Below are 56,187 nucleotides of genomic sequence, written 5' to 3' on the forward strand. Positions count from 1 at the left end.
GTTGCCGGCCCCGGGCCGCGCGTCGCGGCGCTGCCCGGGCTCGGCTGGGGCGTGGCGCTCGCGATCGCGCTGGCCGCGGCGGCCGGAATGGCGCTGTCTGCCCGCCACGCCGACACCGACCAGACGGTCGATGAACTCGTGTCGAGCCACGTGCGGGCCGGCCTGTCGGCGCGCGACATCGACGTGATCTCGACCGACCGGCATACGGTCAAGCCGTGGTTCAACGGCCGGCTCGACTATGCGCCGCCGGTCGAGGACTTGTCGGCGAGCGGCTTTCCGCTGGCCGGCGGCCGGCTCGATTACGTCGGCCGCCGTCGCGTCGCGGTTCTCGTGTACCGCTACCGGCAGCACGTGATCGACGTGTACGTGCGGCCGGCGGGAGAAGGGCGCGCGCACGCGCCGTACGCGACCGTGTCGCAAGGCTACGCGCTCGATCGCTGGGATGCGGCCGGGATGACCTGGTGGGCCGTGACCGACGCGGAACCGTCGGCGCTGACCGCGTTCCGGGCGGCGCTCGATGCGCGGCTGGGGGCGGCGCGCAGCGAGTGAGCTCAACCCGCAGCGCGCGAGTCCGGAGCCGCGCTCGCTGCTCCGTCCCTGATTCCCGCGCGGACGCTCGCATTGCCGAGGTGGCCCCGGGCGCCGTCAAGTCTTTGAAAACATGGCCGAATCCGGTTGAGAATCGTCGATCGTTGTTGCGCGCGCCCCGTATCCGGGTTAGAATCTTCGGCTTCTCACTTGCCACACCGGTTCAGACGCCCGGGTGGCTTCTATCCACAAGGAGTGTGTAATGCGTCATTACGAAATCGTATTCATCGTGCACCCCGATCAAAGCGAGCAAGTGCCCGCGATGATCGAGCGTTACAAGACCACGATCACGACGCACGGCGGCCAGATCCACCGTGTCGAAGACTGGGGCCGTCGCCAACTGGCCTACATGATCGAGAAACTCGCGAAGGCTCACTACGTCTGCATGAACATCGAGTGCGACCAGACGACGCTCGACGAACTCGAACACGCGTTCAAGTTCAACGACGCCGTGCTGCGCCACCTCATCGTCAAGATGAAGAAGGCCGAAACCGGCCCGTCGCCGATGATGAAGGAAGTTCAGCGCGAAGAAGCCAAGAAGGCGGCTGCAGCTCAGCCGACCGAAGCGCAGGCTTAAGTTCGTCACGTATTAAGCCACCAAGGAACGCGCCACTCACGTGAACAGGTTGCAATTGACGGCGAGCGTCGTCGAACGCGCACCGGTGCGATATACGCCGGCAGGTGTTCCGATCGCAAGCGCCACGTTGCATCACCGCACGGAAGTCGTCGAAGCAGGCATTCCCCGTCAGGTCGAAATGACGATCGAGGCGGTGGCGGCCGGTGAGGCGAGCGGCAGGCTGGAGAGCCGTGAAATGGGCGTCGAGACGCTGTTCACGGGCTTCCTGGCGAAGAAAAGCCGCAACGCAAGAACCTTGGTGTTTCACATCACAGCAATGCAGGACATTGGAAAGGACTGAAATCATGCCCCGCCCGACTGGTAAGAAATTCGACAAGCGTCGTCAGCAACAAAACCCGCTCTTCAAGCGCAAGAAGTTCTGCCGCTTCACGGCTGCAGGCGTCGAGCAGATCGACTACAAGGACACGGAAACGCTGAAGGACTTCATCGGCGAAAACGGCAAGATCACGCCGGCTCGTCTGACGGGTACGAAGGCGCACTATCAGCGTCAGCTGGATACGGCAATCAAGCGTGCGCGTTTCCTCGCGCTGCTGCCGTACACCGATCAGCACAAGGCGTAATCAGGCGACGCAATAAGGAGAATTCGAATGCAAATCATTCTGTTGGAAAAAGTCGCCAATCTGGGCAACCTCGGCGATATCGTCAAGGTCAAGGACGGTTACGCTCGCAACTTCCTGATCCCGAACCGCAAGGCTCGCCGTGCAACGAAGGAAGCGATCGCCGAATTCGAAGTTCGCCGTGCCGAACTCGAAAAGATCGCCGCTGAAAAGCTGGCAGCAGCGCAGGCAGTCGGCGAAAAGCTGAACGGCCAGACGTTCGAAGTCACGCAGAAGTCGGGCGTCGACGGCCGTCTGTTCGGCTCGGTCACGAACGGCGACGTCGCGGAACTGCTGAAGAAGGCGGGTTTCGAAGTCGAGAAGCTGCAAGTTCGCATGCCGGAAGGCCCGCTGAAGATGATCGGCGAGCACGTCGTCCAGATCGCGCTGCACACGGACGTCGTCGTCGACGTCACGATCAACGTGATCGGCGACCACGCGTAAGCGTACGCAAGCTTGCCGGGCGGCTTCCGCCGTCCGGACAAGGGCAGGCGCCCGGGCAACCGGGGCCTGCCTTTTTTATTGCCTGTCAGTCGGCGGCCGGTATGGCGCCGTCCAGTGTAATTCGCGATAATCCCAACCCATGAACGCGCCGCAAGATCCTCAAATCGAATCGCTGAAAGTTCCGCCGCATTCGGTGGAAGCCGAGCAGTCGGTGCTCGGCGGCCTGTTGCTCGACAACGCGGCATGGGACCGGATTGCCGACTTCCTGTCGCAGAGCGATTTCTATCGGTACGACCACCGGATCATCTACGAGCACATCGGCCGGCTCATTGCGTCGACGCGCCCGGCCGACGTCGTGACCGTGTACGAAGCGTTGACCACGTCCGGCAAGGCCGACGACGTCGGCGGCCTCGCGTACCTGAACGCGCTCGCGCAGAACACGCCCAGCGCCGCGAACATCCGCCGCTATGCGGAGATCGTGCGCGACCGCGCGGTGCTGCGCCGGCTCGTATCGGTCGCCGACGAAATCTCGGCCGACGCGTTCAATCCGCAGGGCAAGGAAGTCCGTCAACTGCTCGACGAGGCCGAGTCGAAGGTGTTCTCGATCGCCGAAGAGGGCGCGCGCGGCAACCAGGGTTTTCTGGAAATCGGCCCGCTGCTCACGCAGGTCGTCGAGCGGATCGACACGCTGTATCACACCGCGAACCCGAGCGACGTTACCGGCACGCCGACGGGCTTCGTCGACCTCGACCGGATGACGTCCGGGATGCACGGCGGAGAGCTGATCATCGTGGCGGGCAGACCGTCGATGGGTAAGACGGCCTTCTCGATGAACATCGGCGAATACGTCGCAGTCGAGTACGGGCTGCCGGTCGCGGTGTTCTCGATGGAAATGCCGGGCACCCAGCTCGTGATGCGTATGCTCGGCTCGATCGGCCGGCTCGACCAGCACCGGATGCGTACCGGCCGGCTGACCGACGAGGACTGGCCGAAGCTCACGCACGCGGTGCAAAAGATGAGCGAGGCGCAACTTTTCATCGACGAGACGGGCGGCCTGAATCCGATGGAATTGCGCTCCCGCGCGCGACGCCTTGCGCGTCAATGCGGCAAGCTCGGCCTGATCATCGTCGACTACCTGCAGCTGATGTCGGGTTCGTCGCAGGGCGAGAACCGCGCGACCGAAATCTCGGAGATCTCGCGATCGCTGAAGAGCCTCGCGAAGGAGCTGGACGTACCGGTGATCGCGCTGTCGCAGCTGAACCGCGGTCTCGAACAGCGGCCGAACAAGCGCCCGGTGATGTCGGATTTGCGCGAGTCGGGCGCAATCGAACAGGACGCGGACGTGATCCTGTTCATTTACCGCGACGAAGTTTACAATCCCGACAGCCCGGACAAGGGGACGGCCGAGATCATCATCGGCAAGCAGCGTAACGGTCCGATCGGGCCCGTTCGGCTCACGTTCCTGGGCCAATACACGAAGTTCGACAACTTTGCGGGGGCGCAGAACTTCTACGGCGAGTAACAGTTCTTCGCCGGATGTAAACCGTTATTTCACCAAGCGTTGTATCCAATCCCGGCGCGCGCATATGCGCGCGTCGCGTCGCAACCGAAAACGGTACAATGTCGCCCGTTTTCGTGACAGTCGTTTGACAATCTCTCAGGAATCCCATGTTCGGTCGATTCATGCCCACGGAGGGCAAGTTCTTTGAACTCTTCAACGCGCACGCGAAGCACATCGTTTCCGGTGGCCGCGAGCTCGAACTGCTAATCGACAATCTCGCCGACGCCGAGATTCACAAGCAAAACGTGCAAATCGCCGAGAAGGCCGCTGACAAGCTCACGCATGAAGCGATCGATCTGCTGCACAAGACGTTCATCACGCCGCTCGATCGCGACGAAATCCACAAGCTGATCACGACGATGGACGACATCCTCGACCTGATGGAAGACGTCGCGACGGCCGTGTCGCTGTACGACGTGCAGTCGGTCACGTCGGAGGCGAGCCAGCTCGCGCACATCGTCACGCAGTCGGCGCAACACGTCCAGCAGGCGGTCGCGCTGCTGTCGGACATGAAGCAGTCCGCGCAGATTCTGAAGCAGTGCGAGGAGATCGACCGCTGGGAGTCGGAAGCCGATCGCGTGCTGCGCGCGGCGATGTCGAAGCTGTTCCGCGAAGAGGACGACGTGAAGACGCTCATCAAGCTGAAGGCGATCTACGAGCTGCTCGAAGAGATCACCGACAAGTGCGAGGACGTCGCGAACATCATCGAAGGCATCGTGCTGGAAAACGCCTGAGCGGACCACGATGCATTCGATACAACTCGCCCTATGGATGGTCGCGACGCTGGTGCTCGTCGCGCTCGTATTCGACTTCATGAACGGCTTCCACGACGCGGCGAACTCGATCGCCACCGTCGTGTCCACCGGGGTGCTGAAGCCGCAGCAGGCCGTCGTGTTCGCGGCCGCGTTCAACGTCATCGCGTACTTCATCTTCCACCTGAAGGTCGCGCAGACCGTCGGTAAAGGCACGATCGATCCGGAGATCGTCGACCACTACGTCGTGTTCGGCGCGCTCGTCGGCGCGATCGGGTGGAACGTGATCACCTGGTACTACGGGATCCCGTCGAGCTCGTCGCACGCGCTGATCGGCGGCCTCGTCGGCGCGGCGCTTGCGAAGTCCGGCTGGAGCGCACTCAACATCGATGGTCTGCTGAAGACGATCGCGTTCATCTTCATCTCGCCGCTGCTCGGCTTCATCCTCGGTTCGCTGTTCATGCTCGGCGTGTCGTGGCTGTATTTCCGTACCGCGCCCAGCAAGGTCGACCGGCGCTTCCGCCGGCTTCAGCTGCTGTCGGCCGGCCTGTACAGCCTCGGCCACGGCGGCAACGACGCGCAGAAGACGATCGGCATCATCTGGATGCTGCTGATCGCGTCGGGCTATGCGTCGGCAACGGCCGATGCGCCGCCCGCGTGGGTGATCGGCGCGTGCTACCTGTCGATGGGGCTCGGCACGCTGTTCGGCGGCTGGCGCATCGTCCGCACGATGGGGCAGAAGATCACGAAGCTGAAGCCGGTCGGCGGTTTCTGCGCGGAAAGCGGTGGCGCGATCACGCTTTTCATCGCGTCGTTCCTTGGCATTCCCGTGTCGACCACCCATACGATCACCGGCGCGATCGTCGGCGTCGGCGCGACGCAGAAGCTGTCGGCCGTGCGCTGGGGCGTCGCCGGCAATATCGTGTGGGCATGGGTGCTGACGCTGCCGGCGGCTGCGCTGTTCGCGGCCGGTGGATGGTGGATCGGGCGCCAGATTTTCTGACCGCCGGTACGGTCCGAACGATACGCAATGCGCCGCACGCCGAAAGGCTGCGGCGCATTTTCTTTTGCGGTTCGGCGGAAGCAGGGCGGCAAATGCCGTCGACGTCGTGACGGCCGGGATTCGGATCGGATGACCGGTCAGTAACTGCCGTTCGCGAACCGCGCGATCGGATCGTCTGCCGTGCCGGTGCGCGGGCTGGCGGGCGCGGATTGCGTCGACGCACGCAATACCCGCACCGGCGGCGGCTCGATACTGCGCGCAGGCGCCGGCGTGGCGGCTGCCGGCGGTTCGGCATCGAAGGCCGCAGCCTCGGCGGCCGTCAGCGCCGTCGTCGGAATCGGCGTGCCGACTTCCGTAGCGGCAGCCGAGGCTGTATTGGTCGTCATTGCGGGCAGCGCGTCATTTTCCGATGCGGGCTGCTGCAAAGCTGCCTGCATCCGCGGCGGCGGTTCGTACGCATCGGCGGCGGGTGCCGAAGGCGCGGCTGCGGCAGCCGTTACGACCGGCGTCGGCCGCGCGACCGGCGCCGGCGCCTGCGCCGCTCTTGTCGGCGACGGGACATAGGCAGACTGCCGCGCCGCGGCGGCGGTGGCTACGACTGCCGCCGCGGGCGCAACCGCAGACGGATTGCGCGGCTCGTCGCGCTTCGCCTCGTAAGTCGGGGCTTCGAACGGCGTCGGCGTCGAGCGTGGCGGCGCGACGCGGCGAATGCCGTCGAAGCGCTTCGCCCAGTACGGATTCGTCAGATAGTCGAGCCGCACGGTGCCGCCGGTCGACGGCGCGTTGACGAAGCGCAGCTTGCCGACGTAGATGCCGACGTGCGAATGCGGCCGCCCGGTCGTGTTGAAGAAGATCAGGTCGCCCGGCGCGATTTCGTCGGGCTCGATCGATACGCCGCGGCTGCTCATGTCGGCGGTCGTGCGCGGCAGGTTCACGTCGGCCGCGCGCCCGATCACGTAACGCACCAGCCCGCTGCAATCGAAGCCGCTGGTCGGCGTGTTGCCGCCCCAGCGATACGGGACGCCGACGAGGCTCATCGCCTGGATCGAGATTTCTTCCTGGCCGACGCTGTGGTCGACGAACTTCGGGAAATTGGCTGGAGGGGGGAACGCGCGCGGTGTCGTGATCTTCGTGCCGGAGGTGTGCGATGCCGACTGCGGCGGCACGCTGGAGCAGGCCGCAAGCAGTGAAACGACGGCGACGGGAACCCAGATTCGAAGCATGACAAGGCGGACGCGCGCGGCGCGCGCGAATCGTATGACGACAGACAGACCAGATGGTAGACGTTCCGGCGGGGCTTACGCAACCATTCCTGAGAATTTACTTGAAGTTTCGCGCGTAAACTGCATTGTTGCGTGACGCGGCATCGTCTTTTTCTTCGACCCCAAATAAAAACGGCGCTCCGGAAACGGAGCGCCGCGTGGCGTCGAAAGCGGGCCGACCGGCCGGGCCTGCGCGTTACAGGATGTCCGACGCGTAGTCGGCCAGCCGCGAGCGTTCGCCGCGCGCCAGCGTCACGTGGCCGCTGTGGCCCCAGCCCTTGAAGCGGTCGACGACGTACGTCAGGCCCGAACTGCCTTCGGTCAGGTAAGGCGTATCGATCTGCGCGATGTTGCCGAGGCACACGATCTTCGTGCCCGGGCCCGCGCGCGTCACGAGCGTCTTCATCTGTTTGGGCGTCAGGTTTTGCGCTTCGTCGATGATCAGGTACTTGTCGACGAACGTGCGGCCGCGCATGAAGTTCATGCTCTTCACCTTCAGGCGCGAACGGATCAGTTCCTGCGTTGCCGCACGCCCCCATTCGCCGGCGGCGTCGTCAGTCTTTTGCAGCACTTCGAGGTTGTCGTCGAATGCGCCCATCCACGGCTGCATCTTCTCTTCCTCGGTGCCGGGCAGGAAGCCGATGTCCTCGCCGACGGGCACGGTCGCGCGCGTCACGATGATTTCGTTGTAGCGCTTGTCGTCGAGCACCTGCGCGAGCCCGGCCGCGAGCGCGACGAGCGTCTTGCCGGTGCCGGCCTGGCCGAGCAGCGTGACGAAGTCGATTTCCGGGTTCATCAGCAGGTTCAGCGCGAAGTTCTGTTCGCGGTTGCGCGCGGTGATGCCCCACACGTTGTTCTTGTGGTGACTGTAGTCACGCAGCGTCTGCAGCAGCGCCGTCTTGCCGTTCAGCTCGCGAACGATCGCGTGGAATGCCGGTTCGCCGTTCTGCGGCTCGAGATAGACGAACTCGTTGACGAGCATCGACGCGACGAGCGGGCCCGTCACGCGGTAGTACGTCGTGCCCGTCTTCGTGTCCTGCCAGCTCTCCATTCCCTTCGCGTGCTTGGTCCAGAAGTCCTGCGGGAGTTCGCGCACGCCCGTGTAGAGGAGGTCCTTGTCCTCGAGTACCTGGTCGTTGAAGTAGTCTTCCGCGGGCAGGCCGAGCGCGTGCGCCTTGATCCGCATGTTGATGTCTTTCGACACCAGCACGACCTGGCGGTCCGGCCGGTCGCGCTGCAGCGCGCGCACGACGCCGAGGATCTGGTTGTCGGCCTTGCCTTCGGGCAGGCCTTCGACCGGCGCGATGTCGGCCAGCTTCGTCTGGAAGTACAAGCGGCCGAGCGCCTCGCGACTGCCAAGGCGCGACAGCGGAATGCCGGCCGAGATCGGGCCGCCGTCAGCGACCAGCGCGTCGAGCGTGCGGCTCACCTGGCGCGCGTTGCGCGCGACTTCGGACATCCCCTTCTTGTGATTGTCGAGTTCCTCGAGCGTCATCATCGGCAGATAGACGTCATGTTCCTCGAAGCGGAAGAGGCTGCTCGGATCGTGCATCAGCACGTTCGTGTCGAGCACGAACAGCTTCTGCAGTTCGGCTTCGGCCGGCTTGCGGTTGCGCGACTTCGTCGCGGCGCCGGCGTCGCGCGCAGGCGTCGCGGCGGACGGCTTGCTCGCGGCGGGCTTGTCATTGCGCGCGACGACGGGGGGCGCGGTCATTGCGGGTTCGGCAGGCGCCGGGATCGGCTGCAGCAACGCGGCGGTTTGTCTGGTCTTGCGGCCGCGTGCGGACGTGCCCGCGGCTTCCGGTGCCGGCGAGGCGACGGCGCGCAGCGGCGCGGCCGTGTTCGCGGCTTCGGTCATCGGTTGGGCCACGCTCGCCGGGCCGAAGTCGCCGGCTGTGGATGCGTCCCCTTCGGCGGATTTCTTCGCGGCTTTCGCGGGCCGCGCTTTCGCCTTGTATTCATCGGGCGGCAGCAGGCTGCCGAGCTTGCTGGGGGGGGTAGGCAAAGGCATGGTGTCCCTCGGGAGGAATCGTGTCGCATGAAGTGCGCCGCTGATCGCATCCTGCGTGACGTAGACGCATGCAGTTTGCGCGCGGTGGCGCACAGGAATTTCGTCTAGCCGGTTCGCCTAAGTGTCGGTCAGCTCCTTGACGAGGTGAGGGCCGGACCGAGAGCCGGCGCGCAGTCCATAAAAAAAGCCGCTGCCCCGTGGACCGGGACATGCGGCTCGGCTGATACCGTCGTGATGCGCGTCAGGTGCCGGAAAGCATCGCAACGGGCACCGGCGCAGCTACGAGAAATATGGGGCGAACTGGCATTCATTGCGGCCCAATATAACGCGCCTCAAAGCGCTTGTACAGCCTTAAGCACGTCGTCCACGTGGCCGGGTACCTTGATGCCGCGCCATGCGTGGCGAAGCACGCCGTCGGCGTCGATCAGGAACGTCGAACGTTCGATTCCGCGCACTTCCTTGCCATACATTTTCTTCATCTTGATGACATCGAACAGCGCGCACAACGCTTCGTCGGCATCGGAAATCAGCGGAAACGGCAGCTCGAGCTTCGCCTTGAAATTGTCATGCGAGCGCAGGCTGTCGCGCGACACGCCAATCACTTCCGCGCCGGCCTTCTTGAACTTCGGATACAGATCGCGGAACTGCAGGCCTTCGGTCGTGCAGCCCGGCGTGTTGTCCTTCGGATAGAAATACAGCACGAGCTTCTTGCCCTTCAGGTCGGACAGCGAAATGTCGCCGCCCGTGGCAGCTGCGGTGAAATCGGGAACTTGACGGTCAACTTCGACGGACACGTGCTTCTCCTGTTGTTATGGAAAGGCGCCGCTCGGGCGGCGCGGTTCGGCAGGGCGGCGCGGCGGCACGCCGCAAGGGCGGGGCAGGCGGCGCCTGCGCGCGAACGTCAGTCGGGCTGGACGATCAGTTCGCCGGAGCGGCCGGGGATTTCGCCCCACGCGACAGGGTACGATGGCAGCGTGTCGCGGTCCAGCGTCGCGTGATAGTCGCCCATCGTCGCAAACGTATGGCCCTGCGCGCGCCAGCCCGCGAGCAATTGCTCGAACACGGGCGCGAGCTTCTGGCCTTCCAGTTCCGCATGCAGCGTGAATACCTGGTCGTGCGGGTTGGTTTCGGTGAACTTCAGGATGTGCGCTGCGACGTTGTGCGTGTCGATGCCGTCGATGCCGAGCACCTCGTCGAGCGTCGGCAGCGTGGTCGGCATCTGCACGTGCGACAGTGTGCGGCCGCCGACGACGGGCAGGTACGGCGAATGGCCGCGGCCGTCGGAGGCGTAGCGCATCCCCCATGCGTCGATCTGCTCGAACGCGGCGTCGTTCATCTGCCAGCCGGCCGCGCCGTGCGTGACGGGCGGCGCGCCGAAGACGTCGACAAAGCGCGCGTGGCTCTTCTGCATCTCACGCGCGGTCCAGTCGCGATCGCGTGCGCGCACGTTGTCCTGCCAGTACACGTGATCCCACGTATGGATTCCGCATTCGAAGCCGGCCTCGTGAATCGCGCGCATGTCGGCGATCGCGCGCCGGCCGATGTCGGGGCCTGGCAGCAGCACGCCGTACATCAGCTGCTTCACGCCGTAATGCTCGACCACCGACGTGCGCGACACCTTCTTCAGGAAGCCGGGGCGGAACACGCGCCGCAGCGCCCAGCCCGTGTGATCGGGCCCGAGGCTGAAGAGGAAGGTCGCGCGCGCATTGAAGCGATCGAAGATGCGCGCGAGATTCGGCACGCCTTCGCGCGTGCCGCGCAGCGTGTCGACGTCGATCTTGAGGACGATACGAGCCAAGCGAGCGTCCCGTCAGTTCTGCTGTTCGACGAGCGCGCGTGCGTCGGCGACATGGCCGCGATACGCTTCGAAGATCTTGCGCAGTGCGTCGTCGAACGTCGATTGCGGCGCCCACGCGAGCTCCTGCATCGTGTTGTCGATCTTCGGCACGCGGTTCTGCACGTCCTGGTAGCCGTTGCCGTAGTACGCGCCGGAGGTCGTCTCGACGAGCTTCACCTGTTTTGCGGAATCCGCGTATTCCGGGAATTCGGCGGCCAGTTCGAGCATCTTGTGCGCGAGCTCGCGAACCGAGAAGTTGTTCTTCGGATTGCCGATGTTGTAGATCTTGCCCGACGCGACGCCGTTCTTGTTGTCGATGATCTTCATCAGCGCGCTGATGCCGTCGTCGATGTCGGTGAACGCGCGCTTTTGCGAGCCGCCGTCGACGAGGCTGATGTTCTCGCCGCGCACGATGTGGCCGAGGAACTGCGTGACCACGCGCGAGCTGCCTTCCTTCGGCGTGTAGATCGAGTCGAGGCCCGGGCCGATCCAGTTGAACGGACGGAACAGCGTGAAGTTCAGGCCTTCCATCCCGTAGCCCCAGATCACGCGGTCCATCAGCTGCTTCGAGCATGCGTAGATCCAGCGCGGCTTGTTGATCGGGCCGTACGTGAGCGCCGACGCGTCCGGGTCGAACTGCTCGTCCGAGCACATGCCGTAGACCTCGGAGGTCGACGGAAACACGAGGTGCTTGCCGTACTTGACGGCCGAGCGCACGATCGGCAGGTTCGCCTCGAAGTCGAGTTCGAACACGCGCAGCGGCTGCTGGACGTAGGTGGCCGGCGTCGCGATCGCGACGAGCGGCAGGATCACGTCGCACTTCTTCACGTGATACTCGACCCACTCCTTGTTGATCGTGATGTCGCCTTCGAAGAAATGCATCCGCTCGTGGTTGACGAGGTCGCCCAACCGGTCGGTCTGCATGTCCATGCCGAACACTTCCCAATCGGTGGTTTCAAGAATGCGCTTCGACAGGTGATGACCGATGAAGCCGTTCACACCCAGGATCAGGACTTTTTTTGCTTTCATGAATGACGGGAAGAATGAATGAACTGCGCGAATTCCGCGGGCGTCACGACGGTTTCGCCGCCGTCGCGCTGCTGCCACAGCTCGAGAATGGATAGGGCGCGGCTGTCGCCGCAGACGCCGAATAGCGCATTATCGCTTACGTGCAGGCCGGGCGGCAAATCCGCCGCAGCCGCGGCGGCGGCGCTGCCGGGTGCCGCGACGCGCGCGCGGGCGACCACGAACCGCGTGCCGCCGATGTCGGTGAACGCGCCCGGATACGGCGGGGCGACCGCGCGCACCAGGTTGTAGACCTGCGCGGCCGGCTTCGTCCAGTCGATGCGGCCGTCCTCCGGCTTGCGTCCGCCGTAGTAGCTGCCGTTCGCGAGGTCGTTAGGCAGATGCGGCGCGTCGCCCGCGAGCAGCGCGGGCAGCACGCGCCAGAGCGTCTGTTCGGCCGCCACCGTCACCTTGTCGAATACCTGCGCCGCGGTGTCGTCCGGCAGGATCGGCACGGCGGTCTGGCCGACGATCGCGCCGGCGTCCGGCTTCGCGGCCATTTCGTGCAGCGTCGCGCCGGTTTCCGTTTCGCCGTTCAGCACGGCCCAGTTGGTCGGAACCCGACCCCGGTATTTCGGCAGCAGCGACCCGTGCATGTTGTACGCGCCGCGCGGTGCGATGGCGAGCAGGTCCGCCGGCAGCATGTGGCGGTAGTAGAACGAGAAGATGAAGTCGGGCTGCGCGTCGGACACGGCGCGGCGCAGCGCGGGATCGGCGGGATCGGCCGGCGTGACGACCGGGATCCCGTGCTCGGCGGCCACCGATGCGACGCTGCCGAACCAGATGTTCTCGTTCGGGTTGTCCTCGTGCGTGACGACGAGTGCGACGTCGACGCCGCGTGCCAGCAGCACCTGCAGGCAGCGCACGCCGACGTTGTGATACGCGAAGACGACCGCGCGCGGCTTCATTGCGCGGCTCCCGCGCGGTTCGCGGCAGCCGGCACCGGCGGCACGCCTTCGTGCTGCTCGAGCACTGCCTGAATCAGGTAGCGCGGCCGTGCACGCACCTGCTGGTAGATGCGGCCGACGTATTCGCCGAGCAGCCCGAGCGCGAAGATGATCACGCCGAGCAGGAAGAACGTGATCGCGAACAGCGTGAACACGCCTTGCACTTCCGCGCCGACGATGAAGCGGCGCACGAGCAGCAGCACGAACAGCGCCGCGGAGCCGAGCGACAGGATCACGCCGATGAACGACAGCCACTGCAGCGGCACGACCGAGAAGCCGGTCACCAGATCGAAGTTCAGCCGGATCAGGCTGTACAGCGAATACTTCGACTGGCCCGCGAAGCGCTCCTCGTGCGCGACCTCGATTTCGGTCGGGTTCTGCGCGAACGTGTAGGCGAGCGCGGGGATGAACGTGTTGACTTCGCCGCACACGTTGATCGTGTCGATGATGCGGCGGCTGTACGCGCGCAGCATGCAGCCCTGGTCGGTCATCTTGATACGCGTGATGCGCTCGCGCAGCCGGTTCATCATCTGCGATGCCTTGCGGCGCCACAGGCTGTCCTGCCGCTGCTTGCGGATCGAGCCGACGTAGTCGTAGCCTTCGCGCATCTTCGCGATCAGCTTGCCGATCTCCTCGGGCGGGTTCTGCAGGTCGGCGTCGAGCGTGATCACGATCTCGCCGCGCGACTGCGCGAAGCCGGCGAGGATCGCCATGTGCTGGCCGTAGTTGCCGTTGAGCAGCACGACGCGCGTCGTGTCGGGACGCACGTGGAACTGGTCCGCGAGCATCGCGGCCGAGCGGTCGCGGCTGCCGTCGTTGATCAGGATCACTTCGTATGACGTGCCGAGTGCGTCGAGTGCCGGGTACAGCCGCGCGAACAGCGCAGCCAGGCCGTCTTCCTCGTTGTACACGGGGATGATGACCGAAACCTCCGGGTTCGCGGCGCCCGGATGCCCGGCGCGTGCTTCAAGGTGATTCATGTACGCTTATTTTCCGTATTGTTCGCAAATCTGATTGATGGCGTCGGCTACGCGACGCACATCGTCTTCCGTCATCTGCGTGAACAGCGGCAGCGTGACGGTCGAGGCGCCGTACCGCTCGGCGTGGGGGAACATGCCCTCCCTGAAGCCGCGCGCGCGATACAGCGTGAAAAGGTGGATGGCCGGGTAGTGGACGCCCGTGCCGATGCCGCGCTCCTTCATCTGCGCCATGAAGTCCGCGCGCGAGATCGACAGCCGTTCGAGCGGCAGCGTGACCTGGAACATGTGCCAGTTGCCGTTCTCGAAATCGGCGACCGGCAACCCGAGCCCGAGCGTCACGGCCGGGCCGCCGTCGAGGGCCGCGAAATACGCGCGCGCGAGCGCGCGGCGCTGCGCGGTGAAGCGCTCGAGGTGCGGCAGCTGGCCGAGACCGACGCGCGCGGCGACGTCGGTCATGTTGTACTTGCCGCCGAGCACGTCGCAGTCCATCCCGTCGAAGCCGGTGCGCGTGATGCCCTGCAGCCGGTACTTCTGCGCGAGCGCCGCTTCGGCGTCGTCGTTCAGCACGAGTGCGCCGCCTTCGATCGTCGTCAGGTTCTTGTTCGCGTGGAAGCTGAACGACACGATGTCGCCGATTGCGCCGATGCGTTGGCCTTTCCACGTCGAGCCGAGCGCCTGGGCCGCGTCCTCGATCACGCGCAGGTTGCGGGCGCGCGCGATCGCGTACAGGCGGTCCATGTCCACCGGCAGGCCGGCCAGGTAGACCGGGATGATCGCCTTCGTGCGCGGCGTGATCGCCTGCTCGAGCTTGTCGAGGTCGATGTTGCGCGTGACCGGGTCGATGTCGGCGAACACCGGCGTCGCGCCGGTTTCGAGGATTACGTTGCTGGTCGACACCCACGTGGCGGGCGTCGTGATCACTTCGTCGCCGGGGCCCACGCCTGCGATGCGCAGGCCGATCTCGAGCGTGCACGTGCCGGAGTTGAACGCGCGCACCGGCCGGCCGCCGCAATACTCGGACAGCGCGGCTTCGAACTTCTGGTTCTGCGGGCCGGTGGTGATCCAGCCCGAGCGCAGCACTTCGACGACGCCCTGGATGGTTTCCTCATCGATCTCCGGGCGGGTGAACGGCAAAAACGGAGCGGTAGTCTGGCTCATGAATGCGGTTTGCCTGTAATGGCTGGTAATAAAGGGGCGGGCGATCCGGCCCGAAACCGGCATTAAACACCGGTTGAGCGTTTCGTACCGTGATTTTTTGTAGGCGGGCGCTTAATGCCCGCCGGTGCGACCGGGCCGGCCGCGCGCTCAGCTGCGCGCCAGCACGAGCACGCCGATCAGGATGATCCCGATGCCGACGAGCCGCTGCACCGACAGCACTTCGCCGAACAGGTACCACGCGGCGAACGCATTGACGACGTAGCCGAGCGACAGCATCGGGTACGCGATCGACACGTCGACCCGCGACAGCCCGAGGATCCAGACGACGACGCTCAGCACGTAGCAGCCGAGACCGCCGATGATCGGCAGCTGGGTCGCGATCTTGAACCCGACCGGGATGATGTTCGCACGGCTGAATTCGAAGTGTCCAACGGCGTTGACGCCGGCTTTCAGCAGAAGTTGCGCACAGGCGTTGAGCATCACGCCGGTGATGATGCAGACGAACGAAACGGGATTCATGCGGCGGGCGTCCTTACGATTGCGGTTTCTCGACGATCACGCGGCGGTTGTCGCGCGCGATCACGCGCATCGGCACGTGTTGCTGGACCAGCGAGTCGTACTGGCCGGGCGGCATGATCGCGAGCGCATGGGGTTCCTGCTTCCAGCGTTCGATCCATTGGTCGACGGTCGGGATCCACTTGTTCGGCTCGACCGAAATCCCGAACGAGAGCTCGTCCTTGCGCTGGACCATGATCGTCGTGTGGCCCATGTAGAACGGGAATGTGTGATCGAGCATCTCGATCGAGTAGAACGGCGTGTCCGGCGGCAGCTTCGCGAGTTCGGCGCGCACCGCGGGCGCGAGCAGCGCGCCGGAGCTGTAGCGGCCGAACTCGTCGTGTCCGGTGCCGCCGATCGTGCCGAACGCGAGCCACGCGGCGCCGAATGCGGTGATCGCGGCCGCGACGCCCGCGCGGCGGTTCAGCCATGCGGCCGCGAGCGTGAGCGCACCCGCGACTGCGAGGCCCACGTAAAGCCAGACCTGGAACGCGCGGTACAGCGCGTTCGGTGTGCGTGCGTCGCCCTGGTATGCGAGCGCGATGATGCCGAATGCCGCGGCGACGAAGAACACCAGATAGCCGAGCAGGTGACGGCGGAACTGCTCTGCGCTCATCAGCGGCAGGTACGCGCCGATCATCAGCGCGAGCGCCGGCGCGACCGGCAGCACGTACGAGATCAGCTTCGAATGCGACGCGCTGAAGAACAGGAAGATGAACGCGCTCCAGATCAGCAGCACGAGCATCGGCGAGAATCCGTTCGGCTGGCGCGGCATGCGCACCGCATGGCGCACGCTCTGCCATGCGACCGACAGCCACGGCAGGAAGCCGACCAGCAGCACCGGCACGAAGTAGTAGAACGGGCCCGGACGATTCTGTTCCGGCGTCAGGTAGCGGCGGAACTGCTGGACGATGAAGAAGAAGTTGAAGAACTCCGGGTTGCGCTGCTGGACAAGCACGAACCACGGCGTGACGATCGCGAAGAAGATCACGAGGCCGCTGACCAGATACAGCCGCTTCCATAGCGCCCAGTCGCGCGCGATCAGTGTATAGAGCACCAGCACGGCGCCGGGCAGGATCAGCCCGACGAGGCCCTTGGACAGCACGGCGAACGCCATCCCGGCCCAGCACGCCCACATCCAGCCGCGCACCGCACCGGCGCGCAGGCCGGGCCGCTGCGCGAGCAGCAGCGCGCACAGCGACACCGCCATCCAGAACGCGAGCCCCATGTCGAGCGCGTTGAAGTGGCCCATCAGGTTCCAGTACGGCGAGCACGCGAGCACGACCGCCGCGAGGAAGCCGGACAGCGGGTTGAACAGGCGCGCGCCGGTGAAGCCGACGAGCAGCACGCCGGCGAAACTCGCGAGGCCCGTGTAGAGCCGCGCCTGCCATTCGCCGATCCCGAACCATGCGAAGGTCAGCGCGTTCAGCCAGGTTTGCAGCGGCGGCTTCTCGAAGTACTTGTAGCCGTTGTAGCGCGGCGTGATCCAGTCGCCGGTGACGAACATTTCGCGCGCCATTTCCGCGTAGCGGCCTTCGTCGCTCGGGATCAGATGGCGCAGGCCGAGCGGCGCGAACCAGACGATCGCGAGCGCGGCGAGCAGGAGGACGAACGTGATGCGGTTGAGCGGTAGCCTCGACGGCGTATCGTTCATGGATTTTCAGCCTGTTGGTTATTGTGACGGGCGGCCGGCGCTTGGCGCGGGCGGCGGGCGGCCGGGCGGGTCGGATCCGGGCGATGTTCCGGGGATCGACCCGAGGCGCCGGCCGCAGTTTTACCGCATCGGCGATTAACGTTCAATTAAGAGCGCGGCGGCGACTTTGCGGCCCTCGGCCATCAGGATGTTGTAGGTGCGGCACGCGGCCTGGAAATCCATCGTTTCGACGCCGATCCGCCGGGCTGTCAGCGCGGCCACGAGTCGCGGATGCGGAAAGCGCAGCCGCGCGCCGCTGCCGAAGATCACGAGCTCGGGCGCCGGGTCGAGCAGCATCGCGAAGTGCTCGGGCGCGAGCGCGTCGAACGACGACACGGGCCAATCGCGCACTGGTGCGCCGGGCAGCACGATGACACTTGCTTCGTGGCGCTGGAGGTTGACGTCGACATAATCGGGGCCGTAGCCGGTAACGGTGTTGAGCGCGCCGCTCGAGTCCTGGTGCAGTTTCAAATCGGTATTCCGCGGTTCCGTAGGGGGAATGTCTGACATGGGCCAACCGGGCCCGGGCGGCCGGTTTCATGCCCGGCGCGCGCGGGACGCCTGTCGGCGCGGGCCCGGAGCGGCCATGGTGCATTGCGAAAGTCGGCCAAAATCCGCTAAATTATAACTTTTTGGTCGCCTGCGGGCGTCCCTTGCGTCGTGCGCCGCCACAAGCCGCGTCCGGCCGCCGCTTTTTCCCAGTCTAGACAGCGCGCGCAGACCGGCCGCTCTCCAGTTTTGATCCCGTCCCCCGGCCGCAAGGCCAACCCAGGAACCGTGTTGTCGTGAAACCGATTCAGAAGTCGAACAAGCTGCTCAACGTCTGCTACGACATCCGTGGCCCGGTGCTCGAGCACGCAAAGCGCCTCGAGGAAGAAGGCCACCGCATCATCAAGCTGAACATCGGCAACCTCGCGCCGTTCGGATTCGACGCGCCGGACGAGATCATCCAGGACATGATCCGCAACCTGCCGGCGTCGTCCGGCTATTCGGATTCGAAGGGCGTGTTCTCCGCGCGCAAGGCCGTGATGCACTACACGCAGCAAAAGGGCGTCGTGGGCGTCGGGCTCGACGACATCTACATCGGCAACGGCGCATCCGAGCTGATCGTGATGGCGACCCAGGCGCTGCTGAACGACGGCGACGAAGTGCTGCTCCCCGCGCCCGATTATCCGCTGTGGACGGCCGCCGTGAGCCTGTCGGGCGGCACGCCCGTGCACTACGTGTGCGACGAGCAAAACGCGTGGATGCCCGACCTCGACGACATTCGCCGCAAGATCACGCCGAACACCAAGGCGATCGTCGTGATCAACCCGAACAACCCGACCGGCGCGCTTTATTCCGACGAATTGTTGCTCGAGTTGCTCGAGATCGCGCGCCAGCACGGGCTGATCGTGTTCGCCGACGAGGTCTACGACAAGATCGTCTACGACGGCCTCGAGCACACCGCGCTGGGTTCGCTGTCGGAAGACGTGATCACGGTCACGTTCAACAGCCTGTCGAAAAGCTACCGGTCGTGCGGCTACCGCGCGGGCTGGATGGCCGTGTCGGGTCTCGGCGGCGACAACCGCCGGCGCGCGAAGGATTACCTGGAAGGGCTCGGGATCCTGTCCTCGATGCGCCTGTGCGCGAACGTGCCCGGGCAGTTCGCAATCCAGACCGCGCTCGGCGGCTACCAGAGCATCAACGAGCTGATCGTGCCGAGCGGGCGCCTTTTCAAGCAGCGCGAACTCGCATACGACATGCTCACGTCGATTCCCGGCGTGACGTGCGTGAAGCCGCAGGCCGCGCTGTACATGTTCCCGCGCCTCGATCCGAAGCTCTATCCGATCCAGAACGACCAGCAGTTCATCCTCGACCTGCTGCTCGAGGAGCGCGTGCTGCTTGTGCAGGGAACGGGCTTCAACTGGGCGGCGCCGGATCACTTCCGCGTGGTCTTCCTGCCGAATCTCGACGATCTGGCCGATTCGATCAACCGGATCGCGCGCTTCCTCGACGGCTACCGCAAACGCCACTCGGTGTGAGCGGACAGGGCCTCCCGGCATTCACTCATTCTTACTCATCGATCACACGCAGCATGGAACCGATCAAAGTTGGCCTGTTGGGCTTCGGCACCGTCGGCAGCGGCACCTTCACGGTGCTGCACCGCAACCAGGAAGAAATCAAGCGACGCGCGGGGCGCGGCATCGAGATCGCGCGCATTGCGGTGCGCAACCCGGCCAAGGCGCAGGCCGCGCTCGGCGCTCACGCCGGCACCGCGCAGATCACCGATGACTTCAACGCGGTCGTCGACGATCCGTCGATTTCGATCGTCGCGGAGATGATCGGCGGCACGGGCATTGCCCGCGACCTGGTGCTGCGCGCGATCGCGAACGGCAAGCACGTCGTGACCGCGAACAAGGCGCTGCTCGCCGTGCACGGCACGGAGATCTTCGAGGCCGCACGCGAGAAGGGCGTGATGGTCGCGTTCGAAGCGGCCGTCGCCGGCGGCATCCCGATCATCAAGGCGCTGCGCGAAGGTCTGACGGCCAACCGCATCCAGTACATCGCGGGCATCATCAACGGCACGACGAACTACATCCTGTCGGAAATGCGCGACCGCGGCCTCGACTTCGCGACGGCGCTGAAGGCCGCGCAGGAGCTCGGCTACGCGGAAGCCGATCCGACCTTCGACATCGAAGGCGTCGATGCCGCGCACAAGGCGACCATCATGAGCGCGATCGCGTTCGGCGTGCCGGTCCAGTTCGACCGCGCATACGTCGAAGGCATCAGCAAGCTCGACGCGACCGACATCCGCTATGCGGAAGAACTCGGTTACCGGATCAAGCTGCTCGGCATCGCGCGCCGCGCCGCGAACGGCATCGAGCTGCGCGTGCACCCGACGCTGATTCCCGAGAAGCGCCTGCTCGCGAACGTCGAGGGTGCGATGAACGCGGTCGTCGTGCACGGAGACGCGGTCGGCACGACGCTGTACTACGGCAAGGGCGCGGGCGCGGAGCCGACCGCGTCGGCGGTCGTCGCGGATCTCGTCGACGTCACGCGCCTGCACACGGCCGATCCCGAGCATCGTGTGCCGCATCTCGCATTCCAGCCGGACAGCCTGTCGAACACGCCGATCCTGCCGATCGACGAAGTGACGAGCGGCTATTACCTGCGTCTGCGCGTGGCCGATCAGACCGGCGTGCTTGCCGCCATCACGCGCATCCTCGCCGAATCGGGCATCTCGATCGACGCGCTGCTGCAGAAGGAGTCCGAGCAGATCGAAGGCGCGAATGGCGAGACCGACATCATCCTGATCACGCACGAGACGGTCGAGAAGAACGTCAACGCAGCGATCGCGCAGATCGAGAGCCTGGCGACGGTGGTCTCGAAGGTAACGAAGCTGCGCATGGAAGCGCTGAACTGAGGACCAGGAACGACATGAACTACATCTCCACGCGCGGCGCCGGCATCGGCGAGCGCCATACGTTCTCCGACATCCTGCTCGGCGGCCTCGCGAAGGACGGCGGGCTGTACCTGCCGGCCGAGTACCCGAAGGTGTCGGCCGACGAGCTCGCGCGCTGGCGCACGCTGCCGTACGCGGATCTCGCATTCGAGATCCTGTCGAAGTTCTGCGACGACGTCCCGGCCGACGACCTGCGCGCGATCACGCGCCGCACGTACACCGCCGCCGTCTACAGCAACACGCGCCACGGCGAAAACGCGTCCGACATCACGCCGCTGAAGACGCTCGGCACCGAGAACGGCACGGCGCTGTCGCTGCTGGAACTGTCGAACGGCCCGACGCTCGCGTTCAAGGACATGGCGATGCAGCTGCTCGGCAACCTGTTCGAATACACGCTCGCGAAGCACGGCGAGGCGTTGAACATCCTCGGCGCGACGTCGGGCGATACCGGCAGCGCGGCGGAATACGCGATGCGCGGCAAGGCCGGCGTGCGTGTGTTCATGCTGTCGCCGCACAAGAAAATGAGCGCGTTCCAGACCGCGCAGATGTTCAGCCTGCAGGATCCGAACATCTTCAACCTCGCGGTCGAAGGCGTGTTCGACGACTGCCAGGACATCGTGAAGGCCGTGTCCAACGATCACGCATTCAAGGCGCGGCACAAGATCGGCACGGTGAACTCGATCAACTGGGCGCGCGTCGTCGCGCAGGTCGTCTACTACTTCAAGGGCTATTTCGCGGCGACGACATCCAACGACGAGCGCGTGTCGTTTACGGTGCCGTCGGGCAACTTCGGCAATGTCTGCGCGGGCCACATCGCGCGGATGATGGGCCTGCCGATCGCGAAGCTGGTCGTCGCGACCAACGAGAACGACGTGCTCGACGAGTTCTTCCGCACCGGCGCGTACCGCGTGCGCAGCGCCGAGAACACGTATCACACGAGCAGCCCAAGCATGGACATCTCGAAGGCGTCGAACTTCGAGCGTTTCGTGTTCGACCTGCTGGGACGCGATCCGGCGCGCGTGATGCAGCTGTTCCGCGACGTCGAGGAGAAGGGCGGGTTCGACCTCGCGGCGAGCGGCGATTTCGCGCGCGTGGCCGAGTTCGGCTTCGTGTCGGGGCGCAGCAGCCATGCCGACCGCATCGCAACGATCCGCGACGTGTTCTCGCGCTACGACACGATGATCGATACGCATACGGCCGACGGTGTGAAGGTCGCGCGCGAGCATCTCGATGCGGGCGTCCCGATGGTCGTGCTCGAGACCGCACAGCCGATCAAGTTCGGCGAGACGATCCGCGAGGCGCTCGATCGCGAAGCCGAGCGTCCGGCCGCGTTCGACGGGCTCGAGGCGCTGCCGCAGCGCTTCGAGGTCGTGAAGGCCGACGCGCAGCAGGTGAAGAACTTCATCGCCGCGCATACGGGCGCATAACCGCGCATCGGCGCGCACGACGTTGCACCGCGCCGCCGCGGGCAAGCCCCGCGGCACAGGACGGCCGGAATGCCGATTCGTCGAACGAGTCGGGGTTCCGGCCGTTTCGTTTGGCCATTGACGCGCGGCCAGCCGTGTTGCGAAACCGGCGCCGGTGCCGCGCGTTCGCGCCGATCACAGTTTTCGCATGACGGCCATATCGCACGTGGGCGCGACGGCGTCGCTACAATGACGTATTGACTCCAACGATCCCCGATTCCATCGATGTCGAACCCGAATCCCGCGGCGCCGCGCGCGCCGATGCTGTCGACCGCCGAGGCGCTCACGGCGCTGCTCGATGCCGCGCAGCCGCTGCCCGGCACCGAAACCGTCGCGACGCTCGATGCGCTCGGTCGCGTGCTGGCGGCCGACGTAAGCTCGCCGCTCGACGTGCCGCCGATGCACACGAGTGCGATGGACGGCTACGCGGTGCGTGTCGCCGATCTGCTGCACGGCGAGCGGCGCCTGCCGGTGTCGCAGCGGATTCCGGCCGGTCATCCGGCCGCACCGCTTGCCGCGGGCACGGCCGCGCGGATCTTCACCGGCGCGACGGTGCCGCCGGGCGCCGATGCCGTGGTGATGCAGGAGCAGACGGCGGCCGACGGCGACGCGGTTGAAATCCTGCACACGCCGAAAGCCGGCGAGTGGATCACCGCGCAGGGCGCGGACATCCGCCAGGGGGCGGTGATCCTGCCGGCCGGCACGCGGCTCACGCCGCAGGCGCTCGGTCTTGCCGCGTCGGTGGGTTGCGCGCAGTTGCCGGTCGCGCGGCGGATTCGCGTCGCGGTGTTCTTCACCGGCGACGAATTGACGATGCCGGGCGAGCCGCTGAAGCCGGGCGCGATCTACAACTCGAACCGCTTCACGCTGCGTGCGCTGCTGGCGCGGCTCGGCTGTCACGTGACCGACTACGGGATCGTGCCCGACTCGCTCGCCGCGACCCGCGATACGCTGCGCGAAGCCGCACGCGATCACGACGTGATCCTGACGAGCGGCGGCGTATCGGTCGGCGACGAAGATCACGTGAAACCGGCGGTCGAGGCCGAAGGGCGGCTCGCGCTGTGGCAGATCGCGATGAAGCCCGGCAAGCCGCTCGCGTATGGCGCGGTGCGTCGCGGCGACGGCCGCGCAGATGCGCACTTCATCGGGCTGCCCGGCAACCCGGTATCGAGTTTCGTCACGTTCCTGCTGTTCGTGCGGCCGTTTCTGCTCCGCCTGTCCGGCGTGCGCGACGTTGCGCCGCGCGCGCTGTCGCTGCGCGCGGACTTCTCGCAGAGCAAGGGCGACCGGCGCAACGAATTCCTGCGCGCGCGCATCAATGCGGCCGGCGGTCTCGATCTGTTCCCGAACCAGAGTTCGGCGGTGCTGACGTCGACGGTGTGGGGCGACGGCCTGATCGACAATCCGCCGCAGCACGCGATCAGCGCGGGCGAGACCGTGCGTTTCATTCCGTTTTCCGAACTGCTGTCGTAACGCGACGGCTTCCCGACCATGAAGATCCAGCTGAAATTCTTTGCAAGCGTGCGCGAGGCGCTCGGTGTGTCCGACGAGCAGGCCGACGTGCCGGACGGCGTGGCGACCGTCGGCGACGTGCGTGCGTGGCTGCGGCTGCGCGGTGGCGCGTGGGCCGAGACGCTTGCCGAAGGGCGCGCGCTGCGCATGGCGTGCAATCACGAGATGACCGATCCCGGCACGCGCCTGACCGACGGTTGCGAGGTCGCGTTCTTTCCACCGGTGACGGGCGGCTGAGCGTTGCATGTGGCCCGACTAAATCGGGTCGACTGCGAAGCATGGGACCGGAGTAAGCGCTAAAGCGCTAACTCCGATCGACCGCGAAGCATGGGATCGGAGTAAGCGCTAAAGCGCTAACTCCGATCGACAGAGACAGACAATGGCTACGGTACGAGTACAGACGGACGATTTCGACCTCAGCGCAGAAGTCGCGGCATTGCGTGCGCGCAACCCGAAAATCGGCGCGGTCGCGTGCTTCGTCGGCACGGTGCGCGACCTGAACGAAGGCGATTCGGTCGCCGCGATGGAGCTCGAGCACTATCCGGGGATGACCGAGAAGGCGCTCGAGAAAATCGCCGCCGACGCCTGCCGCCGCTGGCCCGGGATCGACGTCGCGATCGTGCATCGGGTCGGCCCGCTGCTGCCGCTCGATCAGATCGTGATGGTCGCGACCGTTGCGTCGCATCGCGGCGACGCGTTCGCGTCCTGCGAGTTCGTGATGGACTACCTGAAGACCGAGGCGCCGTTCTGGAAGAAAGAAACCACGCCGGACGGCGAGCGCTGGGTCGATGCGCGCAGCAGCGACGATGCGGCGCTCGCGCGCTGGGGCGTCGAATCGGGCAACACGCGGCGATGAGCGCGGCGGCCACATCGTGCGACGCCGTGCCGCGGTGAGCCGGCGCTGCTTCGCCGCGTTACGCGTCCGAATCGACGCCGCGGCCGATGATTCGGGTCGGAAAAGGCTCGCCGCGCGCGCGTGACGGCAGCGCATGCGGATCGTCGCTCGTGTCGCGGCGGCGCGGCGCGATTGCGTCGAGCAACGCCTGCTGCTCCGGCGGAATCTGGTAATCCCAACCGAAGCGGCTCAGCTGCAGGCTCTGCGCGATCCGCAGCGCCGGTTCCATGAAGCGGACGGCCGCCGCCGGCTCGTAGCGGGCCTCCACGGTCCTCAGGAACAGCGACAGCCAGCGGCTGAAGTGTGCGGGCTCGATTCCGTCGAGCGGCTGGTGCGCCTGCTGCACGTTGCCGCGATAGCCCTTGGTGCCGAGCACGAGGCTCGACCAGAAGCTGACCATCTTCGGCAGATGCTCGTCCCAGCGGCCTTCGAGCTTCGCGTCGAATACGGGGCCCAGCAGCGGATCGGCGCGCACGCGATCGTAGAACGCGTACACGAGCTCGCGGATGTTGTGTTCGGTGGGTTCGGCGTCGCGCGGGCGGGCCGGCGCGGTATCGGACGAAGCGGGCAGGACAGTCATGGCAAAAAGGGCCGGGAAAATCGGAATATGGGCGACGGGGCCACAACGCGCCGGGTGGCACGGCACTGCGGACAATGCGTGGGACGCCGGTCGGATTTTGACGCAAAATAGCGTCCACCCAGGCAAGAATAATGCGTAGATTGAATGCATCTTATTGCGCGCGGGCGGTTCCGGCAACCCCGGGCCTTCAGATGGTGTCGGGCAGCCGGCCCGGCGTGCGTCCGGATTGACCCGGTTTGCGTAATCGCGGCACGATCAACAACTTTCCGTATTCGCTCATGAGACTCACCGACTACACCGACTACTCGCTGCGCGTCATGCTGTACCTTGCCGTGCGCGGCGAGGGGCTCGCGACGATCCAGGAGATCTCGGACGCCTACGGCGTGTCGAAGAACCATCTGATGAAAGTCGTCCAGCAGCTCGGCGAGCTCGGTTGGGTCGATACCGTTCGCGGGCGCAACGGCGGGCTGCGGTTGTACCCCCATTCGCTGCAGCTGACCGTCGGCCAGGTGGTGCGCGCGACAGAGAACGATTTTGCGCTGGTCGGCTGCTTTGCGGCCGACGGCGAGTCGCGCGGCTGCGTGATCGAGCCGCAGTGTCGTCTTAAGGGCGTGCTGGCGGCCGCGCGCGATGCGTTCTTCGCGGAACTCGATCGTCATACGATTGGCGAGTTGGCGGTGCCCGCGTCGCCGCTCGTCACGTTGCTCGGTATTCGTCCGGTCACGCCCGTGCGCGGCGCCGCGTCTGACGGCGACGCGCAAGTGTCAGCCGAAGCATCGTCGAAGGCCTGACACGCCTGCACCGCACCGCTCGTCCCGCTGCAGTGCCCGGCGAGGGCTGCGGCGCGCCCGCCTGCCAATTTTTGCGCTGAATCAACCGGAATTCCGCTTGAAACCCGTATAACCATCCTCATCTTGGTGTTAATCGAAAATTGGAGGTCTCACTCAATGAGAATCGACAAGCTCACCACCAAGTTCCAGGAAGCACTCGCGGACGCGCAAAGCCTCGCGGCTGGCCGCGACAATCAATACATCGAACCCGTTCACGTGCTCGCGGCGCTGGTCGCGCAGCAGGACGGCTCCGCCCGCTCGCTGATGTCGCGCGCGGGCGTGCACGTGCAGGCGCTGCAGGGCGCGCTGAACGAAGCCATTTCGCGCCTGCCGCAAGTGACGGGCACGGGCGGCGACATCCAGATCGGCCGCGAGCTGGCCGGGCTGCTGAATCAGGCCGACAAGGAAGCGCAGAAGCTCAACGACACGTTCATCGCGAGCGAGATGTTTCTGCTTGCCGTGTCCGACGACAAGGGCGAAGCCGGCAGGCTCGCGCGCCAGCACGGTCTCACGCGCAAGTCGCTCGAAGCCGCGATCGCCGCGGTGCGCGGCGGCTCGCAAGTGCATAGCCAGGACGCGGAAAGCCAGCGCGAGGCGCTGAAGAAATACACGGTCGACCTGACCGAGCGCGCGCGCGCGGGCAAGCTCGATCCGGTGATCGGCCGCGACGACGAAATCCGCCGCTCGATCCAGATCCTGCAGCGCCGCACCAAGAACAACCCGGTGCTGATCGGCGAGCCGGGCGTCGGCAAGACCGCGATCGTCGAAGGGCTCGCGCAACGGATCGTCAACGGCGAGGTGCCCGAGACGCTGAAGGGCAAGCGCGTGCTGTCGCTCGACATGGCCGCGCTGCTCGCCGGCGCGAAATACCGCGGCGAGTTCGAGGAGCGCCTGAAGGCCGTGCTCAACGACATCGCGAAGGACGAAGGCCGGACGATCGTGTTCATCGACGAGATCCACACGATGGTCGGCGCCGGCAAGGCCGAAGGCGCGATGGACGCAGGCAACATGCTGAAGCCGGCGCTGTCGCGCGGCGAGCTGCACTGCATCGGTGCCACCACGCTCGACGAATACCGCAAGTACATCGAGAAGGATGCCGCGCTCGAGCGCCGCTTCCAGAAGGTGCTCGTCGACGAGCCGAGCGTCGAGGCGACGATCGCGATCCTGCGCGGGTTGCAGGAGAAGTACGAGTTGCACCACGGCGTCGACATCACGGACCCGGCGATCGTCGCGGCGGCGGAGCTGTCGCACCGCTACATCACCGACCGCTTCCTGCCTGACAAGGCGATCGACCTGATCGACGAGGCCGCATCGAAGATCAAGATGGAAATCGATTCGAAGCCCGAAGAGATGGACAAGCTCGATCGCCGGCTGATCCAGCTGAAGATCGAGCGCGAGGCGGTAAAGAAGGAGCAGGACGAAGCGTCGCAAAAGCGCTTGCAGTTGATCGAGGAAGAGATCGAGCGCCTCGGCCGCGAGTATGCGGACCTGGAAGAGATCTGGACCGCCGAGAAGGCCGCGGTGCAGGGCAGCGCACAGCTGAAAGAGGAAATCGAGAAAGTGCGGGCCGACATCGCGCGTCTGCAGCGTGAAGGCAAGCTCGAGAAGGTCGCCGAACTGCAGTACGGCAAGCTGCCGCAACTCGAGTCGCAACTGAAGCAGGTCACGCAGGCCGAAGAGCAGGAGCAGCACAACCCGACGCGTCCGCGTCTGCTGCGCACGCAGGTCGGTGCGGAAGAAATCGCGGAAGTCGTGTCGCGCGCAACCGGGATTCCGGTGTCGCGGATGATGCAAGGCGAACGCGAGAAGCTGCTGCACATCGAGGAAAAGCTGCACGAGCGCGTGGTCGGCCAGGACGAGGCGATCAGCGCGGTGGCCGATGCGATTCGGCGTTCGCGCGCGGGGCTCGCCGATCCGAACCGTCCGTACGGCTCGTTCCTGTTCCTTGGCCCGACGGGTGTCGGCAAGACCGAGCTGTGCAAGGCGCTGGCGTCGTTCCTGTTCGACTCGGAAGAGCACCTGATCCGCATCGACATGAGCGAGTTCATGGAGAAGCACAGCGTCGCGCGACTGATCGGCGCGCCGCCGGGCTACGTCGGCTACGAGGAAGGCGGCTATCTGACGGAAGCCGTGCGCCGCAAGCCGTACAGCGTGATCCTGCTCGACGAGATCGAGAAGGCGCATCCGGACGTGTTCAACGTGCTGCTGCAAGTGCTCGACGACGGCCGCATGACCGACGGGCAGGGCCGCACGGTCGACTTCAAGAACACGGTGATCGTGATGACGTCGAACCTCGGCTCGCAGGTGATCCAGGCGATGACCGGTTCGCCGCAGGAAGAGATCAAGGACGCGGTGTGGCTCGAAGTGAAGCAGCACTTCCGTCCGGAGTTCCTGAACCGGATCGACGACGTCGTCGTGTTCCACGCGCTCGACCGCAGCAACATCGAGTCGATCGCGAAGATCCAGCTGGCGCGCCTGCACGACCGGCTCGCGAAGCTCGACATGGCACTCGACGTGTCGCCGGCGGCGCTCGAGCAGATCGCGAAGGTCGGCTACGATCCGGTGTTCGGCGCGCGGCCGCTGAAGCGCGCGATCCAGCAGGAGATCGAGAACCCGGTCGCGAAGCTGATCCTCGCGGGCCGCTTCGGTCCGAAGGACGTGATCCCGGTCGACGTCAACGACGGCCAGTTCGTGTTCGATCGCGTCGTGCACTGATCGACGGTAGCCGCTCGCATGCCCGGTTCACACCGGGCGCGCAAAAACAAACACCCCGCTTCGGCGGGGTGTTTGCATATCGGGCGGCCGAAACGCGCGTAGCGGACGCCCGGGCCGTGAAGCGTGCGGACTCAGGCCTTGTTGCCGCCGAACATGCCGGCGATTTGCGTGAGCGCGCCCAGCACGTTCGACGTGTCGACCTGGCCGCCGGCCGGCACTTCGCCGTTCGGCGTCGCGTGGTTCACGACGTGCGGCAGCACCTGCGCGAGAATCGACGACGCCTGCGCCGGATCGATGCCGACCTTGCTCGCGAGCGAGCCGACGACGTCCGAGCCGAGCACATTCTGCAGCGTGTCAGGCGAGATCGGCTGGTTTTCGCCGGTGCCCACCCACGAGCCGATGATGTCGCCCGCGCCGCCGGCCTTGAACTTCTCGATCAGCCCGTTGAGGCCGCCCGGCTGGTTGTTGATGAATTCGAGCGCGGTCGTGATGAGCGCGCTTTGCGAGTTGCCGCCGGCCTGGCCGCCGATCAGACCGCCGACGATGTCGAGGAGACCCATGGTTCTTCACCTTCACTGAAAAGGGCGCCGTAACGCCGGCGCCCGTTGATCGAAATGCCGCGCGCACGCCGTCGCGCGCGCAGCGCACATCAGGCGCCCGACGCCGCGGCGGCGGAGGCTGCCTTGTCCTTCTTGTTCTTCTTCTTCGAACCCTTCGTCGCCTTCGCGGACGACGCCGCGGCCGGCGCGCTCGCGCCTGCGTCAGCCGAGGCCGCCGCAGCTGCGGCCGCTTTCTCCTTCTTCGACGCGCGCTTGCTCTTGGCCGGCTTCGATGCGGCTTCCGGGGCGCTGGCCGTCGTCGCCGGTGCGGTTGCCGTTGTCCCGGCCGTCGCGGTCGTCGATGCGGACGGTGCGGTGGTGCCCGCCGACGCCGTGGCCGGCTTCGACAGCTTCACGCCTTTCGGCGGCGTCGACGAACCGCCGATCGTCAGACCGTTTTCCTCGAGATGCCCGACCGACTTCGTGCCGAGACCCTTCACGCGGTTCGCGAGATCGTCTGCATCCTTGAACGGGCCGTTCTTGGTGCGCTCGTCGATGATCGCCTTGGACTTCACGGGCCCGAGGCCCTTCACCGATTCGAGCGCGGCCTGGTCGGCCGTGTTGACTTCGACGGCCGCGGCGAGTCCGGCGGCAACCGACAGCGATAACGCGACGAACAGCATCAGCAGCTTTTTCAGCATGGCACAGGCTCCCTGGTTCTGACGGATGAATGGCTGTTGCAACGGACGGCGGTGCGCAACCCGGCCGGGCGTCGCCGTTAAGCATAGGACAAATGCGTGCCCTTTTTAAGACAGGCTGACCGAATCTTGCTGAAGGCTTGCGTCGCTGTAAAGAAGGAAGGCCCTGTGCGGCGGCCGTTTTGACCATTCTTTACGGTGTGGGCGGCGCCGAGGTGCGGAACCGGAAATTGTCGGCCCTGGCCATCCGACAATGCTTGACTTAGAGTGAACTCTAACTCCTAACCTTGTTCCTGCCATGTCGAAAACCCTCTCCACCTCCCGCGCCGCCGGTCCGCTCACGATCGGGCAGGTCGCCGAACTGACCGGTGTGTCGACGCATACGCTGCGGTATTACGAGCAAGCCGGGCTGTTGCGCGCGATTTCGCGCACGGCGGCCGGACACCGGCTCTATGCGCCGGCCGACCTTGACTGGCTGGCCTTCGTGATGCGCCTGAAGGCGACCGGCATGCCGATCGTGCAGATGCAGCAGTTCGCCGCGCTGCGCGCGCAAGGCGAGTCGACGTTCGGCGCACGGCGGCGGCTGCTGAGCGCACATCGCGACGCGGTGCGTGCGCATATCGCGGAGCTGCAGGCGAGCCTCGACGCGATCGGCGACAAGATCGCGTACTACGAGGCGCAGGAGCGTGAGATGGAACGACGGGCGAGCCCTTGTCAATCATCCCCGGAACAGGACCCACACCATGGAACGACTCGTTGAAGACCGCTATGCGCGCGGCTGGAACAAGCTGAAGGAGATCGACGGCGAAGCGGGAGAGCGCGTGATCGCGGCGCTTGCGCCGATCGCGCCGGACTTCGGGCGGCTGCTCGTCGAATTCGGCTTCGGCGACATCTATAGCCGGCCGCAGCTCGATTTGAAGGCGCGGGAGATCGCGACGATCGCCGCACTGGCCGCGCTTGGCAATGCGCAGCCGCAACTGAAGGTGCACATCGAGGCCGCGCTGAATGTCGGGTGCACCCGCGACGAGATCGTCGAGGTCTTCATGCAGATGGCCGTGTACGCAGGATTTCCGGCCGCGCTCAACGCGCTGTTCGCAGCGCATGAAGTGTTCACGCGGTGCGATGCGGCAGCCGGAAACGGCAACGGCGGCAGTGCGGCGGGCACGGCCGCGCACGCCGCGTGACGGCGCGCAGCGTACGGTCGCGCTGCACGCATCAGACGCGGTGCGGCGCGACGATCCGGTGTTTCGCGATGCGCCGGTACAGCGTCGCGCGCGAGATGCCGAGCGCCTGCGCGGCTGCGTCGGGTCGCCAGCGATGCGCGGTGAGCGCCGCTACGATACGGCTGCGTTCGTCGTCCGGCAACCCGCCGGACGGACCACCGCCGAGCTGGGCGGCGAGATCGGACGGCAGGTCGCGCCGCGTCACGCGCGCGGCGTCGCACACCGCGCACGCGTAGCGCAGCACGTTGCGCAACTGACGCACGTTGCCGGGCCACGCATACGCGGCAAGCTGCTCGGCGAGCGTCGCATCGAGCGTGAGCACGTGGCCGGTCGCTTGCGCTTCTTCTGCGAACACCGCGGCGATCACGTCGCGCACGTCCGCGCGCTCGCGCAGCGGCGGCAGCTCGAACGTCGCGCCGCTCAGCCGGTAATACAGATCCTCCCGGAACGTGCCATCGGCGACCATCCGTGCGAGATCGCGGTGTGTCGCGCAAATCACGTCGAGATCGACGCGCACCGGCGTATCGCTGCCGAGCGGCACGACCTCGCCGTCGGCGAGCACGCGCAGCAGCCGCGTCTGCAGCGTGAGCGGCATGTCGCCGATTTCATCGAGGAACAGCGTGCCGCCGTCGGCGAGCGCGATCTTGCCGCGCGCGCCGTGCTTGCGCGCACCGGTGAACGCGCCGGCTGCGTAACCGAACAGCTCGCTTTCGATCAGCGCCTCGGGCAGCGCGCCGCAATTGACCGCGACGAACGGCCGCGCGCGCCGCGCGCCTGCATCGTGGATCGCGCGGGCAAAGACTTCCTTGCCCGCGCCGGTTTCACCCAGCACGAGAATCGGCAGCCGCTTGCTCGCCACGCGCAGCGCGAGCTCGGCCTGCTGCGCGACGCGCGTGTCGCTGCTCTGCAGGAACGGCGTCAGCGCACCCACGTGACGCTGCGCGGCGCCCGGCCGGCGCGACGCGCTGCCGGTTTCGCGGCCCGCGCGCTTTAGCGGCGCGCGCAACCGCGCATAGAGCGGTGCGCCGGTCGCGCGCAGCCGCAGCGTGACGATAGCATCGAGCCGCGCGGCATCGCGCAGCGGCATTTCGGTCGCATCGAAGACTTCGTCGATATGACGCGGCTCGCGCAGCGCGGGCAGCGCGTCGCGCGCGTGCCGGTTCGCGGCGACGATATTGCCGCATTCGTCGAACGCGATCAGCCATTCGGGCTGCGCCTCGACGTAATGACGGTTCGGATGACCGAACAGTATCCAGTGCTGCGCGGTGCTGTGCACGAAATAGCCGTCCTCGATCAGCGCCGCGCTCTGCCGCACGAGCTGGTACACGAGCCGCTGGCTGTCGCGGTTGTCGGGCGACTGCACGGCCGATGCATCGAGCACGCCGATCAATTCGCCGGCAGGCGAGAAGATCGGCGCCGCGCTGCACGTGAGCGTGGTGAATGCCGCGCGGAAGTGGTCGGTCTTGTGCACGGTGATCGGCGCGAGATCCGTCAGCACGCTTGCGACGCCGCACGTGCCTTCCTCGCTTTCCGACCAGCACGAGCCGATGTGCAGCCCCGCGTGCCGGAAGTCGGTGCGGCGCTCGCGATCGATCCGGTAGTCGATCGTTACGCCGTGCGCGTCGGTCAGCATCACGCAATAGTCGGCAACACGAATCATGTCGTGCAGGCGCGTCAGACACTGACCCGATGCGCGCAGGAACGCCTCTTCCTTGTCGCGCACTTCGCGCAGCTCGGCCGCGGTCAGCACCCGGGGGCCGATCGACGAAGCGGGATCGAGCGCATAGCGCTCGAGCGAACGCTGCCACGACGACACCAGGCGCGCCGAATCGGCCGGCGGGGGCAGGCGTCCGGCGAGCGCGCCGAGCACACGGTCGGCGTGCTGGGCCTGGGGGACGGCATAGGGCATGGTCGGCTCCGGTTCCGTACGGCGGGGAATGCGATGTTCTTGTAGCACATCCGCCGGCGCGGATCACATTGCATCGCAGCACGCGCGCGGCATGAGACGTTCGTCTCAGCGGCATCTCAGCCGGTCTCGCGCGGTTGAGACGCGCAAGCTCGCCGCGCGCGACGACGGCGAGCAGCACGCCGATGCACGCCGCGCCCCGGTGCGCGTGGGCGCGACGCCGGATCGCTCCGCAATTCGACGGGCCGAAACGGATGAACATGGGCAGCGAGCACGTGAGACGCGCGCGCGGTTTCGCGTGTTGTCCGGTTGCCGGAGCAATGGATCGCGACAACGGGCGGCGCCGCCGAGCCAGTCCGGGCGCGGGTTTCGCGGTCGCCGCACATACGGTGGCACGCCGCTTGCAGATATGACGGGCAAGTCCGGCGCTGTCGCGTCGGCGACGACGATCCGCTGTCCTCGACGGCCGCGGACGACAGAAGCAGGGCCGGCGTGCGAGCGCCGGTCCACTGGATGGAGACAAGCCCGTGACGACGCCCGTGACCGTCGGCGTGATCGCGAACCCTGCATCGGGGCGCGACATTCGCCGTTTGACGACGCATGCATCGGTGTTCCCGACCGCCGAGAAGGCCAATATGGTCGTGCGCCTGCTGGCCGGCCTCGGCGCGATGGGCGTCGAGCGCGTGCTGACGCTGCGCGACAAGACGGGCATCGCGACGCTGCTGATGCGCGCGCTCGACACGCATCGCGCGGTCGCGCCGCACGAACGCTGGCCCGAGGTCGAATTCGTCGATCTGCCGATTTCCGATACCGTCGCCGACACGCACGCCGGCGCGGCGTACATGCATCGGATGGAGGCCGCGCTGATCGTCGTGCTCGGCGGCGACGGCACGCACCGCGCTGTCGCCGCGCATTGCGGCACGACGCCGCTCGTCGCGCTGTCCACCGGCACCAACAACGCGTTTCCCGAACATCGCGAGGCGACCATCGCGGGCGTTGCCGCAGGGCTCGCCGCGACCGGCGCCGTGCCGGCCGACGTCGCGTTCGTGCGTAACAAGCGGCTCGTCGTGCGCTGCGTCGCCGGCGCGAACGCGGGGCGCGACGAGATCGCGCTCGTCGACGTGTGCGCGGCGCGCCAGCGCTTCATCGGCGCACGCGCAATCTCGGGGCCCGACGACATCGATTCGCTTTACCTGACGTTCGCGGAGCCGGACGGCATCGGCCTGTCCGCACTCGGCGGCGCGTGGGCGCCGCTCGATCGCAGCGCGCCGCACGGGCTCGCGATGCGCTTCGCCACCGACGGCAAGACGGCCGGCACGCCGCTCGTCGCGCCCATCGCACCGGGGCGCGTCGATCGCGTCGTGATGCGCAGCTGCGAGCGGCTCGAGCCGGACGCGTGGCACACGATTCCGGTCGAGCACGGCACGCTCGCGTTCGACGGCGAGCGCGAGATCGAGCTCGCGCGCGGCGACCGCTACGAGGTCGCGCTCGACTGGCGCGGGCCGTTGACGCTGGACGTGGGTCGCACGTTGCGTTACGCATCGTCGCGACAGGTGTTGCGCGAAGCCGGCGCGTGGCGCGGGTGAGCATGCGCAGCCCGAAAACAAGTTTCGGTATCCGTAGCGACGATCAAGGAGGCGCCGTCATGACGGCCGCTCTCGATCCGCGGGTCGCCAGCGTCGTGCGTTGAACGTCGACGGCAGCGGCTTCACGTTCCATTGACGGCGCAAGCCGTGCAATCCGTCGCCGCGGCTTTGCCGCGACGGCATTCGCAGTCAGACCTACTCAGGAGACACACATGACCGTATCGACACAGCTCAGCAGGGACACGCTGCTGGACGCCTACCGGCTGATGCGCACGATCCGCGAATTCGAGGAGCGCCTGCACGTCGAGTTCGCGACCGGCGAAATCCCCGGTTTCGTTCACCTGTACGCAGGCGAGGAGGCGTCCGCGGTCGGCACGATGCTGCACCTCGGCCTGGACGATTACGTCGCCACCACGCATCGCGGGCACGGCCACTGCATCGCGAAAGGGGTCGACGTGCACGGGATGATGGCCGAAATCTACGGCAAGAAGACGGGCGTCTGCCATGGCAAGGGCGGCTCGATGCACATTGCGGATCTCGCGATGGGAATGCTCGGCGCGAACGGCATCGTCGGCGCTGGCGGCCCGCTCGTATGCGGCGCGGCACTCGCGGCCAAGCACCGGAAGACCGGCGGTGTCGGCGTGTGCTTCTTCGGCGACGGCGCGTCGAACCAGGGCGTGATCTTCGAATCGATGAACCTCGCGTCGGTGTGGCGGCTGCCGGCGATCTTCGTCGCCGAAAACAACGGCTATGCGGAAGCGACGTCGTCGAGCTGGTCGGTCGCGACCGACAACATCGCCGATCGCGCGAACGGCTTCGGGATGCCGGGCGTGATCGTCGACGGCTTCGACTTCTTTGCGGTGCACGAGGCGCTCGGCGAAGCGGTTGCACGCGCGCGAAACGGCGGCGGCCCGACGCTCGTCGAGGTGAAGTTCACCCGCTACTTCGGCCACTTCGAAGGCGATGCGCAGACTTACCGTGCGCCGGGCGAAGTGCAGAAGCTGCGCGACGAGAAGGACTGCCTGAAGCATTTCGAAGCGCGCGTCGTGCGCGCGGAGGTGCTGACGACCGACGAACTGAGAGCGGTCGACACTCAGGTAAAAGCGCTCATCGACGACGCGGTCGCACAGGCGAAGGCCGCGCCGCTGCCCGACGCGGCCGATCTGCTGACCGACGTGTACGTGTCTTACCCGTGACCGAGATCTGACGCAACAGCCAGCAGCCAGCGGTTGGCCGCAGGCGGCTCGCAGCCGGCACGCAGCGCGTGACGGACCGAATATTTCAGGAGACAGACATGGCAAGGAAGATTACCTATTCGCAAGCGATCAACGAAGCGCTCGCGCAGGAAATGGCGCGCGACGACAGCGTGATCGTGATGGGCGAGGACAACGCAGGCGGCGCCGGCGCGCCGGGCGAGGACGACGCTTGGGGCGGCGTGCTCGGCGTGACGAAAGGGCTGTTCCACAAGTTTCCGGGCCGCGTGCTCGACACGCCGCTGTCGGAGGGCGGCTACATCGGCGCGGCGGTCGGCGCGGCCGCGTGCGGAATGCGGCCGGTCGCGGAGCTGATGTTCATCGACTTCATGGGCGTGTGCTTCGACCAGATCTTCAACCAGGCCGCCAAATTCCGCTACATGTTCGGCGGCAAGGCCGTGACGCCGGTCGTGATCCGCGCGATGTACGGCGCCGGGCTGCGCGCGGCCGCGCAGCATTCGCAGATGCTCACGTCGCTGTTCACGCACATTCCGGGGCTGAAGGTCGTATGCCCGTCGACGCCGTACGACGCGAAGGGGCTGCTGATCCAGTCGATCCGCGACAACGATCCGGTGATCTTCCTCGAACACAAGCTGCTCTATACGCGCGAAGGCGACGTGCCGGAGGAGTCCTATGCGATTCCGTTCGGCGAGGCGAACGTCGTGCGCGAAGGCGACGACGCGACGATCGTCACGTACGGCCGCATGGTGCATTTCGCGACCGACGCGGCCGCGAAGCTCGCGAAGGACGGCATCCATGTCGACGTGATCGACCTGCGCACGACGTCGCCGCTCGACGAGGACACGATTCTCGAAAGCGCGGCGCGCACCGGGCGCTTGGTGGTCGTCGACGAAGCCAACCCGCGCTGCTCGATTGCGACCGACATCGCCGCGCTCGTCGCGCAGCGCGCATTCCGCTCGCTGAAGGCGCCGATCGAGCTCGTGACCGCGCCGCATACGCCGGCGCCGTTCGCCGGCGTGCTGGAAGACCTGTATATCCCGTCCGCCGATGCGATCGCGCAGGCGGTTCTGAAGACGAGGAGCTGACACGATGTCGATTCACATGATCACGATGCCCAAGTGGGGGCTGTCGATGGAGCAGGGGCAGGTCAACGGCTGGCTGAAGGCGATCGGCGAGCGCGTGACGAAGGGCGACGAAGTGCTCGACGTCGAGACCGACAAGATCTCGTCGGGCGTCGAGTGCGCGTTCGACGGCACGCTGCGCCGGCAAATCGCGCAGGAGGGCGACACGCTGCCGGTCGGTGCGCTGCTCGGCGTGGTCGCGGCGGCCGATGCAAGCGATGCCGACATCGATGCGGCGATCGCCGAATTTCAGCGCGATTTCGTGCCGAGCGCGGCCGCCGACGACGCAGCGGGCCCGCAGCCCGAAAAGGCACAGATCGGCGGACGCACGATCCGTTTCCTGAAGCTCGGTGACGGTTCCGGCACGCCCGCGGTCCTGATCCATGGCTTCGGCGGCGATCTGAACAACTGGCTGTTCAATCACGCGGAACTCGCCGCGCACCGGCCGGTGTGGGCGCTCGATTTGCCGGGCCACGGCGAGTCGGGCAAGGCGGTCGACAGCGGCAGCCTCGACGAGCTGGCCGACGCGGTGCTCGCGCTGCTCGATGCGCAGCACATCGACCGCGCGCACCTGATCGGCCATTCGATGGGCGGCGCGGTGGCAATGACGCTGGCCGACGGCGCGCCGCAACGCGTGGCGTCGCTGACGCTGATTGCGAGCGCCGGCCTCGGCGCCGACATCAACCGCGACTACATCGACGGCTTCGTCGCCGGCAACAGCCGCAATACGCTGAAGCCGCACCTCGGTGCGCTGTTCGCCGACGACGCGCTCGTCACGCGGCAACTGGTCGAGGATCTCGTCAAGTACAAGCGGCTCGAGGGCGTGCAGGCCGCGCTCGAGAAGATCGCGAACGCCGCGTTCGACGGCGCGACGCAGCGGCGCGTGTTCCGCGACCGCCTCGCGTCGCTCGCGCCGCGCACGCTCGTGATCTGGGGCGAGCGCGACCAGGTGATTCCCGCTCGGCATGCGCAGGGCCTGCCGGACGGCGTGCGGACCGAGGTGATCGCCGGCAGCGGCCATATGGTGCAGATGGAAGCCGCTGCCGACGTGAACCGCCTGATCGCCGCCTTCCTCGGAGACTGACGATGGCCGCCGCGCTCGAACGACCCAGTCTCACCGCGCTCGGTCAACCGGGCGCGAGAAGCCGCGACAAGCTCGCGCGCATTCCGGTGCGCGTCGAGCCCGCGGCCGGCGCGGGGCTGCCGAAGCCGCCGTGGCTGCGGGCGCGGCCGATGATGAGCGGGGCGGTGGCCGACATGGCGGCCGTGCTGCGCGACCATCGGCTGCATTCGGTCTGCGAGGAGGCGATGTGCCCGAACATCGGCGAATGCTTCGCGCAGCGCACCGCCACCTTCATGATCATGGGCGGACTGTGCACGCGGCGCTGCCCGTTTTGCGATGTCGCGCACGGCCGCCCCGAACCGCTCGACGCGGATGAACCGGCGCGGCTTGCCGATGCGGTCGCGGCGCTCGGGCTGCGCTACGTCGTGATCACGTCGGTCGATCGCGACGACCTGCGCGACGGCGGCGCCGCGCACTTCGCGGCCTGCATCGCGGCCGTGCGCGCGAGTGCGCCCGGGATCGGCGTCGAGGTGCTGACGCCCGATTTTCGCGGCCGCGTTGCGCGTGCGCTCGACGCGCTGTCGTCGGCGTGGCCCGACGTGTTCAATCACAACATCGAAACGGTGCCGTCGCTGTATCGGGCGGCGCGCCCCGGCGCCGACTATCGCGGTTCGCTCGAGCTGCTCGCACGGGCGAAGGCCGCGCGCCCGACGCTCGTGACCAAATCCGGCTTGATGCTCGGGCTTGGCGAGCGCGACGACGAGGTTCGGGACACGCTGCGGGACCTGCGCGCGCATGAGGTCGACGTGTTGACGCTCGGCCAGTATCTCGCGCCGTCCGCGCACCACCTGCCGGTGCGGCGCTACGTGAGCCCCGACGCGTTCGCCGCGTGGCGCGACGAGGGGCTCGCGCTCGGTTTCAGGGAAGTCGTCGCCGGCCCGCTCGTGCGTTCGTCGTATCACGCTGCCGACGTGCTGGAGCGCCCGTAGGTCGCGGCCCGTGTGTCAGCGGCGCACGGACACGTGCGTGCGGCTGACGTGGCGCAGGTACAGCGCGAGTCCCGCGCCCGCAAGCATCAGGCTGACCGTATTCGCGAACCAGAAGCCGCGTGCGCCCGTCAGCCACGCGGGCGCGATGCCGCCGACGTCGAAGCCGAGCACGTAGCCGCCGCCGAGCCCGAAGCCCCACAGCGCGACCGCGTAGATGACGGTTGGCACGACGGCGACCTTGTACGCGCGCAGCACGAACGCGGACGTGATCTGCAGCGCGTCGAAGAAGTGATAGCAGGTCACGATCGCGACCAGCGGCAGCGCGGCAGCGGCCACGGCCGGGTTCGGCGTGTAGCCGCCGACGATCAGCGGCCGCAGCGTGAACACGAGCACGCCGTAGGCGGCCGCGATCATGCACGCGAGCATCACGCTGTGCCGGCCGAGCAGGCGCGCCTCGTCGGCGCGGCCGGCGCCGAGCGCGCGTGCGACGAGCGTCGACGCCGCGACGCCGATCGACAACGGCGTCATGTACAGTACTGCACCGATGTTGCCGGCGATCTGATGGCCGGCGAGCGTCGTCGTGCCGAATTGCGCGATGAAGAGCGCCATGCACGTGTAAGACGTCACCTCGATCAGGTACGACAGCCCCATCGGCACGCCGAGCTTGAGCAACGCCTTCTGGCGTTCCCACACGGGCCGGCAAAAGCGCGAGAAGATCGCGAGCGGCGAGAACACGTCGAGCTTCGCGAGCAGCATGAAGCCGATCAGCGCGAGCGCCCAGTTGATCAGCGTGCTCGCGAGCCCGCAACCGGGGCCGCCGAGGGCCGGCACGCCGAACCCACCGAAGATGAACCACACGTTGAGCGGAAACTTGAGCAGCAGTGCACCGATCTGCAAGATCATCGCGAGGCGGGGCTTGCCGGCAGCGTTGGTCAGCGCGTTGTAGATGCGGAATACGAGGCTGGCCGGCAGCCCGTACGACAGGATCCGCAAGTAGTCGACGGTGCGGTCGTGCAGCGCGGGCGGCGCGTGCGCGACTTGCAGCAGCGGTTCGGGAAAATGCAGCAGCAGGAAGCCGGGCACCGCCAGCATCAGCGCGAGCCACAGCGCCTGGCGGACTTCCTCGCCGATCTCCGCATAACGCCGCGCGCCGTACAACTGGCCGGCGATCGGCTGCAGCGCGGACAGGATGCCCGTCATCCCGATGTAGACCGACACGTAGATCGACGAACCGAGGCCGAGCGCCGCGAGATCGGTGGCTGAATAGCGGCCGACCATCGCGGTGTCGAGCACGCCGAATGCAATGATCGCGAGCTGGCCGACGAGCACCGGCCACGCGAGCCCGACGATCCGGCGGATGTCGGCCAACATCGTCAATCGGCTAGCCGGCGGCGGGGGCCGCGGCGCTTGACGGGCGCGACCGGCCGTTCGATCCGCTCGTAAAGGCGGAAGCGCTCGTCGCGGTCGGCCACGCGGCGGCCTTCCCACACGAGACGCCATACGTATCGCGACATCGCGCTCGGCTCGCCGAAGTCCGCACGGTCCTGGCGCAGGATCACGTCGCATTCGCCGGAGAATTCGAAGCGCATGTCGCCGAAGTATGCGAAGGTCGCGATTTGCGCATCGCCGAGCCGCACGGGCGAGATGCACTCGTAGTCCTTCGGCAGATGCGATGCGATCTGCTTCGCGACGTCGCTATACGTACGGCCGTAGTTGACGATCGGCAGCCACAGCGTCATCAGCAGCACCCACATCAGCGTGGTGCCCGCGCCCGACAGCACGACGCTGCGCCACAGCACCTTCGGCTGGCGCGAGATGCGCCAGCGCGCGAGCAGGCACCAGCATACGGTGACGATCACCGCGCAGATGAACGACAGGATCTTGAAGTGCGGTTCGTAGCCGGGCACGAGCCGCGCGAGGTTGCGCGCGAGCGGATGCGGAAAGCCGGTGAGGGACGCGAGCCACACGAGCCACACGAACGTGCCGAGGATCGTGAAGCTCAGCACCGCGAACCAGTCGATCGCGTTGATCGCGCCGCGCTTCAGCGTCGGCAGCGCAAACGTCGCGAGCACCGCGAGCGGCGGCAGCAACAGCATGTACATGCGGTTCGATTGCTGGCTCTGCAGGATCACGAGCGCGACGAGCGGCACCACGACCGACAGCGGAATCGCGATGTGCGCGCGGCGGCGCATGCCGGCCCAGCTCCACCACGCCCAGATCGCGAGCGGCCAGGCCGGCCACGTGAACAGCGGCAGGTTCTTCGCCGCATAGCCGAGCACTGCGGTCGGCGGACCGGAGAAGCGCATCAGGCTGCCGTGGATCCACTGGTTGAAGAACCACGCCGCGTCGTCCGGCACCGCGGTGAACGCAGCGAGCGGCCACAGCGCGAAGATCGCGGCCGCGAGCGGCAGCCCGATCAGCGGCAGGCGCAGGTTGCGCATCTCCGGCGTGACGAGCCACAGCGCGGCCGTGCCGGCGAGGAGTGCGACGACGAGCACCGGGTTGCCGGACAGCGCGACGAGCCCGATCGCCGCACCCCACCACAGTGCGCCCTGCATCGGCTTGTCGATGCCGCGCACGATTCCGTACACGAACATCGCGATCCACGCGAATTGCGCGAGCTGCGGTGTCGTTTCGTGGCCGCGTTCCGCGAGTCCGAAGCATGCGACGAGGATCAGCAGCGCGCCATCGGCGAGCGTGCGGCCGTAGTCGCGCGGCTCCGGCTCGCCGCCGAACGCATACTTGAACGGCTGTACCTCGGCGCGCCGGCCGAGCAGGTATGCGGCGTACCACACGAACGCGCAGGCGACGCAGAACAGCACGCCGGTATCGACGCGCGACGCGTTGCTCGCGTCGACCCAGGGCGCCAGCGCGCGGATCGACACCGCACCGAGCCAGTAACCGAGCGGCCCGTCGGTCGTGATGAACTTGCCGACGAGATTCGGCAGCAGCCAGTCGTGCCAGCCGCCGGTGGCCATCGTCCACATCACGCCGAAGCCTGCCGCGTCCTCGTTCTTCCACGGATCGCGGCCGAACAGCCCGAACGCCGCGTAGACGAGGCAGAGCGTGAGCAGCAGCCAGCGCGGCAGCGCGCGCGTGGCGGAGGCGGTGAGACGAACGACAGGCTTCATGCAGGTGAGCGATTTGTTATGGGCGGGCGGCCGGCGAGGGCGTGCGCGGCCGAGCCGGATTCGAGCATCCGGCATTGTAGACGCGCCGGCCGTTGCGCGTCAGACGATTGCCGGGCCGCCGGCCGGCAGCCCGTGGTTGTCCGGCGAGCGGAGACAAAAAAGGGCAGCCTGGGCTGCCCTTTCGTGCGGTACCGGTGCAATGCAACCACCGGAGCGGTGCGAAGCTTACTTCGCGACCTTGCCGCTGGCGCGTGCGCCGAACTTGTTCTTGAACTTCTCGACACGGCCTGCCGTGTCCATGATCTTTTGCTGACCCGTGTAGAACGAGTGCGATTCCGACGACACTTCGATCTTGGCGAGCGGGTAGGTCTTGCCTTCGTGTTCGATCGTTTCACGCGTCTGGATCGTCGAGCGCGTGATGAACTTGAAGCCGTTCGACATGTCTTGGAAGACGACTTCGCGGTAGTCCGGGTGAATGCCAGGTTTCATGATGTTCCTTGGTGAGAGCGGTAGCCAACCCGCCGCTTGCCGTGCCGGACCGCGCGAAACCGTGCGATTCGGCCAACGTCAAGCCCGGCGCGAGCCACTTGCCTAAGGTCGAAAAACGGCGATTATGCCAGAAAATCAGACGGTTGACGAATAATTTTCATCATCCGTCGAGGGCGCCGGCGCGGGCCGGGTCCTGCCGGTAGTAGCGGGCCAGCAACCGGTACAGCTCCGGAAATTCGGACTCGAACGCGCGCGGGCGCACGAACAGCGCCTCGCTGCACACCGCGAAGAACTCCGACGGGTGATCGGCCGCATAGGGATCGATCAGCGAGTCGCGCTCGAAGCGCGCCCACGCGCGCTCCGGCACCGCGTCGACCCTCGCGCAGAACTGGTCGTATGCGTGTTCGAACACGTCGGCCCAGCCTTGCGCGTCGAGGTGCGGCGCGTGCCACCGGCGAAATAGGGGCGGATAACCGTCGGCCGCGCCATTGACCATGTCGATCTTGTGTGCGAACTCATGGATCACGACGTTGTACGCATCGCGGCCGTCCGTCATCTGCGCGTCCTCCCACGACAGGATCACGGGGCCGCCTTCCCACGCTTCGCCACTCGCGTCCTGCTCGACTTCATGGACGACGCCGTCTTCGTCCTGCACGGTCTTGCGGATCACGAATTCGCCCGGATACACGACGACGCCGACCCAGCCGTCATAGAGCGACAAATCGAGATTCAGCACCGGCAGACACGCCTGCGCGGCGATCGCGACGATCATCTCGTCGGTGAGTTCGAGCCCGTGTGCGGTCGAAAACGACTTCTTCGCGATGAACAAACTCGTCAATTCGCGCAGCCGGCCGAGATCGCCGGGGACGAGCGCGTCGAGGAACGGCAGCCGCGCGACGGTGTCCTGCCACAACGCATCGGCAATCGGATGGCTGCGCAGCGCGCGGTCGCGGCGGCGGTCGTCGAACCAGCGGGTCAGTTTCGAGAGCATGGAAGCGGCGCGAGAAAATCCAAAGCCTGTTTTTTAACTCAATCGATCTCTTTTTGCCATGCCGCGAACAGGCCGCCAACGAGCGCGACGCCCGCAAGAAAGTAGAAACCGTCGAGCGACGCGAGGAACGACGCCTGTTGCGCGATCATCCTCGCGATCGACGCGATCGCGAGGCCGTGCGCTTCGTTCGGCGCATGGCCGGCTGCCGCGTAGCTGCGGGTGAGCGCGTCGACGCTCTGTTGAAACAGCGGATCGAACACGTTCGCGCGCTCGACGAGTCGCGTCTGGTGCACGGCGAGCCGATGCTGCTCGACGATGATCACGGACGACGTCGCGAATGAAATCGTCAGTTGGCGCACGATGTTCTTCAGCCGGTAGCCGTGCGTGTATTCGTCGATCGCGAAGATGCGGAACGTCAGGTTTGCGACCGGCAGCACGATGAACAGCAGCAGCAACCCGCGCAGCAGAAGCGGAACGATCAGCGCGGTCTCGCCGACCTGCGGCGTCATTCGCGTCATCCAAAGCGCGGCGGCGATCGCGATCGCGAAGCCCGGCACGACGAACCATTTCTTGTGCGTGACGCGCTTTGCATGGCGCAGATATGCGAACAGCGCTGTGGCCGAAATCAGCGACATCGTGCCGACCAGTCGCCCGGCATTCTCGACCGGATAGCCGAGACCGCCTTCGAGCAGCCGGGCGGTCAGATAGCTGAAGCCGGTCGATTCGTAGTAGTAGAACATGTACAGCAGCAGCCCGATCTGGAACGTGCGCTCGCGAAACGCGTGCAGCCGCACGAGCGGCGTCGGATGGTTCCACTGGTGATACGCGAACCACGCGAGCGCGCCGAGGCCGGCGAACGTGAGCATGATCAGCATCGGCGAGCCGCTGTAGAGCTGGTAGTGCACCTGCTGCAATACGATTTGCAACGCGCCTTGCGCGAGCGCGAACACGACGTACGGCCAGAAATGCCCTGAGCCGCGCTCGTCGTCGGGCGTGCGCCCCAAATCGGGCAGCGTGACGAGTGCGAGGATCGCAAACGCGAAGCCCGCGGGCGCCGTGCACGCGAACAGCGCCCGCCACGTCGAATGCGCGACGAGCAGCCCGCCGGCGATCGGCGCGAGCGCGCTGCCGAGCAGGATCATGATCAGGAACGCGCGCGTCGCGGGCGGCCGCTCCTGCGGCTTGAAGCTGATCTGGATCAGGATCCGGCATGCACCCATCATCGGGCCGATGAAGTAGCCCTGGAAACCGCGCGCGAACGCGAGCTCGATCGACGTGTCGGCGAGGGCGGCCGCGATCGCGCCGAACGAGAACATCAGCATGCAGCCGGCGACGTAGCGGCGATGTCCGAGCCGGTCGACCCACCATTGCTGCTGCAGGATGCCGAGCACGGCCGTGACCGCATACGCGCTCGACGACCACACGAGTTCGTCCGGCGACGCGTTGATGCCGCCGGCGATGTAGCTCGCGAAGAACGAGAATGCTGCGTTGTCGAAGTAGTCGAGGCCCGTGACGAGCGCGAGCGCCCACGGGAACAGGTCCGCGCGCAGGTTCGCGCGGCTCCAGAGCGGCGAGCGGCCGGGCGCGACATTCATTCGCGGCGATCCTTGCGCGTGCGCCGCGAGCCGGCTTCCGTCAGCCGCTGCGCGATCAGCGCGTCGGCATTTTCGCCGGCGAGACGCCGTTCGATGTAGTCGATGTCGTGCTGCAGTTCCTTGCGCAGCGCGACGGCTTCCTTCAGCTCGCGCTGGACGGCCGCGATCCGCCGGTCGAGCGTGTCGATTTGCGAGGCGAGCCCCGTGCGGATGTCGCGCAGCGACGCATCCGAATACCGCCGCCGGCCGTCGCCCGTTTCTTCGAGCGGGCGCTTGAGCATCTCGGTGATGCCGTGCAGCGAAAAGCCGAGCGCGCGCAGTCGCAGGATGCGTGCGAAGCGTTCGAGGTCGGCCTCGTCATAAAGCCGGTAGCGCCCGCTGCTGCGCGACGGCGTGACGAGCCCGCGCTCCTCGTAATACTTCAGCGTGCGCGGCGTGACGCCGAGCCGCGACGCGGCGTCGCTTACGGTCAGCGGCGCGGAGGAGGTGTCGTTCGGCATGGGGATCGCACGGTTTCGGTCGGGAAGATGGCGTAATTATAGATCAACCTGTACGTTCACGTTCATGTTGGCGTGAAAAAACGGCCGCCAGGCGAGATGCACGGGCGGCCGTTCGTTGCGGGGCGACGGCGCTCAGCCGCCGCGGCGCATCAGGTCGAAGAACTCTGAGTTGCTCTTCGTCTGGCGGATTTTGTCGAGCAGGAATTCCATCGCCTCGACTTCATCCATGTCGTGGATGAACTTGCGCAGCACCCAGATCTTTTGCAGGATCTCGGGCTTGATCAGCATTTCTTCGCGACGCGTGCCCGACTTGTTCAGGTTGATCGACGGATACACGCGCTTTTCCGCGAGACGGCGCTCGAGGTGCACTTCCATGTTGCCCGTGCCCTTGAACTCTTCGTAGATCACGTCGTCCATGCGGCTGCCGGTTTCGATCAGCGCGGTGCCGATGATCGTCAGCGAACCGCCTTCCTCGATGTTGCGCGCCGCGCCGAAGAAGCGCTTCGGACGTTGCAGCGCGTTCGCGTCGACACCACCCGTCAGCACCTTGCCCGATGCAGGGATCACGGTGTTGTACGCACGGGCGAGACGCGTGATCGAGTCGAGCAGAATCACGACGTCGTGCTTCATTTCGACGAGACGCTTGGCCTTCTCGATCACCATTTCGGCGACCTGCACGTGACGCGTGGCCGGTTCGTCGAACGTCGATGCGATCACTTCGCCTGCGACCGAGCGCTGCATTTCGGTCACTTCTTCAGGGCGCTCGTCGATCAGCAGCACGAACAGGATCACGTCCGGGTGGTTCTGCTTGATCGCATGCGCGATGTGCTGGAGCATCACGGTCTTGCCCGACTTCGGCGACGCGACCAGCAGGCCGCGCTGGCCCTTGCCGATCGGCGCGATCATGTCGATGATGCGGCCGGTGACGTTTTCTTCGCCGCGCATTTCGCGTTCGAGCGACAGCGGCTTGTTCGGATGCAGCGGCGTGAGGTTCTCGAACATGATCTTGTGTTTCGAGGCCTCGGGCGGCTGCCCGTTGACTTTGTCGACCTTGACCAGCGCGAAGTAGCGCTCGCCGTCCTTCGGCGTGCGGACTTCACCTTCGATCGTGTCGCCGGTGTGCAGGTTGAAGCGGCGGATCTGCGACGGGCTGATGTAGATGTCGTCGGTGCTGGCGAGGTACGACATTTCGGGCGAGCGCAGGAAGCCGAAGCCGTCCGGCAGCACTTCGAGCGTGCCGTCGCCGAAGATCGTCTCTCCCGTCTTGGCGCGCTTTTTGAGAATGGCGAACATCAACTCCTGCTTGCGCAGGCGGTTCGCGTTTTCGATCTCCAGGCCATTGGCCATTTCGATCAGTTCGGACACGTGCAGAGACTTGAGCTCGGATAAATGCATACGGAGAACCCGCCAGGGAGGAGAAGCGACGAAAAGAAATAAGGGAGGAGGGCGAGCGGAGGCGCTCTGAGACTTAATGCGTCTTGTAGACGTTTTTTGATTCTAGCATATGCCGATTCGCGCCTGAGCGGCCGATCGGCGGCTGGACGACGGACGTGTTGTCGGCTGACAACACGTCCGCGGAGCGGCCGGTATTACAGGTGGCTGTCCAGGAATGCGGTGAGCTGGGACTTCGACAGCGCGCCGACCTTTTGCGCGGCAGCCGCGCCGTTCTTGAACAGGATCAGCGTCGGGATGCCGCGCACGCCGAACTTCGCAGGCGTTGCCTGGTTGTCGTCGACGTTGATCTTCGCGATCTGCAGCTTGTCGCCGTAGTCCTTCGCGACTTCGTCGAGGATCGGGGCGATCATCTTGCACGGGCCGCACCATTCGGCCCAGAAGTCGACGAGCACGGGCTTGTCGGATTTGACGACGTCCTGTTCGAACGATGCGTCGCTGATGTGTTTGATCTGTTCGCTCATTGGGTCAATACCTCTTTCGGTTCGGGGACTGCCTGCTTGGCGCGTTGCGGCGCTCCGGCAGCCTGTCGGCTGCCGGCCGCTGCGGCAGGTCACTCCGCTCTCCCGAAGGAAGGGCGCAGGCGCTGCATGGCGCGGCTCGCGGGTCGTTCGGGCGTCATATTAGCCTAAATTGCTATCTGCTGCGGGCGGCGATAGTAGCCGCTATGCGAGTAGGGGTACGACGCGCCGTTCGACCGTTGTGCTTCGAAGATGGAGGTGCGCTCGGCAATTGCAAGGGGCCCGGGATGGCAACGCGCCCGCACTTCGCCGGTTTCGGTTTCGCGCAGGTCTGGTTGGTACGTGAAGTTGGCGCGCACGCTCGCATTGTTGCGAACAAACGGTCGCATTCGGCACGAAGCGGTGATAGAATGTTTCGTGACGGGCCTCCTCGCATGGTGGGGCGGTGAACCTGGTCAGGTCGGGAACGAAGCAGCCACAATCGTTTTCCGCCAGTGCCGAGGGTCGGGCTCGTCACCTTCCTCTCGCCCCGTTCGCCGGGCGATTTTTATTTCCGCGTCATTCTCCGTTTGCCTGCACTTTGCATGTGTTCAGCGCCGTTTCGCGTGTCGGCGCGACGCAGTGTTACTGATACAATTTCCCGATGACCTATCAAGTTCTCGCACGCAAGTGGCGTCCGAAGGATTTCGCTTCGCTCGTCGGCCAGGAGCACGTCGTCAGGGCGCTCACGCACGCGCTCGACGGTGGGCGTCTCCATCACGCCTATCTGTTTACCGGAACGCGCGGCGTCGGCAAGACGACGTTGTCGCGGATCTTCGCGAAGGCGCTCAACTGTGAAACCGGCGTCACGTCGCAGCCGTGCGGCGTGTGCCGCGCGTGCCGCGAGATCGACGAAGGCCGCTTCGTCGACTACGTCGAAATGGACGCCGCGAGCAATCGCGGCGTCGACGAGATGGCCGCGCTGCTGGAGCGCGCGGTCTACGCGCCGGTGGATGCGCGCTTCAAGGTCTACATGATCGACGAAGTGCACATGCTGACGAACCACGCGTTCAACGCGATGCTGAAGACGCTCGAGGAGCCGCCGCCGCACGTCAAGTTCATTCTCGCCACCACCGATCCGCAGAAGATTCCGGTCACCGTGCTGTCGCGCTGCCTGCAGTTCAACCTGAAGCAGATGCCGGCAGGCCATATCGTGTCGCATCTCGAGCGGATCCTCGGCGAAGAGCAGATCGCGTTCGAGCAGCAGGCGCTGCGCCTGCTCGCGCGTGCCGCGCAGGGCAGCATGCGCGACGCGCTGTCGCTGACCGACCAGGCGATCGCTTACTCGGCGAATGAAGTGACCGAATCGGCGGTGTCGGGCATGCTCGGCGCGCTCGACCAGACTTACATGGTGCGCCTGCTCGATGCGCTCGCGGGCGGAAACGGTCCGGAGATCCTGGCGATCGCGGACGAAATGTCGCTGCGCAGCCTGTCCTTTTCGACCGCGCTCCAGGATCTCGCGAGCCTGTTGCACCGGATCGCGTGGGCGCAGTTCGCGCCGGGCTCCGTCCTCGACGAATGGCCGGAAGCGACCGATTTGCGGCGCTTCGCGGAGGCGTTGAGTCCCGAGCAGGTGCAATTGTTCTATCAGATCGCGACGGTCGGACGTGCGGAGCTCGGGCTCGCGCCGGACGAATATGCAGGCTTCACGATGACGTTGCTGCGGATGCTCGCGTTCGAGCCGACCATCGGTACCGGCAGTGCGCCGGGCGGCCAACCGGCCACGCCGCGTGCGATGCCTGCGCCCGCGCCGCGTGCTGCTGCCGCTGCCGGCGCTGCTGCGCCGCGGGCTTCGACACCGGCGGCCGCGGGTGCTGCGCGTCCGCATGCTGCCGCACCGGCTGCACCGCCGGTACCTGCGCAGACCGACGATGCGGGGATTGCGCCTGTCGTGACGGCCGCGCTTGTCTCGACAGCGGCAGTGAGTCCGGCATCGGCTTCGGCGCCGGCATCAGTACCAACATCGGCATCCGCCGACGCGCCGGTCGCCACGCAGCCGGCAGCGACCACGCCAACCCAGCCGGCACAGGCGGTCGATGCGCCCCCGGCTGCCTCCAGCGAACCTGAACCGGCCGCCGTTGCCGAGCGCGAGGACGAACCCGCGGCGCTCGCCGAACCGGCGTCGACGCCGGCGCCTGCGCCGCGTGCTGCACCGGTCGAGCCGGCCGCACGTCCGTCTGCCCGCGGTGGAGCGGCAGCAGCGCTCGACGTGCTGCGCAATGCCGGCATGCGTGTGTCGTCCGACCGGTCGCGGGCCGGCGCGGCGCCGAAGCCGGCGGCCCAACCGGCCGTCGAGAAGCCCGCGGCGGCGCGTCCTGCCGTACCGGTGCCGACGCCGCGCGCGGCCGCCCGCGCGCCGCAAGCCGCCGACACGCGCCAGGCGCCGCCGCCGTGGGAGGACATCCCGCCGGACGAATACGTGCCGCTGAGCGCCGACGAGATGTTCGGCGGCGCGGCCGACGACGGCTTCGTCCCGGTATTCGACAGCGGCCCGGACGACGTGCGCATCGCGCCGAAGCCGGTGGAGGTCCGCGTGTCCGCGCCGGCCGATACCCGCCCGCTGCCGCCCGCGATCGCGCTCGATCCGATCGGCTTCGACGGCGAATGGCCGGCGCTGGCCGCGCGGCTGCCGCTGAAGGGTGTCGCGTATCAGCTTGCGTTCAACAGCGAACTGACGGCGGTCGACGCGACCACGCTGAAATTGTCCGTGCCGGTGCCGCAGTATGCGGACACCGCGCAGGTGGCGAAACTCAAGGCCGCGCTGGCCGACGCGCTCGGCAGGCCGGTCGAGGTCGCGGTCGAGGTTGGACCTGCGCGGCGCACCGCGGCAGCGCTCGACGCGGCTGCACGCGCGGCACGCCAGCGCGAGGCGGAGCAGGACATTCACGGCGATCCGTTCGTCCAGCAGCTCGTGCGTGAGTTCGGCGCGCGCATCGTCGAGGGCTCCGTGCGGCCGCTCGCCGATCCGACACCCGACGGCACGCCGCCGACGCTGCATTGAACGAATCGCATGGCGGCAGGCACAATCACGCCCCGCACACATTGACCGGCACGCGCCGCGTGCCGGTTTTCACACGATCAGAAGGAGTATTCCCATGTTGAAAGGCAACCTTGCCGGACTGATGAAGCAAGCGCAGCAAATGCAGGAAAACATGAAAAAGATGCAGGAGCAGCTTGCGCAGATCGAAGTTGAAGGGCAGTCGGGTGCCGGCCTCGTCAAGGTGACGATGACCTGCCGCAACGAAGTGCGTCGTGTGGCCATCGATCCGAGCCTGCTTGCGGACGACAAGGACATGCTCGAAGACCTCGTCGCGGCCGCGTTCAACGACGCCGTGCGCAAGGCCGAAGCCACGTCGCAGGAAAAGATGAGCGGCATGACGTCGGGCCTGCCGCTGCCGCCGGGCTTCAAGCTGCCGTTCTGAGCGCAGCGTCCGTTCAGCCCGATCAGCACGTTCATCCTTCAACCGCCGTATGAAACAGCCGTCCGCCCTGTCCGCGCTCGTCGAAGCGCTGCGCGTATTGCCCGGCGTCGGGCCGAAATCCGCGCAGCGCATGGCGTACCACCTGATGCAGCACGATCGGGAGGGCGCGGAGCGGCTCGGCCGGTCGCTGCTGTTCGCGACCGAGCATCTGCAACATTGCGAGAAGTGCAACACGTTCACCGAAGCGCAAATCTGCGAGGTATGCAGCGACGAGGAGCGTGATCCGACGCTACTGTGCGTCGTCGAGACGCCGGCCGACCAGATCATGCTCGAGCAGACGATGACGTACCGCGGGCTGTATTTCGTGCTGATGGGGCGGTTGAGCCCGCTTGACGGGATCGGCCCGAAGGAAATCCATTTCGACCGCCTCGTGCGGCGCGCGTGCGACGGCGTCGTGAAGGAGGTCGTGCTCGCGACCAACTTCACGAACGAAGGCGAAGCGACCGCCCATTACCTCGGCCAGACGCTGAAGGCGCGCGGTCTCGCCGTCACGCGCCTCGCGCGCGGCGTGCCGGTGGGCGGCGAACTCGAATACGTCGACGCGGGCACGATTGCCCGCGCGATGCTCGACCGCCGCACGATGTAAGCCGGGCGCCGCCGGCCGGCGGCGCCGTTCCTCATGCCAGGGAGACACATGAGCACCAGCCAGGGCCCGCTCGCGGGCGTCAAAGTGCTCGAATTCGGGACGCTGATCGCGGGGCCGTTCGCATCGCGCCTCTTTGCCGAATTCGGCGCCGAAGTCATCAAGATCGAAGATCCGAACGGCGGCGACCCGCTGCGGAAATGGCGCAAGCTGTACCCGGAGCAGGGCGGCACGTCGCTGTGGTGGTCGGTCCAGGCGCGCAACAAGAAATCGGTCACCCTGAACCTGAAATCCGATGCCGGCAAGACGATCGCGCGGCAGCTCGCGCGCGAGGCCGACATCGTGATCGAAAACTTCCGGCCCGGCCTGCTCGAGAAACTCGGCCTCGGCTACGACGTGCTGTCGGCCGACAACCGCGGTCTCGTGATGGTGCGCCTGTCCGGCTACGGGCAGACGGGCCCGTACCGCGACCGGCCCGGCTTCGGCGCGATCGCCGAATCGATGGGCGGCCTGCGTCACATCACCGGCTATCCCGATCTGCCGCCGCCGCGCATCGGCATCTCGATCGGCGATTCGATCGCCGCGCTGCACGGCGTGATCGGCGCGATGATGGCGCTCCATCATCGCAACATGAACGGCGGCGCGGGGCAGGTGGTCGACGTTGCGCTGTATGAAGCAGTGTTCAACATGATGGAGAGCGTGGTGCCCGAATACGGTGTCTACGGGATGGTGCGCGAGCGCACCGGCGCGTCGCTGCCGGGCATCGTGCCGTCGAACACGTACGCGTGTCGTGACGGCAGCATCGTGATCGGCGGCAACAGCGATCCGATCTTCAAGCGGCTGATGAAGGCGATCGAGCGCGACGACCTCGCCGACGACCCGTCGCTCGCACGCAACGACGGCCGCGTGCCGCGCACGCAGGAAATCGACGATGCGATCGCCGCCTGGCTCGCGCCGCGCACGATCGACGACGCATTGGCCGTGCTCAATGCAGCCGACGTGCCGGCCGGCCGGATCTACACCGCCGCCGACATGTTCACGGATCCCCAGTTCGTCGCGCGGCAGATGATCCAGCGTTTCAAGCTGCCCGACGGCACCGAGATTCCGCTGCCGAACATCACGCCCAAGCTGTCCGATACGCCGGGCGAAACGCGCTGGCTCGGCCCCGAACTCGGCGAACATACGGACGAAGTGCTGCGCAGCCTCGGCTACGACGCGCACGCCATCGCCGAGCTTCGCGAGACGGGCGCGATCTGAGCGTCGCGCGTCGTCGACCGAGCGCCTCCGTCCGAGCCGACATGTTGCCGTGCGCGGACGACCGGCGCGCGGCACCGCGTTTTCCCGGGCGCCCCGGAATGCCGCCGCCCAACACGGCCGCGCGGCGTGCACCACGGGCACGCATGCGCCCGTCCGTGGCCGCCGGACTGTCGCTCTCGCGCCATCTTTCCTCGGTTACAATCGCCGGATGCGAATCCTACTCAGCAACGACGACGGCTATCTCGCCCCCGGTCTCGCCGCGCTCAGCGACGCGCTGCAGCCGCTTGCCGACCTCACGGTGATCGCGCCCGAGCAGAACTGCAGCGGCGCATCGAATTCCCTCACGCTGTCGCGTCCGCTGTCGGTGCAGCGCGCGGCGAATACGGGTTTCTTCTACGTGAACGGCACGCCGACCGATTCGGTGCACGTCGCGTTGACGGGGATGGCCGACGAGCGGCCCGACCTCGTCGTGTCCGGCATCAACAACGGCCAGAACATGGGCGAGGACACACTCTATTCAGGGACAGTTGCGGCCGCGACCGAAGGCATCATGTTCGGCGTGCCGGCCATCGCGTTCTCCCTCGCCGACAAGGGTTGGGCCCATCTGGCGGACGCTGCGCGTGTCGCCGCCGAAATCGTCGCGCACTATCTCGCGCATCCGCTGCCCGGTCAGCCGCTGCTGAACGTCAACATTCCGAATCTGCCGTACGACGAACTGAAGGGCTGGAAGGTCACGCGTCTCGGCAAGCGCCATCCGTCGCAGCCGGTGATCCGCCAGACCGACCCACGCGGCGAGCCGGTTTACTGGATCGGTGCTGCGGGCGCGGCGCTGGACGCAAGCGAGGGTACCGATTTCCACGCCGTCGCAAACGGTTTCGTGTCGATCACGCCGCTGCAACTGGATCTCACGCATACGCAAATGCTGCCTGCGACGCGCGAATGGGCGCGTGCAGGAGGGCGGGCTTCATGAGCGGCGAGCGCGCGAAGCGGTTTCCGCTCGCGCTCGAAGATCTCAAGCGAGCGCCACGCAAATCGGAAGGCCGGAACGGCGAGCGTCATGCGACGACCGCGGTGCCGAAGACGATCGACAAGCCAGCTGCCGTGCTCAAGCAGGTGGCGGCGAAGCCGGGCGCCGCGCGCGTGCCGCATGGCACGGCGGCCGCGAAGCCGGCGAGCGCACCGAAGCCGACCGCGCTGAAGCCGGCGATGCCGAAACCGGCCGCGCCGAGCGTTGCGCCGGCCGGCGCGTTTGCACTGACTTCGGAACGTGTGCGCGAGCGCATGGTCGAACGCCTGCGCGCGAACGGCGTGACCGACGCGCGCGTGCTGGATGCGATGGCTGCCGTGCCACGCCACATGTTCGTGGATCCGGGGCTCGCGACGCAGGCCTACGAGGACTCCGCGTTGCCGATCGGCCACCAGCAAACAATTTCAAAGCCGTCGGTCGTCGCGCGCATGATCGAGCTCGCGATGGCCGGCCGCACGCTCGAGCGCGTGCTCGAAATCGGCACCGGTTGCGGCTACCAGGCCGCCGTGCTGAGCCGCGTGGCACGCGACGTGTATTCGATTGAACGCATCAAGCCGCTCTTCGAGCGCGCGAAGCTGAACCTGCGGCCGCTGCGCGTGCCGAACATCCGTCTGCACTACGGCGACGGGCGTGTCGGTTTGCCGTCCGCAGCCCCGTTCGACGCGATCGTGATCGCGGCCGCGGGGCTCGACGTGCCGCAGGCGCTGCTCGAGCAACTTGCGATCGGCGGGCGCCTCGTCGCGCCGGTCGGCGGGCAGAGCGGGCAGCCGCAGGTGCTCACGCTGGTCGAGCGCGTCGCGCACGCGCAGTGGCGGGAGTCGCGGCTTGATCGCGTTTTCTTTGTCCCTTTAAAATCCGGAGTGATTTGAAACCGATGAGTATGTTGCGCGCGATGCAAAACAACCGAACCAGGGAACCGCTCACGTTCGCCCAGCGCGCGATCTGTGTCGCTGCGTTCTCCACGCTGCTGGCCGCCTGTGCGACGCGGCTCGACAACGCGCCCGTCGTCGACCGCTCCGGATCGCTCGGCACGACTGCCGCCGCGCAGCCGGCGGTGCCGCTCGGCCCGCCGCCGCCGGGTTTTTACCGTGTGAAACCGGGTGACACGCTGTACCGGATCGCACTCGAGAACGGGCAGAATTATCGCGATATCGCCGCGTGGAACAACCTGGCGAACCCGAACCAGATCGAAGTCGACCAGCTGCTGCGTGTCGCGCCTCCGGGCGGCGCCGCGGTTGCCGGCGCACAGGTTGCCGCACCGATCGGCGGCGCGGCCGTTGCCACCGCACCGCTCAGCAGCGGTCCCGCAACGCCGGCGGCGGGGTCGCCCGCCGCAGGGTCGTCGTCGGTCACGCCGCCGGCTGCCGCCGCATCGAGCGACACAGCAGCAGCGCCGAGCGGCCCGGTGACGTTCGCATGGCCGGTCCGCGGCCCGGTGCTGAACGGTTTCGACGACGCGAAGAACAAGGGCGTCAATATCGGCGGTACGTCAGGCGAGGCGGTGAAGGCCGCGGCCGACGGCCGCGTCGTCTATTCGGGCAATGGGCTGCGCGGCTACGGCAACCTCATTATCATCAAGCACGATGCAACTTACCTCACGGCGTATGCACACAATCGCGCTTTGATGGTAAAAGAGGGGGACGCGGTAACGAAGGGGCAGAAGATCGCCGAGATGGGTAATAGCGACGCCGACCGCGTGATGCTGCATTTCGAGGTTCGCCGGCAGGGTAAACCTGTCGATCCGCTGAAGTATTTGCCGCCTCAATAACCGAGACGACCATGCCGAAATCGAAGCGCCACGAGCCGCAAGCCGAGTCTGAGAAGATCAGTCGTGCCACGCAAGCATCGGTGGAGCGAGCTGGCGCTTCGACGGACGACGAAGACGACGTCGCGGAAAACGACCGCGATCTCGAGGCACGCGACGCCGAAGCGGACGGCGACGACGAGCACGAAGGCCGGGCGGAAGCCGCGCCCGACGTCGACGATTTCCGCGCATTGCTGCAGGCTGAACTCACGGCCGACACGATCCAGCATTACCTGAACCGCATCAGCGTGAAGCCGCTGCTGACCGTCGAGGAGGAGCAGCGCTATTCGCGTCTCGCGAAGGCCGGTGAATTCGAGGCGAGGCAGGTGATGATCGAGCGCAACCTGCGCCTCGTCGTCAGTATCGCAAAGGGCTATTTGAACCGCGGCGTGCCGCTGCTCGACCTGATCGAGGAAGGCAATCTCGGGCTGATGCACGCGATCGAGAAATTCGACCCGACGCGCGGCTTTCGTTTTTCGACGTACGCGACGTGGTGGATCCGGCA

At 66.5% G+C, this 56,187-nt stretch carries 53 protein-coding genes, 1 other RNA gene and 1 pseudogene (1 of these 55 only partly in view); 32 read left to right on the top strand and 23 right to left on the bottom strand.

Annotated elements, in window-relative coordinates; translation table 11 throughout:
- The 8 genes and pseudogenes from KDW55_RS11305 to KDW55_RS11340 form a co-directional block, all read left to right on the top strand.
- Positions 1-549, top strand: a pseudogene (locus KDW55_RS11305) (anti-sigma factor); the annotation flags it as partial.
- Positions 550-790: 241 nt separating this feature from the next.
- A complete protein-coding gene (gene rpsF / locus KDW55_RS11310) occupies positions 791-1,165 on the top strand; it encodes a 30S ribosomal protein S6 (protein ID WP_006755436.1) in 375 nt (124 codons plus the stop codon).
- A gap of 40 nt (positions 1,166-1,205) precedes the next feature.
- Positions 1,206-1,505, top strand: a complete 300-nt coding sequence (priB, locus tag KDW55_RS11315) for a primosomal replication protein N (RefSeq protein WP_040144333.1) — start codon at positions 1,206-1,208, stop codon at positions 1,503-1,505.
- A gap of 4 nt (positions 1,506-1,509) precedes the next feature.
- Positions 1,510-1,785, top strand: coding sequence for a 30S ribosomal protein S18 (rpsR, locus tag KDW55_RS11320; protein WP_006486248.1), 276 nt, complete (start codon positions 1,510-1,512; stop codon positions 1,783-1,785).
- Positions 1,786-1,812: 27 nt separating this feature from the next.
- Positions 1,813-2,265 carry a 50S ribosomal protein L9 gene (gene rplI, locus KDW55_RS11325; protein WP_040144332.1) on the top strand — a complete coding sequence of 151 codons (453 nt, stop codon included), beginning with the start codon at positions 1,813-1,815 and terminating at the stop codon, positions 2,263-2,265.
- Positions 2,266-2,404: 139 nt separating this feature from the next.
- A complete protein-coding gene (locus tag KDW55_RS11330; protein WP_040144331.1) occupies positions 2,405-3,787 on the top strand; it encodes a replicative DNA helicase in 1,383 nt (460 codons plus the stop codon).
- A gap of 146 nt (positions 3,788-3,933) precedes the next feature.
- Complete coding sequence (locus KDW55_RS11335; RefSeq protein WP_040144330.1) at positions 3,934-4,560, top strand: DUF47 domain-containing protein; 627 nt, start codon at positions 3,934-3,936, stop codon at positions 4,558-4,560.
- A 10-nt stretch (positions 4,561-4,570) separates the two neighbouring features.
- Entirely contained in the window at positions 4,571-5,581 is a 1,011-nt protein-coding gene (locus KDW55_RS11340) for an inorganic phosphate transporter (protein WP_059547620.1), read from the top strand.
- 137 nt (positions 5,582-5,718) lie between these two features.
- Here the strand turns inward: KDW55_RS11340 and KDW55_RS11345 are convergent, their stop codons facing one another.
- The 11 genes from KDW55_RS11345 to KDW55_RS11395 all read right to left on the bottom strand — a co-directional run bounded on the left by KDW55_RS11345 (position 5,719) and on the right by KDW55_RS11395 (position 17,560).
- A complete protein-coding gene (locus KDW55_RS11345; RefSeq protein WP_212160601.1) occupies positions 5,719-6,804 on the bottom strand; it encodes a C40 family peptidase in 1,086 nt (361 codons plus the stop codon).
- A gap of 235 nt (positions 6,805-7,039) precedes the next feature.
- Complete coding sequence (locus KDW55_RS11350) at positions 7,040-8,854, bottom strand: PhoH family protein (protein ID WP_040144327.1); 1,815 nt, start codon at positions 8,852-8,854, stop codon at positions 7,040-7,042.
- A gap of 332 nt (positions 8,855-9,186) precedes the next feature.
- Complete coding sequence (locus KDW55_RS11355; RefSeq protein ID WP_040144326.1) at positions 9,187-9,648, bottom strand: peroxiredoxin; 462 nt, start codon at positions 9,646-9,648, stop codon at positions 9,187-9,189.
- A 107-nt stretch (positions 9,649-9,755) separates the two neighbouring features.
- A complete protein-coding gene (locus KDW55_RS11360; RefSeq protein ID WP_040144325.1) occupies positions 9,756-10,652 on the bottom strand; it encodes a polysaccharide deacetylase family protein in 897 nt (298 codons plus the stop codon).
- Between the two features lie 12 nt (positions 10,653-10,664).
- Positions 10,665-11,720 carry a bifunctional UDP-4-keto-pentose/UDP-xylose synthase gene (locus tag KDW55_RS11365; RefSeq protein ID WP_059547613.1) on the bottom strand — a complete coding sequence of 352 codons (1,056 nt, stop codon included), beginning with the start codon at positions 11,718-11,720 and terminating at the stop codon, positions 10,665-10,667.
- Complete coding sequence (locus KDW55_RS11370; protein WP_040144324.1) at positions 11,717-12,664, bottom strand: formyltransferase; 948 nt, start codon at positions 12,662-12,664, stop codon at positions 11,717-11,719. The genes KDW55_RS11365 and KDW55_RS11370 overlap by 4 nt, the downstream gene beginning before the upstream one ends.
- Positions 12,661-13,683: a glycosyltransferase gene (locus KDW55_RS11375; protein ID WP_069241461.1), complete on the bottom strand. Its 1,023-nt coding sequence runs from the start codon at positions 13,681-13,683 to the stop codon at positions 12,661-12,663. The genes KDW55_RS11370 and KDW55_RS11375 overlap by 4 nt, the downstream gene beginning before the upstream one ends.
- A gap of 6 nt (positions 13,684-13,689) precedes the next feature.
- On the bottom strand, positions 13,690-14,841 hold the full coding sequence (locus tag KDW55_RS11380) for a DegT/DnrJ/EryC1/StrS aminotransferase family protein (protein WP_040144322.1): 1,152 nt from the start codon (positions 14,839-14,841) through the stop codon (positions 13,690-13,692).
- Between the two features lie 147 nt (positions 14,842-14,988).
- Positions 14,989-15,360, bottom strand: coding sequence for an EamA family transporter (locus KDW55_RS11385; protein WP_040144321.1), 372 nt, complete (start codon positions 15,358-15,360; stop codon positions 14,989-14,991).
- A gap of 13 nt (positions 15,361-15,373) precedes the next feature.
- Positions 15,374-17,050 (bottom strand): glycosyltransferase family 39 protein, encoded by a 1,677-nt coding sequence (locus tag KDW55_RS11390; protein ID WP_040144320.1) that lies wholly within the window; start codon positions 17,048-17,050, stop codon positions 15,374-15,376.
- 135 nt (positions 17,051-17,185) lie between these two features.
- Positions 17,186-17,560 carry an Mth938-like domain-containing protein gene (locus KDW55_RS11395; RefSeq protein ID WP_212160602.1) on the bottom strand — a complete coding sequence of 125 codons (375 nt, stop codon included), beginning with the start codon at positions 17,558-17,560 and terminating at the stop codon, positions 17,186-17,188.
- A 314-nt stretch (positions 17,561-17,874) separates the two neighbouring features.
- Here KDW55_RS11395 and KDW55_RS11400 point away from each other — a divergent pair, with 314 nt between their 5' ends.
- The 6 genes from KDW55_RS11400 (at position 17,875) to moaE (ending at position 24,368) form a co-directional block, all read left to right on the top strand.
- Positions 17,875-19,113, top strand: coding sequence for a pyridoxal phosphate-dependent aminotransferase (locus KDW55_RS11400; RefSeq protein WP_040144318.1), 1,239 nt, complete (start codon positions 17,875-17,877; stop codon positions 19,111-19,113).
- Positions 19,114-19,166: 53 nt separating this feature from the next.
- A complete protein-coding gene (locus KDW55_RS11405; RefSeq protein ID WP_069241459.1) occupies positions 19,167-20,495 on the top strand; it encodes a homoserine dehydrogenase in 1,329 nt (442 codons plus the stop codon).
- 14 nt (positions 20,496-20,509) lie between these two features.
- Positions 20,510-21,961: a threonine synthase gene (thrC, locus tag KDW55_RS11410; RefSeq protein WP_069241458.1), complete on the top strand. Its 1,452-nt coding sequence runs from the start codon at positions 20,510-20,512 to the stop codon at positions 21,959-21,961.
- 264 nt (positions 21,962-22,225) lie between these two features.
- On the top strand, positions 22,226-23,473 hold the full coding sequence (gene glp / locus KDW55_RS11415; RefSeq protein WP_059547607.1) for a gephyrin-like molybdotransferase Glp: 1,248 nt from the start codon (positions 22,226-22,228) through the stop codon (positions 23,471-23,473).
- 18 nt (positions 23,474-23,491) lie between these two features.
- The gene (gene moaD, locus KDW55_RS11420; RefSeq protein WP_040144314.1) at positions 23,492-23,749 is read left to right on the top strand and encodes a molybdopterin converting factor subunit 1; all 258 of its coding nucleotides are present in this window, start codon (positions 23,492-23,494) and stop codon (positions 23,747-23,749) included.
- 142 nt (positions 23,750-23,891) lie between these two features.
- A complete protein-coding gene (gene moaE / locus KDW55_RS11425) occupies positions 23,892-24,368 on the top strand; it encodes a molybdopterin synthase catalytic subunit MoaE (RefSeq protein WP_040144313.1) in 477 nt (158 codons plus the stop codon).
- A gap of 58 nt (positions 24,369-24,426) precedes the next feature.
- Here the strand turns inward: moaE and KDW55_RS11430 are convergent, their stop codons facing one another.
- The gene (locus KDW55_RS11430) at positions 24,427-24,987 is read right to left on the bottom strand and encodes a group III truncated hemoglobin (RefSeq protein WP_069241457.1); all 561 of its coding nucleotides are present in this window, start codon (positions 24,985-24,987) and stop codon (positions 24,427-24,429) included.
- Between the two features lie 278 nt (positions 24,988-25,265).
- Between KDW55_RS11430 and KDW55_RS11435 the strand changes: the two genes are divergently transcribed.
- On the top strand, positions 25,266-25,778 hold the full coding sequence (locus KDW55_RS11435) for an Rrf2 family transcriptional regulator (RefSeq protein WP_040144311.1): 513 nt from the start codon (positions 25,266-25,268) through the stop codon (positions 25,776-25,778).
- 156 nt (positions 25,779-25,934) lie between these two features.
- Positions 25,935-28,532: an ATP-dependent chaperone ClpB gene (clpB, locus tag KDW55_RS11440; RefSeq protein WP_040144310.1), complete on the top strand. Its 2,598-nt coding sequence runs from the start codon at positions 25,935-25,937 to the stop codon at positions 28,530-28,532.
- Positions 28,533-28,663: 131 nt separating this feature from the next.
- Here clpB and KDW55_RS11445 read toward each other — a convergent pair whose 3' ends face one another.
- Together KDW55_RS11445 and KDW55_RS11450 are read right to left on the bottom strand one after the other, a co-directional pair.
- A complete protein-coding gene (locus KDW55_RS11445) occupies positions 28,664-29,092 on the bottom strand; it encodes a YidB family protein (RefSeq protein ID WP_040144309.1) in 429 nt (142 codons plus the stop codon).
- Positions 29,093-29,181: 89 nt separating this feature from the next.
- Complete coding sequence (locus tag KDW55_RS11450) at positions 29,182-29,772, bottom strand: helix-hairpin-helix domain-containing protein (protein ID WP_040144308.1); 591 nt, start codon at positions 29,770-29,772, stop codon at positions 29,182-29,184.
- A gap of 295 nt (positions 29,773-30,067) precedes the next feature.
- Here KDW55_RS11450 and KDW55_RS11455 point away from each other — a divergent pair, with 295 nt between their 5' ends.
- Together KDW55_RS11455 and KDW55_RS11460 are read left to right on the top strand one after the other, a co-directional pair.
- Positions 30,068-30,529, top strand: coding sequence for a MerR family transcriptional regulator (locus KDW55_RS11455; protein WP_040144307.1), 462 nt, complete (start codon positions 30,068-30,070; stop codon positions 30,527-30,529).
- The gene (locus KDW55_RS11460; protein ID WP_069241454.1) at positions 30,513-30,953 is read left to right on the top strand and encodes a carboxymuconolactone decarboxylase family protein; all 441 of its coding nucleotides are present in this window, start codon (positions 30,513-30,515) and stop codon (positions 30,951-30,953) included. Before KDW55_RS11455 ends, KDW55_RS11460 begins: the two co-directional genes overlap by 17 nt.
- Before the next feature lie 31 nt (positions 30,954-30,984).
- Here the strand turns inward: KDW55_RS11460 and KDW55_RS11465 are convergent, their stop codons facing one another.
- Entirely contained in the window at positions 30,985-32,901 is a 1,917-nt protein-coding gene (locus tag KDW55_RS11465; RefSeq protein WP_059547601.1) for a sigma-54-dependent Fis family transcriptional regulator, read from the bottom strand.
- Positions 32,902-33,425: 524 nt separating this feature from the next.
- On the opposite strand from KDW55_RS11465, the gene KDW55_RS11470 reads away from it, so the two are divergent.
- The 5 genes from KDW55_RS11470 (at position 33,426) to lipA (ending at position 38,871) form a co-directional block, all read left to right on the top strand.
- On the top strand, positions 33,426-34,484 hold the full coding sequence (locus KDW55_RS11470; protein ID WP_069241453.1) for an NAD(+)/NADH kinase: 1,059 nt from the start codon (positions 33,426-33,428) through the stop codon (positions 34,482-34,484).
- Between the two features lie 212 nt (positions 34,485-34,696).
- Complete coding sequence (locus KDW55_RS11475) at positions 34,697-35,680, top strand: thiamine pyrophosphate-dependent dehydrogenase E1 component subunit alpha (RefSeq protein ID WP_040144303.1); 984 nt, start codon at positions 34,697-34,699, stop codon at positions 35,678-35,680.
- Between the two features lie 98 nt (positions 35,681-35,778).
- A complete protein-coding gene (locus tag KDW55_RS11480) occupies positions 35,779-36,783 on the top strand; it encodes an alpha-ketoacid dehydrogenase subunit beta (protein WP_040144302.1) in 1,005 nt (334 codons plus the stop codon).
- Between the two features lie 4 nt (positions 36,784-36,787).
- Positions 36,788-37,903: an acetoin dehydrogenase dihydrolipoyllysine-residue acetyltransferase subunit gene (locus KDW55_RS11485; RefSeq protein WP_059547597.1), complete on the top strand. Its 1,116-nt coding sequence runs from the start codon at positions 36,788-36,790 to the stop codon at positions 37,901-37,903.
- 2 nt (positions 37,904-37,905) lie between these two features.
- On the top strand, positions 37,906-38,871 hold the full coding sequence (gene lipA, locus KDW55_RS11490; protein WP_212160604.1) for a lipoyl synthase: 966 nt from the start codon (positions 37,906-37,908) through the stop codon (positions 38,869-38,871).
- A gap of 15 nt (positions 38,872-38,886) precedes the next feature.
- Here the strand turns inward: lipA and KDW55_RS11495 are convergent, their stop codons facing one another.
- From KDW55_RS11495 to trxA, 8 genes are all read right to left on the bottom strand, one after another.
- Complete coding sequence (locus KDW55_RS11495) at positions 38,887-40,242, bottom strand: MATE family efflux transporter (RefSeq protein ID WP_069241449.1); 1,356 nt, start codon at positions 40,240-40,242, stop codon at positions 38,887-38,889.
- A 2-nt stretch (positions 40,243-40,244) separates the two neighbouring features.
- The gene (locus KDW55_RS11500) at positions 40,245-42,077 is read right to left on the bottom strand and encodes a glycosyltransferase family 39 protein (protein ID WP_144245444.1); all 1,833 of its coding nucleotides are present in this window, start codon (positions 42,075-42,077) and stop codon (positions 40,245-40,247) included.
- A gap of 150 nt (positions 42,078-42,227) precedes the next feature.
- A complete protein-coding gene (locus tag KDW55_RS11505; RefSeq protein WP_040144297.1) occupies positions 42,228-42,491 on the bottom strand; it encodes a type B 50S ribosomal protein L31 in 264 nt (87 codons plus the stop codon).
- 160 nt (positions 42,492-42,651) lie between these two features.
- Entirely contained in the window at positions 42,652-43,482 is an 831-nt protein-coding gene (locus tag KDW55_RS11510; protein WP_059547591.1) for a M90 family metallopeptidase, read from the bottom strand.
- 38 nt (positions 43,483-43,520) lie between these two features.
- Positions 43,521-45,077 (bottom strand): MFS transporter, encoded by a 1,557-nt coding sequence (locus KDW55_RS11515; protein ID WP_212160605.1) that lies wholly within the window; start codon positions 45,075-45,077, stop codon positions 43,521-43,523.
- The gene (locus KDW55_RS11520; protein WP_040144294.1) at positions 45,074-45,577 is read right to left on the bottom strand and encodes a MerR family transcriptional regulator; all 504 of its coding nucleotides are present in this window, start codon (positions 45,575-45,577) and stop codon (positions 45,074-45,076) included. The genes KDW55_RS11515 and KDW55_RS11520 overlap by 4 nt, the downstream gene beginning before the upstream one ends.
- 132 nt (positions 45,578-45,709) lie before the next feature.
- Positions 45,710-46,972 carry a transcription termination factor Rho gene (gene rho, locus KDW55_RS11525; RefSeq protein WP_006478662.1) on the bottom strand — a complete coding sequence of 421 codons (1,263 nt, stop codon included), beginning with the start codon at positions 46,970-46,972 and terminating at the stop codon, positions 45,710-45,712.
- A 194-nt stretch (positions 46,973-47,166) separates the two neighbouring features.
- The gene (trxA, locus tag KDW55_RS11530) at positions 47,167-47,493 is read right to left on the bottom strand and encodes a thioredoxin TrxA (protein ID WP_006402348.1); all 327 of its coding nucleotides are present in this window, start codon (positions 47,491-47,493) and stop codon (positions 47,167-47,169) included.
- 416 nt (positions 47,494-47,909) lie between these two features.
- Here trxA and ffs point away from each other — a divergent pair.
- The 9 genes from ffs to rpoS all read left to right on the top strand — a co-directional run.
- An RNA gene (gene ffs / locus KDW55_RS11535) (signal recognition particle sRNA small type) lies at positions 47,910-48,008 on the top strand.
- Positions 48,009-48,133: 125 nt separating this feature from the next.
- Positions 48,134-50,530, top strand: coding sequence for a DNA polymerase III subunit gamma/tau (locus KDW55_RS11540; protein WP_212160606.1), 2,397 nt, complete (start codon positions 48,134-48,136; stop codon positions 50,528-50,530).
- 94 nt (positions 50,531-50,624) lie between these two features.
- On the top strand, positions 50,625-50,951 hold the full coding sequence (locus tag KDW55_RS11545; protein WP_006755698.1) for a YbaB/EbfC family nucleoid-associated protein: 327 nt from the start codon (positions 50,625-50,627) through the stop codon (positions 50,949-50,951).
- A 49-nt stretch (positions 50,952-51,000) separates the two neighbouring features.
- Positions 51,001-51,597, top strand: coding sequence for a recombination mediator RecR (gene recR, locus KDW55_RS11550; protein WP_040144292.1), 597 nt, complete (start codon positions 51,001-51,003; stop codon positions 51,595-51,597).
- A gap of 48 nt (positions 51,598-51,645) precedes the next feature.
- Positions 51,646-52,851, top strand: a complete 1,206-nt coding sequence (locus tag KDW55_RS11555) for a CaiB/BaiF CoA-transferase family protein (RefSeq protein ID WP_040144291.1) — start codon at positions 51,646-51,648, stop codon at positions 52,849-52,851.
- A 208-nt stretch (positions 52,852-53,059) separates the two neighbouring features.
- A complete protein-coding gene (surE, locus tag KDW55_RS11560) occupies positions 53,060-53,821 on the top strand; it encodes a 5'/3'-nucleotidase SurE (protein WP_059547585.1) in 762 nt (253 codons plus the stop codon).
- Complete coding sequence (locus KDW55_RS11565; RefSeq protein ID WP_040144289.1) at positions 53,818-54,747, top strand: protein-L-isoaspartate(D-aspartate) O-methyltransferase; 930 nt, start codon at positions 53,818-53,820, stop codon at positions 54,745-54,747. The genes surE and KDW55_RS11565 overlap by 4 nt, the downstream gene beginning before the upstream one ends.
- Before the next feature lie 5 nt (positions 54,748-54,752).
- A complete protein-coding gene (locus KDW55_RS11570) occupies positions 54,753-55,646 on the top strand; it encodes a peptidoglycan DD-metalloendopeptidase family protein (RefSeq protein WP_040144288.1) in 894 nt (297 codons plus the stop codon).
- An 11-nt stretch (positions 55,647-55,657) separates the two neighbouring features.
- Positions 55,658-56,187: the beginning of an RNA polymerase sigma factor RpoS gene (rpoS, locus tag KDW55_RS11575; RefSeq protein WP_069241443.1), read on the top strand. 556 nt of this gene lie beyond the right edge of the window; only the first 530 of its 1,086 coding nucleotides appear in the window; its start codon is at positions 55,658-55,660; its stop codon lies off the right edge, out of view.

Source organism: Burkholderia sp. AU19243 (assembly GCF_018148075.1).
Classification (GTDB): domain Bacteria; phylum Pseudomonadota; class Gammaproteobacteria; order Burkholderiales; family Burkholderiaceae; genus Burkholderia; species Burkholderia latens_A.

What these genes read in the sequence shown, in the direction of transcription:
- rpsF (WP_006755436.1), top strand. Translation starts at nt 791, where the DNA reads ATGCGTCATTACGAAATCGTATTCATCGTGCACCCCGATCAAAGCGAG.
- rpsR (WP_006486248.1), top strand. Translation starts at nt 1,510, where the DNA reads ATGCCCCGCCCGACTGGTAAGAAATTCGACAAGCGTCGTCAGCAACAA.
- rplI (WP_040144332.1), top strand. Translation starts at nt 1,813, where the DNA reads ATGCAAATCATTCTGTTGGAAAAAGTCGCCAATCTGGGCAACCTCGGC.
- KDW55_RS11330 (WP_040144331.1), top strand. Translation starts at nt 2,405, where the DNA reads ATGAACGCGCCGCAAGATCCTCAAATCGAATCGCTGAAAGTTCCGCCG.
- KDW55_RS11335 (WP_040144330.1), top strand. Translation starts at nt 3,934, where the DNA reads ATGTTCGGTCGATTCATGCCCACGGAGGGCAAGTTCTTTGAACTCTTC.
- KDW55_RS11340 (WP_059547620.1), top strand. Translation starts at nt 4,571, where the DNA reads ATGCATTCGATACAACTCGCCCTATGGATGGTCGCGACGCTGGTGCTC.
- KDW55_RS11345 (WP_212160601.1), bottom strand. Translation starts at nt 6,804, where the DNA reads ATGCTTCGAATCTGGGTTCCCGTCGCCGTCGTTTCACTGCTTGCGGCC.
- KDW55_RS11350 (WP_040144327.1), bottom strand. Translation starts at nt 8,854, where the DNA reads ATGCCTTTGCCTACCCCCCCCAGCAAGCTCGGCAGCCTGCTGCCGCCC.
- KDW55_RS11365 (WP_059547613.1), bottom strand. Translation starts at nt 11,720, where the DNA reads ATGAAAGCAAAAAAAGTCCTGATCCTGGGTGTGAACGGCTTCATCGGT.
- KDW55_RS11370 (WP_040144324.1), bottom strand. Translation starts at nt 12,664, where the DNA reads ATGAAGCCGCGCGCGGTCGTCTTCGCGTATCACAACGTCGGCGTGCGC.
- KDW55_RS11375 (WP_069241461.1), bottom strand. Translation starts at nt 13,683, where the DNA reads ATGAATCACCTTGAAGCACGCGCCGGGCATCCGGGCGCCGCGAACCCG.
- KDW55_RS11380 (WP_040144322.1), bottom strand. Translation starts at nt 14,841, where the DNA reads ATGAGCCAGACTACCGCTCCGTTTTTGCCGTTCACCCGCCCGGAGATC.
- KDW55_RS11385 (WP_040144321.1), bottom strand. Translation starts at nt 15,360, where the DNA reads ATGAATCCCGTTTCGTTCGTCTGCATCATCACCGGCGTGATGCTCAAC.
- KDW55_RS11390 (WP_040144320.1), bottom strand. Translation starts at nt 17,050, where the DNA reads ATGAACGATACGCCGTCGAGGCTACCGCTCAACCGCATCACGTTCGTC.
- KDW55_RS11405 (WP_069241459.1), top strand. Translation starts at nt 19,167, where the DNA reads ATGGAACCGATCAAAGTTGGCCTGTTGGGCTTCGGCACCGTCGGCAGC.
- thrC (WP_069241458.1), top strand. Translation starts at nt 20,510, where the DNA reads ATGAACTACATCTCCACGCGCGGCGCCGGCATCGGCGAGCGCCATACG.
- glp (WP_059547607.1), top strand. Translation starts at nt 22,226, where the DNA reads ATGTCGAACCCGAATCCCGCGGCGCCGCGCGCGCCGATGCTGTCGACC.
- moaD (WP_040144314.1), top strand. Translation starts at nt 23,492, where the DNA reads ATGAAGATCCAGCTGAAATTCTTTGCAAGCGTGCGCGAGGCGCTCGGT.
- moaE (WP_040144313.1), top strand. Translation starts at nt 23,892, where the DNA reads ATGGCTACGGTACGAGTACAGACGGACGATTTCGACCTCAGCGCAGAA.
- KDW55_RS11430 (WP_069241457.1), bottom strand. Translation starts at nt 24,987, where the DNA reads ATGACTGTCCTGCCCGCTTCGTCCGATACCGCGCCGGCCCGCCCGCGC.
- KDW55_RS11435 (WP_040144311.1), top strand. Translation starts at nt 25,266, where the DNA reads ATGAGACTCACCGACTACACCGACTACTCGCTGCGCGTCATGCTGTAC.
- clpB (WP_040144310.1), top strand. Translation starts at nt 25,935, where the DNA reads ATGAGAATCGACAAGCTCACCACCAAGTTCCAGGAAGCACTCGCGGAC.
- KDW55_RS11445 (WP_040144309.1), bottom strand. Translation starts at nt 29,092, where the DNA reads ATGGGTCTCCTCGACATCGTCGGCGGTCTGATCGGCGGCCAGGCCGGC.
- KDW55_RS11450 (WP_040144308.1), bottom strand. Translation starts at nt 29,772, where the DNA reads ATGCTGAAAAAGCTGCTGATGCTGTTCGTCGCGTTATCGCTGTCGGTT.
- KDW55_RS11455 (WP_040144307.1), top strand. Translation starts at nt 30,068, where the DNA reads ATGTCGAAAACCCTCTCCACCTCCCGCGCCGCCGGTCCGCTCACGATC.
- KDW55_RS11460 (WP_069241454.1), top strand. Translation starts at nt 30,513, where the DNA reads ATGGAACGACTCGTTGAAGACCGCTATGCGCGCGGCTGGAACAAGCTG.
- KDW55_RS11465 (WP_059547601.1), bottom strand. Translation starts at nt 32,901, where the DNA reads ATGCCCTATGCCGTCCCCCAGGCCCAGCACGCCGACCGTGTGCTCGGC.
- KDW55_RS11475 (WP_040144303.1), top strand. Translation starts at nt 34,697, where the DNA reads ATGACCGTATCGACACAGCTCAGCAGGGACACGCTGCTGGACGCCTAC.
- KDW55_RS11480 (WP_040144302.1), top strand. Translation starts at nt 35,779, where the DNA reads ATGGCAAGGAAGATTACCTATTCGCAAGCGATCAACGAAGCGCTCGCG.
- KDW55_RS11485 (WP_059547597.1), top strand. Translation starts at nt 36,788, where the DNA reads ATGTCGATTCACATGATCACGATGCCCAAGTGGGGGCTGTCGATGGAG.
- lipA (WP_212160604.1), top strand. Translation starts at nt 37,906, where the DNA reads ATGGCCGCCGCGCTCGAACGACCCAGTCTCACCGCGCTCGGTCAACCG.
- KDW55_RS11495 (WP_069241449.1), bottom strand. Translation starts at nt 40,242, where the DNA reads ATGTTGGCCGACATCCGCCGGATCGTCGGGCTCGCGTGGCCGGTGCTC.
- KDW55_RS11500 (WP_144245444.1), bottom strand. Translation starts at nt 42,077, where the DNA reads ATGCCGGATGCTCGAATCCGGCTCGGCCGCGCACGCCCTCGCCGGCCG.
- KDW55_RS11505 (WP_040144297.1), bottom strand. Translation starts at nt 42,491, where the DNA reads ATGAAACCTGGCATTCACCCGGACTACCGCGAAGTCGTCTTCCAAGAC.
- KDW55_RS11510 (WP_059547591.1), bottom strand. Translation starts at nt 43,482, where the DNA reads ATGCTCTCGAAACTGACCCGCTGGTTCGACGACCGCCGCCGCGACCGC.
- KDW55_RS11515 (WP_212160605.1), bottom strand. Translation starts at nt 45,077, where the DNA reads ATGAATGTCGCGCCCGGCCGCTCGCCGCTCTGGAGCCGCGCGAACCTG.
- KDW55_RS11520 (WP_040144294.1), bottom strand. Translation starts at nt 45,577, where the DNA reads ATGCCGAACGACACCTCCTCCGCGCCGCTGACCGTAAGCGACGCCGCG.
- rho (WP_006478662.1), bottom strand. Translation starts at nt 46,972, where the DNA reads ATGCATTTATCCGAGCTCAAGTCTCTGCACGTGTCCGAACTGATCGAA.
- trxA (WP_006402348.1), bottom strand. Translation starts at nt 47,493, where the DNA reads ATGAGCGAACAGATCAAACACATCAGCGACGCATCGTTCGAACAGGAC.
- KDW55_RS11540 (WP_212160606.1), top strand. Translation starts at nt 48,134, where the DNA reads ATGACCTATCAAGTTCTCGCACGCAAGTGGCGTCCGAAGGATTTCGCT.
- KDW55_RS11545 (WP_006755698.1), top strand. Translation starts at nt 50,625, where the DNA reads ATGTTGAAAGGCAACCTTGCCGGACTGATGAAGCAAGCGCAGCAAATG.
- recR (WP_040144292.1), top strand. Translation starts at nt 51,001, where the DNA reads ATGAAACAGCCGTCCGCCCTGTCCGCGCTCGTCGAAGCGCTGCGCGTA.
- KDW55_RS11555 (WP_040144291.1), top strand. Translation starts at nt 51,646, where the DNA reads ATGAGCACCAGCCAGGGCCCGCTCGCGGGCGTCAAAGTGCTCGAATTC.
- surE (WP_059547585.1), top strand. Translation starts at nt 53,060, where the DNA reads ATGCGAATCCTACTCAGCAACGACGACGGCTATCTCGCCCCCGGTCTC.
- KDW55_RS11565 (WP_040144289.1), top strand. Translation starts at nt 53,818, where the DNA reads ATGAGCGGCGAGCGCGCGAAGCGGTTTCCGCTCGCGCTCGAAGATCTC.
- KDW55_RS11570 (WP_040144288.1), top strand. Translation starts at nt 54,753, where the DNA reads ATGAGTATGTTGCGCGCGATGCAAAACAACCGAACCAGGGAACCGCTC.